50 protein-coding genes (2 of these 50 only partly in view) are annotated in these 57,671 nt (G+C 42.7%); 14 read left to right on the plus strand and 36 right to left on the minus strand.

Translation table 11 applies throughout. The features are described from left to right. Both A8F94_RS09440 and A8F94_RS09445 read right to left on the minus strand, forming a co-directional pair. Positions 1-1,333, minus strand: partial view of an ABC transporter substrate-binding protein gene (locus tag A8F94_RS09440; RefSeq protein WP_066198880.1) — the 5' portion only. The gene continues 47 nt to the left of window position 1, outside the view; the window shows 1,333 of its 1,380 coding nt (coding positions 1-1,333); the start codon lies at positions 1,331-1,333; its stop codon lies off the left edge, out of view. A 22-nt stretch (positions 1,334-1,355) separates the two neighbouring features. Further along, entirely contained in the window at positions 1,356-2,321 is a 966-nt protein-coding gene (locus tag A8F94_RS09445) for a uroporphyrinogen decarboxylase family protein (RefSeq protein ID WP_077247630.1), read from the minus strand. A 99-nt stretch (positions 2,322-2,420) separates the two neighbouring features. Between A8F94_RS09445 and A8F94_RS09450 the strand changes: the two genes are divergently transcribed. After that, positions 2,421-3,632 (plus strand): trans-sulfuration enzyme family protein, encoded by a 1,212-nt coding sequence (locus A8F94_RS09450; protein ID WP_066198883.1) that lies wholly within the window; start codon positions 2,421-2,423, stop codon positions 3,630-3,632. 486 nt (positions 3,633-4,118) lie between these two features. On the opposite strand, the gene A8F94_RS09455 is transcribed toward A8F94_RS09450, so the two are convergent. The 20 genes from A8F94_RS09455 to A8F94_RS09555 all read right to left on the minus strand — a co-directional run bounded on the left by A8F94_RS09455 (position 4,119) and on the right by A8F94_RS09555 (position 26,946). Further along, positions 4,119-4,853: a polysaccharide deacetylase family protein gene (locus tag A8F94_RS09455; protein ID WP_066198885.1), complete on the minus strand. Its 735-nt coding sequence runs from the start codon at positions 4,851-4,853 to the stop codon at positions 4,119-4,121. Positions 4,854-5,111: 258 nt separating this feature from the next. Continuing rightward, a complete protein-coding gene (locus A8F94_RS09460; protein WP_066198887.1) occupies positions 5,112-5,375 on the minus strand; it encodes a hypothetical protein in 264 nt (87 codons plus the stop codon). Positions 5,376-5,899: 524 nt separating this feature from the next. Next, on the minus strand, positions 5,900-6,499 hold the full coding sequence (locus A8F94_RS09465; RefSeq protein WP_066198895.1) for a 4Fe-4S single cluster domain-containing protein: 600 nt from the start codon (positions 6,497-6,499) through the stop codon (positions 5,900-5,902). After that, a complete protein-coding gene (locus A8F94_RS09470; protein WP_066198898.1) occupies positions 6,499-7,347 on the minus strand; it encodes a ComEA family DNA-binding protein in 849 nt (282 codons plus the stop codon). Before A8F94_RS09470 ends, A8F94_RS09465 begins: the two co-directional genes overlap by 1 nt. A gap of 14 nt (positions 7,348-7,361) precedes the next feature. Next, entirely contained in the window at positions 7,362-8,792 is a 1,431-nt protein-coding gene (locus A8F94_RS09475; protein ID WP_066198899.1) for a helix-hairpin-helix domain-containing protein, read from the minus strand. 4 nt (positions 8,793-8,796) lie between these two features. Continuing rightward, complete coding sequence (locus A8F94_RS09480; protein ID WP_066198901.1) at positions 8,797-9,534, minus strand: hypothetical protein; 738 nt, start codon at positions 9,532-9,534, stop codon at positions 8,797-8,799. Continuing rightward, entirely contained in the window at positions 9,534-9,761 is a 228-nt protein-coding gene (locus tag A8F94_RS09485; protein ID WP_066198905.1) for a DUF2997 domain-containing protein, read from the minus strand. The genes A8F94_RS09480 and A8F94_RS09485 overlap by 1 nt, the downstream gene beginning before the upstream one ends. A 17-nt stretch (positions 9,762-9,778) precedes the next feature. Further along, positions 9,779-11,446, minus strand: a complete 1,668-nt coding sequence (locus A8F94_RS09490; protein WP_066198911.1) for an AAA family ATPase — start codon at positions 11,444-11,446, stop codon at positions 9,779-9,781. Between the two features lie 635 nt (positions 11,447-12,081). Further along, a complete protein-coding gene (locus tag A8F94_RS09500; RefSeq protein ID WP_066198915.1) occupies positions 12,082-13,074 on the minus strand; it encodes an aminoglycoside phosphotransferase family protein in 993 nt (330 codons plus the stop codon). Between the two features lie 103 nt (positions 13,075-13,177). Then, the gene (gene manA, locus A8F94_RS09505) at positions 13,178-14,137 is read right to left on the minus strand and encodes a mannose-6-phosphate isomerase, class I (RefSeq protein ID WP_066198918.1); all 960 of its coding nucleotides are present in this window, start codon (positions 14,135-14,137) and stop codon (positions 13,178-13,180) included. Positions 14,138-14,198: 61 nt separating this feature from the next. Further along, positions 14,199-15,068: an ROK family protein gene (locus A8F94_RS09510; protein WP_066198920.1), complete on the minus strand. Its 870-nt coding sequence runs from the start codon at positions 15,066-15,068 to the stop codon at positions 14,199-14,201. 62 nt (positions 15,069-15,130) lie between these two features. Beyond that, positions 15,131-16,348, minus strand: a complete 1,218-nt coding sequence (locus A8F94_RS09515; RefSeq protein WP_066198922.1) for an MFS transporter — start codon at positions 16,346-16,348, stop codon at positions 15,131-15,133. A gap of 39 nt (positions 16,349-16,387) precedes the next feature. Next, a complete protein-coding gene (locus tag A8F94_RS09520; RefSeq protein WP_066198925.1) occupies positions 16,388-17,383 on the minus strand; it encodes a zinc-dependent alcohol dehydrogenase family protein in 996 nt (331 codons plus the stop codon). Next, the gene (locus A8F94_RS09525) at positions 17,380-19,911 is read right to left on the minus strand and encodes a beta-mannosidase (RefSeq protein WP_066198928.1); all 2,532 of its coding nucleotides are present in this window, start codon (positions 19,909-19,911) and stop codon (positions 17,380-17,382) included. The genes A8F94_RS09520 and A8F94_RS09525 overlap by 4 nt, the downstream gene beginning before the upstream one ends. A 363-nt stretch (positions 19,912-20,274) precedes the next feature. After that, positions 20,275-21,339: a BtaManbiosPhlase gene (locus A8F94_RS09530; RefSeq protein ID WP_066198933.1), complete on the minus strand. Its 1,065-nt coding sequence runs from the start codon at positions 21,337-21,339 to the stop codon at positions 20,275-20,277. A gap of 13 nt (positions 21,340-21,352) precedes the next feature. Next, positions 21,353-22,312, minus strand: a complete 960-nt coding sequence (locus A8F94_RS09535; RefSeq protein WP_066198936.1) for an MTP-1 family protein — start codon at positions 22,310-22,312, stop codon at positions 21,353-21,355. Then, positions 22,300-23,907 (minus strand): alpha-glucosidase, encoded by a 1,608-nt coding sequence (locus A8F94_RS09540; RefSeq protein WP_066200399.1) that lies wholly within the window; start codon positions 23,905-23,907, stop codon positions 22,300-22,302. The genes A8F94_RS09535 and A8F94_RS09540 overlap by 13 nt, the downstream gene beginning before the upstream one ends. A 21-nt stretch (positions 23,908-23,928) precedes the next feature. Next, positions 23,929-24,759 carry a carbohydrate ABC transporter permease gene (locus tag A8F94_RS09545; protein WP_066198940.1) on the minus strand — a complete coding sequence of 277 codons (831 nt, stop codon included), beginning with the start codon at positions 24,757-24,759 and terminating at the stop codon, positions 23,929-23,931. After that, complete coding sequence (locus A8F94_RS09550) at positions 24,746-25,624, minus strand: carbohydrate ABC transporter permease (RefSeq protein WP_066198945.1); 879 nt, start codon at positions 25,622-25,624, stop codon at positions 24,746-24,748. The genes A8F94_RS09545 and A8F94_RS09550 overlap by 14 nt, the downstream gene beginning before the upstream one ends. Then, complete coding sequence (locus tag A8F94_RS09555; protein ID WP_175384385.1) at positions 25,624-26,946, minus strand: extracellular solute-binding protein; 1,323 nt, start codon at positions 26,944-26,946, stop codon at positions 25,624-25,626. The genes A8F94_RS09550 and A8F94_RS09555 overlap by 1 nt, the downstream gene beginning before the upstream one ends. Positions 26,947-27,311: 365 nt before the next feature. On the opposite strand from A8F94_RS09555, the gene A8F94_RS09560 reads away from it, so the two are divergent. From A8F94_RS09560 to A8F94_RS09570, 3 genes are all read left to right on the plus strand, one after another. Continuing rightward, on the plus strand, positions 27,312-28,337 hold the full coding sequence (locus A8F94_RS09560) for a LacI family DNA-binding transcriptional regulator (protein ID WP_066198947.1): 1,026 nt from the start codon (positions 27,312-27,314) through the stop codon (positions 28,335-28,337). A gap of 18 nt (positions 28,338-28,355) precedes the next feature. Beyond that, the gene (locus A8F94_RS09565; protein ID WP_066198950.1) at positions 28,356-28,880 is read left to right on the plus strand and encodes an AAA family ATPase; all 525 of its coding nucleotides are present in this window, start codon (positions 28,356-28,358) and stop codon (positions 28,878-28,880) included. A 127-nt stretch (positions 28,881-29,007) separates the two neighbouring features. Continuing rightward, positions 29,008-30,744 carry a phospho-sugar mutase gene (locus tag A8F94_RS09570; protein WP_066198953.1) on the plus strand — a complete coding sequence of 579 codons (1,737 nt, stop codon included), beginning with the start codon at positions 29,008-29,010 and terminating at the stop codon, positions 30,742-30,744. 430 nt (positions 30,745-31,174) lie between these two features. Here A8F94_RS09570 and A8F94_RS09575 read toward each other — a convergent pair whose 3' ends face one another. Both A8F94_RS09575 and A8F94_RS09580 read right to left on the minus strand, forming a co-directional pair. Then, a complete protein-coding gene (locus A8F94_RS09575; RefSeq protein WP_066198956.1) occupies positions 31,175-32,068 on the minus strand; it encodes a DUF3895 domain-containing protein in 894 nt (297 codons plus the stop codon). Between the two features lie 227 nt (positions 32,069-32,295). Beyond that, positions 32,296-32,964: a hypothetical protein gene (locus A8F94_RS09580; protein WP_066198959.1), complete on the minus strand. Its 669-nt coding sequence runs from the start codon at positions 32,962-32,964 to the stop codon at positions 32,296-32,298. A 735-nt stretch (positions 32,965-33,699) separates the two neighbouring features. On the opposite strand from A8F94_RS09580, the gene A8F94_RS09585 reads away from it, so the two are divergent. From A8F94_RS09585 to A8F94_RS09625, 10 genes are all read left to right on the plus strand, one after another. After that, a complete protein-coding gene (locus A8F94_RS09585) occupies positions 33,700-34,389 on the plus strand; it encodes a GntR family transcriptional regulator (protein WP_066198962.1) in 690 nt (229 codons plus the stop codon). Positions 34,390-34,399: 10 nt separating this feature from the next. Further along, on the plus strand, positions 34,400-34,666 hold the full coding sequence (locus A8F94_RS09590) for a hypothetical protein (protein ID WP_066198964.1): 267 nt from the start codon (positions 34,400-34,402) through the stop codon (positions 34,664-34,666). Positions 34,667-34,672: 6 nt separating this feature from the next. Continuing rightward, the gene (locus A8F94_RS09595; RefSeq protein WP_066198967.1) at positions 34,673-35,515 is read left to right on the plus strand and encodes an ABC transporter permease; all 843 of its coding nucleotides are present in this window, start codon (positions 34,673-34,675) and stop codon (positions 35,513-35,515) included. After that, entirely contained in the window at positions 35,512-36,300 is a 789-nt protein-coding gene (locus tag A8F94_RS09600; protein WP_066198969.1) for an ABC transporter permease, read from the plus strand. The genes A8F94_RS09595 and A8F94_RS09600 overlap by 4 nt, the downstream gene beginning before the upstream one ends. 25 nt (positions 36,301-36,325) lie before the next feature. After that, positions 36,326-37,408: an ABC transporter substrate-binding protein gene (locus A8F94_RS09605; RefSeq protein ID WP_066198972.1), complete on the plus strand. Its 1,083-nt coding sequence runs from the start codon at positions 36,326-36,328 to the stop codon at positions 37,406-37,408. Positions 37,409-37,421: 13 nt separating this feature from the next. Beyond that, positions 37,422-38,507, plus strand: a complete 1,086-nt coding sequence (locus A8F94_RS09610; RefSeq protein ID WP_077247632.1) for an ABC transporter ATP-binding protein — start codon at positions 37,422-37,424, stop codon at positions 38,505-38,507. Between the two features lie 242 nt (positions 38,508-38,749). Then, positions 38,750-39,760: a proline racemase family protein gene (locus tag A8F94_RS09615; RefSeq protein WP_066198974.1), complete on the plus strand. Its 1,011-nt coding sequence runs from the start codon at positions 38,750-38,752 to the stop codon at positions 39,758-39,760. A 356-nt stretch (positions 39,761-40,116) separates the two neighbouring features. Continuing rightward, entirely contained in the window at positions 40,117-40,284 is a 168-nt protein-coding gene (locus A8F94_RS25705) for a hypothetical protein (protein ID WP_175384386.1), read from the plus strand. 708 nt (positions 40,285-40,992) lie between these two features. Further along, complete coding sequence (locus tag A8F94_RS09620) at positions 40,993-41,253, plus strand: helix-turn-helix domain-containing protein (protein ID WP_066198975.1); 261 nt, start codon at positions 40,993-40,995, stop codon at positions 41,251-41,253. 17 nt (positions 41,254-41,270) lie between these two features. Next, positions 41,271-41,501, plus strand: coding sequence for a hypothetical protein (locus A8F94_RS09625; protein ID WP_066198977.1), 231 nt, complete (start codon positions 41,271-41,273; stop codon positions 41,499-41,501). A 611-nt stretch (positions 41,502-42,112) separates the two neighbouring features. On the opposite strand, the gene A8F94_RS09630 is transcribed toward A8F94_RS09625, so the two are convergent. The 12 genes from A8F94_RS09630 to A8F94_RS09685 form a co-directional block, all read right to left on the minus strand. Beyond that, the gene (locus A8F94_RS09630) at positions 42,113-43,504 is read right to left on the minus strand and encodes a hypothetical protein (RefSeq protein WP_066198980.1); all 1,392 of its coding nucleotides are present in this window, start codon (positions 43,502-43,504) and stop codon (positions 42,113-42,115) included. A gap of 27 nt (positions 43,505-43,531) precedes the next feature. Beyond that, entirely contained in the window at positions 43,532-46,795 is a 3,264-nt protein-coding gene (locus A8F94_RS09635; RefSeq protein ID WP_066198986.1) for a hypothetical protein, read from the minus strand. Positions 46,796-46,827: 32 nt separating this feature from the next. Beyond that, positions 46,828-48,696, minus strand: coding sequence for an ATP-binding cassette domain-containing protein (locus A8F94_RS09640; protein ID WP_066198989.1), 1,869 nt, complete (start codon positions 48,694-48,696; stop codon positions 46,828-46,830). 102 nt (positions 48,697-48,798) lie between these two features. Continuing rightward, positions 48,799-50,088: a UDP-N-acetylglucosamine 2-epimerase gene (locus A8F94_RS09645; protein ID WP_066198991.1), complete on the minus strand. Its 1,290-nt coding sequence runs from the start codon at positions 50,086-50,088 to the stop codon at positions 48,799-48,801. 23 nt (positions 50,089-50,111) lie between these two features. Then, positions 50,112-51,065, minus strand: coding sequence for a Gfo/Idh/MocA family oxidoreductase (locus A8F94_RS09650; RefSeq protein WP_077247634.1), 954 nt, complete (start codon positions 51,063-51,065; stop codon positions 50,112-50,114). Next, on the minus strand, positions 51,050-52,036 hold the full coding sequence (locus tag A8F94_RS09655; protein ID WP_066198994.1) for a Gfo/Idh/MocA family oxidoreductase: 987 nt from the start codon (positions 52,034-52,036) through the stop codon (positions 51,050-51,052). Before A8F94_RS09655 ends, A8F94_RS09650 begins: the two co-directional genes overlap by 16 nt. Positions 52,037-52,054: 18 nt before the next feature. Further along, complete coding sequence (locus A8F94_RS09660; RefSeq protein ID WP_066198997.1) at positions 52,055-52,762, minus strand: acylneuraminate cytidylyltransferase family protein; 708 nt, start codon at positions 52,760-52,762, stop codon at positions 52,055-52,057. Beyond that, positions 52,759-53,754: a nucleotidyltransferase family protein gene (locus tag A8F94_RS09665; RefSeq protein ID WP_066199000.1), complete on the minus strand. Its 996-nt coding sequence runs from the start codon at positions 53,752-53,754 to the stop codon at positions 52,759-52,761. The genes A8F94_RS09660 and A8F94_RS09665 overlap by 4 nt, the downstream gene beginning before the upstream one ends. Then, on the minus strand, positions 53,751-54,389 hold the full coding sequence (locus A8F94_RS09670) for an acetyltransferase (RefSeq protein ID WP_066199003.1): 639 nt from the start codon (positions 54,387-54,389) through the stop codon (positions 53,751-53,753). Before A8F94_RS09670 ends, A8F94_RS09665 begins: the two co-directional genes overlap by 4 nt. Then, positions 54,389-55,471, minus strand: a complete 1,083-nt coding sequence (gene neuB / locus A8F94_RS09675) for an N-acetylneuraminate synthase (RefSeq protein WP_066199005.1) — start codon at positions 55,469-55,471, stop codon at positions 54,389-54,391. The genes A8F94_RS09670 and neuB overlap by 1 nt, the downstream gene beginning before the upstream one ends. A gap of 2 nt (positions 55,472-55,473) precedes the next feature. Beyond that, complete coding sequence (neuC, locus tag A8F94_RS09680) at positions 55,474-56,631, minus strand: UDP-N-acetylglucosamine 2-epimerase (RefSeq protein ID WP_066199008.1); 1,158 nt, start codon at positions 56,629-56,631, stop codon at positions 55,474-55,476. Further along, a protein-coding gene (locus A8F94_RS09685) for a LegC family aminotransferase (RefSeq protein ID WP_066199011.1) crosses the window boundary here: on the minus strand, positions 56,624-57,671 show its 3' portion. It continues 134 nt past the right edge of the window; the window shows 1,048 of its 1,182 coding nt (coding positions 135-1,182); its start codon lies off the right edge, out of view; the stop codon is at positions 56,624-56,626. Before A8F94_RS09685 ends, neuC begins: the two co-directional genes overlap by 8 nt.

A 57,671-nucleotide genomic window follows, 5' to 3' on the forward strand; every position in this document is an offset into this window, starting at 1 on the left:
CCATGTTAGCAACTGCTTCTTCCATGGTCTGGTCACCAGCAATGAACTTTTCAAGCTCGACTGAAATAATTTGGTCCGCTTCCGCATCATCTTTCGTTACCCGGAGGTTTTCAGCTGCATTCTCCAGTGAAAATCCTTCCATTTCTCTAAAAGACTGACCACCGTAGTAATCAGATGGCTCCTTCCAGAACGGATCTTCCAGCAAGTCATTAGCGATTGGGTTTGCATATGGTGCGTTTTGCTTAACCATTGATTCTGTCCAGACTTGGCGTTCTTTCGCATCAAACTGGAAGTCATGCCAAAGTTTCTTAAATAAACCCTCATACTTCGGTTCAGGTTTATTCACTATAGCAAACATACTGGTAACAGGGGCACCTCGCTTGCCAACTTCTGTAAACATTGGAGCCGGCATCACTCGCCACTTTCCTTCCATATCTGACAGGTTTTTACGGATGAATTCATCCCAGAATGCGCCAATATAGAAGGTAGCAACTTCTCCTCTTCTGGTTGCATCATAGAGAGGCGCCTGCATAATTTGGCTTTTCAGCACTAAATCTTCTTTCACCAACGTTTCAAGCGTTTTAAATGCAAGCTTCGCACCAGGATCCTTATCGATGACAATATTACCTTTTTCATCCCAGATTTTTGCATTTGCCTGCGGCATCAAACCACGGCGTCCATAATATCTCCATGTCAAGCTGCCCGGATCAATATAGGAAAGTTTAACTTTACCGCCGCTTGCTTCTTTTAACTTTCTTCCTACTTCAATATAACCCTCCATCGTATCCATTTCCTTTGGATCGATATTATATTTATCAAAAATCTCCTGATTGTAAAAAAGCATCTGCGGGCGAACGGAGTCAGGCAGCCCGTAAATTTTTCCTTCATAGGTGACTTGGTTCAAAGCCCCGTCTACGAGTTTGTCCTCCAAAGGCTTAACAAAATCAGTTAAATCCATTAGGATGCCGCCCTCGGCCATATCAATCATACTGACAGGTGCGGTTTGGAGAACATCAGCCATTTCATCATAAGCCCCAGCCGCAAAAGACGTGACCACCTTTTGTCTTGCATCCGCTTCGCCTTCTGTCTGAACCATCTCAAATCTCACTTCTGGTGCTATTTTTCTGTTCCGCTCCAACCAGTTATTATAATATTCCATTGTATACTGCGGCTGCCCATATCCATAGATTTGCATCGTACCGGCCGGGAAAGTTTCTGATTCCCCATCCTTTTTTGGGCCCTCACTGCTCGTATCTTTACTGGAGCATCCTGCTGCAAAAAGAATCATGGATAAAGAAGAAATACCAATTATTCTTTTTATTTTGCTCTTCATTTTACTTCCCCCCACTGCTAAATTAGGATTTGGTTTTATATTTGCATGTTGCCTCAACTGCCAGTTTAATTTGTTCATAGGAAAGTTCCGTCGGCAAGGTACAATCGGCGCCAAGAATGAAGCGGCGGGTGCCGATTTTATCCAGTGTTTTAAAGACAGCTTGTTCAATTTCCTCTTGTGTGCCATTAACTAAAACCCCGCTCCGATCGTCCAAACCGCCAAGAATCACGCTTTCGGGGAATAACTGCTTTCCTTCTGGCAAACTTAAATCATTCTCATGAATAGCCCAGTTCACAACTTCCGGGTGATAATCAGTATAACGATTAAAATTCACGTTGTCCTTACAAATATGGAGGACATTGAAGGCGCTAGCATTTTTCGCTGCGTTTAATATCATGAGATCATTGTCCTTAATATGAGTCTCAAATTCCTCATCTGTAAACAATTCTCTCTCACCCCCGAGAGCAGAGTAATAGATGCCCTGTGCTCCTGCCTCGAGACAAGCGTGAACAAATTCCGCCATTCCTTCCGATAAAATCCGAAATGCATTAGAGACAATTTCGGGCTGTTCGCGCAAATGGCTCGATAAGACAGTTCTTAAAGCATCGTAATTCTCCCCTCCGCCCCTTGCGTGGAATGCAGAAGCGATTGTTCCGTGGATGGTGGTCAGAATGACTGCTTCATCGCCAAGCTGGTCTGTAATTCTTTTGATAATATCAAGCTGTCTTACAATAAAATCGTCCTTCAGACTTAAAGGCCGAATGTTTTTCCAATCCTCAGCCTTTGTTATAGGTGTATTGTATGGAACAAGATTCTCGTTCATAATTTTCAGAATATCTGTATTCGTTTTTTGGTAAAAATCAATGTGGGCATGTACAGCTTCATCTCCATTATGCATGTGTTCCGGAAAATGCAGCCAGAACCCGGCGGGTACACGATCTGCTTCCATTCCTTTAACAGCCCTTAAGACTCGCTCTTTTTTATTCAACTCTTCACCCCAGTTTCATTTTTAATTGACGCTTTAATCATACCAGTAGTATGATTAAAGTGTCAAACAATTTATAAAATTCAGAAAGGGGGAAATTTCTTGGATTATTTTTGGAATTTTGATACAAAAGCCATCCATTCTCACAAATCACCAGATCCCATTACTCGTGCTGTTTCCCAGCCGATTGTACCGGCTGTTGCCTATTCTTTTCCGGACGTAGAATCTGCAGCAGCTGTCGTTTCAGGTGAAATGAATGGTGAATATTATGGGCGTTATGGGAATCCAACGGTAAAGGTGCTGGAAAAGAAAATTGCTGAGCTTGAGGAAGGAGAAGAAGCGCTGGGCGTCAGCAGCGGCATGGCCGCTATATCCACCGCCATATTAGCTGTTTGCCAGCAGGGCGATCATATTTTAGTAACGAAGGATGTGTATGGGGGAACATACAGTTTTTTAACGTCACTTGCACCCAGGTTCGGGATTCAATTTGATTTTGTCGATTGCAGGAATATTGAAGCAGTCCAACTGGCCATAAAGCCAAATACCAAAGCTTTATATATTGAAACCCCTTCGAATCCCTTACTTACCGTGTTGAATATTAAAGCTCTGGCAGGCTTATGTAAGAAAAATGGTATCCCTTTAATTGTAGATAACACGTTTATGAGTCCTTATCTACAAAATCCGCTCATACTTGGTGCTGACATTGTGGTCCATAGTGCAACCAAATACCTTAACGGGCACGGCGATGTTGTTGCTGGATTTGTCGTTGGAAACGCGGAGCTGATTCATTTCATGAGGAAAAAACTCATGGGCGATTTAGGCCAAAATTTAAATGCCTGGGAAGCCTTTTTAATTTTACGAGGAATCAAAACGATGGGGATGAGAATGGAACGCCATTGTACGAGTGCCCAGAAGGTGGCCGAATATTTGGAAGCCCATCCAGCGGTAAAAAATGTCCATTACCCCGGGTTAGCTTCACACCCACAGCATGAGTTGGCAAAAGAACAAATGAGGGCAATGGGAGGAATCATTTCCTTTGAAGTTGAAGGAGGATTAAAAGCAAGCAAGGAATTTATAAATGCTCTCAAATTAATTATGATTTCTTTCAGCCTCGGCGATCCCGAGAGCCTGATCCAACATCCGGCAAGCATGACGCATTTCTCGATTCCGCCTGAAGAACAACAAAGATTTGGCATAACGGACGGGCTGATTCGTTTGTCAGTTGGGCTGGAGTGTCCCCAGGATCTCATCAATGATTTAAGCCAGGCGCTTCAGGTAATTGAAGAACGGCTTTGCAAAAAGCAAGCTAAATAAACAGATAACCGGGAGGGAACGTTTCTTCCCGGTTTCTTTTTTTGCAAAAACCATTCAGAATACTCTAATGCTTTTCGTATAATGAGATGGACCCCGCAGGGACGGTTTTTATGGCATTCCACCGATAAGCCAATTAAACCATCCCTCTGGTCTCAGGTCGGTTATGCTTTTGAGATGAGTGTCCGTGAGACACCTAGAATTCTGGCTGTTTTGCCGTTGTGACAAGCCTTCAATTTCTTTGTTTTACGAAGAATTTCATTTCTTTAAAGTCCCGGTAAGCTCTTTACTTGTGCGATTTCAATTCCATCCAGGACCTGGTTAATTGCCTCTTTCGGTGAACCATGGAAATGCTTCCCTGATTTCTGTCCGGGGTATTGAGTTCCCTGCAATGCAAGTGAAGTTTACAACTTGCACGGACTCCTTAACCGCTTGTCTCGCTTTCAACATTATCATGTTACCAAAATGGATTGTATCATTACGAATTATTCACGGACCAACAATATTGGCAAAATCACCAATCGTTGTCGAATACTTCACATACAACCGCGGCAGAATAAAATTCTCGTCAGCCACATTCTTTTTGACAAAAGGAGCTGGGGTAGTCGTCAGTCCAAATTGATAATACTTCTTCGTTTCAGCCACGACCTTCGCGTTTGCATTTCCATATGGATACGACAGCGCAATAACTGGCTTCCCGGTAATCCGCTGAATTTTATCTTTTGAATCCTTTAGCTCGTGCACGAAGTTTACCGCCTTGGTCAGGTCCGGGTGGGTGGCCGTATGCGATTGGACCGAAAACATCCCGGTTTTGGAAAGCTCATTCAAGTCCGCCTCAGACAGACGGTTCCGTCTACCAATAAAATCGGAAATAACGAACAAGGTAGCTGACGGCTGAAAGCCTCCACCCCTCACTTTTTCAAAAATTGCCTTCACGCTCAAGTTATTCTTATAGCCATCGTCAATCGTTACGAACACAGGCTTGTCTACCCTGTCAATCTCATCCCAGCGTTCAAACGTCAATGGTGTGTAACCATGTTCCTTCAAATAACGCATCTGTCTCTCAAAGTTGTCCGGGGTTACATAAAGATCCTTTTGCCCGCTACCTGTGAATTCCGCTATCGAATGGTAAACAAGAATCGGCACCTTCTTCTCCGCAAATGCCCGGTCCGGCACAATAAGCAAAACAACGATTGCAAACATGAACAAAACCAGTCTGCTCACATAACCACCTCCATAAAATAGAGTTCCCTTTTACGGATTGCTCATCCGCATCAGACCAGGCGTTTCACAGAGATTTTAAAACGCACTTTTGAAACCTCAAAAGGCGATGAAACCAATGAATGGTCTGCATAGACAAAATAAGCAAAAATAATAGCCGGGTAACGAATACCCGGCCACCTGTTTAATCTGAACACAAAGACGGGATGTCTGAAAGGCATCGAAAGAGGAATTTTCGAGGAATGCAATATGAGGAAAATTCTAGCTCATCCTTCTTTTGAGCACTTCAATTTCTCTTTCATTTCGGGCAGCCTTTTCCCAAATATAATCCTGGTCTAACTCCATACTTTTAAGTCTGCCGACAACCTCGTCATGGCGCTCAGCATTTTTTTGCTTTTCAGATGCGAATTCCTCCCTCGTAGCTTTTAGGTCACTTTGCATCTCTAGTTGTAAAGTGTTTGTTTTCGTGACCATCCCTACTAATTGGCTTATCATTTGTTCCATTCTCGCAAGCCTTTCTTCCATATCTTCTTCACCTCCCTATTACTTTATTATACAACAAAATCCGCTCGTTCCAGCATTGGGGTATTAAGGTTACAAATAATATATTGGAAATTGATACAGATGAAGATGAACATTTGAATTCATTGAAAATACGTTGTCCGGTATTTATTGTGCTTATGTGAATTTGAAGAAAGAAGGCCGGAACAGTGTTACCTTCTTACAGGAAATAAAGAATAAGAACAGTTTAAAGGGTCCATGCCTATAAATTAAGGTGTGGATCCTTTTACAGTTACGTTTGTCCTGTAAGTTTGAAAATCTGTCCTGTATCTTCCGGGAAATGTCTCGCAATCTTTGGGAAATGTCCTGAATCATCCGGGAAATGTCTTGAATCGTTTGCTTGGCAAATAGGGACGGTTCGATTCCCCTTGGAAAACATCCATACGATAGCTACTAAGCTTAGAGTAACTTCTCGGAAACTGCTACGACCAAGTGAGATAACCAACAAACCTAGAGACTAAAAGAGGATGGCCAGTCCCATCCTCTTGTTACTTTATCAAATTTTTAAACAATGCTTCCATGCTCTCTACGCTGGCCAGGCCGTTGGCTAGCACTCGCCCATCTGGTTTGATGGAGATTTCAAGTCTGTTAGGGGTGTTTTTCAATTCTCCCTCTAAATGCTTGTATCTGTCAGTGAGGAAGCGAATATGTTGATTGGCTGACCCAATCCAGGGTCGGCTCAAATCTCGCTGTTCCCTGACGAATGGACCGTCGCAAAGGATGTCCGTAACTGAAAGAAGATGATTCCAGTCATCCCGGTTCGCAGCCTTAATATCTTGATAATAATAACCAGAGAAAGTCATGATGGAATAGCCTGAAGACTTCAACTTACTTCCCAGCTCCGCAAGTGCAGCTGCCTGCTCGAATGGCTCTCCACCAAGAAAAGTAACTCCTTCAACCTTTGGCCCCTCGATAATAAGGGAATAAAGTTCCTCAACGTCGATGTCATAGCCGCCCTGTTTTGACCAGGTGAACGGGACCGCACAGCCTGGACAATGAATTGGGCAGCCTTGGACTTGGATGCAGGCCCGGTCGCCGGGACCCTCCACCCTTGTGAACGGGATGAATTGATGTATGCAAAGTTTCATTAGAAATCGACCATCCGGCCGGCCTTTTGCGGGGCAACGGACTCCGAAGCCTTCACGGTGGCAAGCAGCCTGATTTTTTCAATGTTATGCGGCTTAAGGTTAAGCAATTCGGTAAATTCATCTAATGAACGAAAGCCGCCTTTTTTTGTACGTTCCGATACTGCCCGTTTCGCCAAAATCAATCCAACACCTGGCAACTGTGCGAGTTCCTCTTCGGTCGCTTCATTCAAGTCAAGAAGTGGTTCCTCAAGTGAGCTTTGAACGATTTCTGCCGGTTTAGGTGCAATTCTTTCTTGTTCCGGGACGTCTGTCAAATTCCCTTTAGGAGAAACATTCATCTCCGTTGTTTTTTCATAAGCCGGGGTCTGTTGCTGCTCTGTATGGTATACCTGACGTATCGCTCGTTCCTCAGTCGACCGCGGTGTTTGGCGAGTTTCTTGTTTAGCCACGGTGCGCGGTGCCTGCTTTCCTAGCCTTACTCCATATTCAGACTCAATTGCCTCGCGCATTCTTCGCTCCTCATTCGAATTAATTAATTTTAGGGCTTCAAGCCGAAGAAGGTATTCCTTCCGTATTCGAAATGCATGAATAATGGAGGAAATCCAGCCAAGCAGCGCAAGTATCATGATCATATTAAATGGCCACTTGTCTGTATTTAATGTTTCTAGCCCAATAAAGAATAAAATGAACGGGACTGAATAAATAAACCCCCAAATGGCCCATTTCCTGTGCCTTACTTTAAAGCCAACAAAGAAAAAGGCAGTCCAATTAAATAGAAAAATAAAAGATAAAAGAATCCACCAAGAGTTCAGGAAACCCCATAATGCGCTTTTCTTCGTTGATGTCATTCATTCATCCTCCTCTAGAAATCTACAATTCTTCTTCCTTCTTTTACTTCAATAGGAAGGGATGAAAACGAGACAAGTGGCCTCAGTGTTTCGACCACGTGTGGCTTAAAGGCAAGAAGCACGCCTAACTCTTCTAAAGAGCCAATACTTCCGCGCCGTTCCCGTTCCTGAATTATTTTCTTCGCTTTGATTGCCGTCATCCCCGGCAGGCCAACCAATTCAATTAAGGGCGCTGTATTAATATCGACTTTTCCAAGGGCTTCCGGCTCTCCTTGGCTAGTCTCCAGCTCTTCAAACAAAGGATTGATATCGCTATTTCCGCTAACAGACAGTGGCGGAGGTGAAGCAGAGGTAGGTACAGCCAATCCAGCAAAAATTTCTTCATCCAACAAAGGGCTCCACTCATCCCTGCCCTTCTTCCAAATAAGTGTCCCACCAACATCAATCTGCCGTGATTCTGCAAGCCATGCCACTGTTCTTCGGTCATAAGGGCCAAATCGCTGTCCATTGGCCTCTAAATGCCATTCTGGGAGCATCGCATTTGCTTCAGTTTGTGGTGAGGTAAGAAACGATTGGATTTCCGTCAGCAGCCGGCACAGTTCCTCGTTTTTCATGTTGGACCCCGACATCCCGAATAACCTACCGTGACCAATTTCTAGTTCCCATTTGCCTTTTACCTTAATGGTGGCGTCACGGAAGATATCCCATAATACCGAGGTCTTGCGGCTGACCGTTGTCCAGTCATTATTCCAATAAAGGCCTCCGCTACAAATAGCGAGTCCATTTTTGGCACTGCCGAAAATGGTCGCATCGATCAGCGCAAAAACTTCTTCATCAGCAGGGATTGAGTAATTCTCCCTTGCCGCCTGAAGCTTTTTCGCAGGAATCAATTCCTCCACATAATAAGAAGCGTTAGAATAGTTCTCGCAAATCCTTCGAATGCCTTCCAAATCGATCGTACTGCCCGCAAACTCCCCCCTGGAAGGAGTTCTAATATAGGAGCTCTCTAAATAACTGACCGGTTCAGGATTAACAACAGGAGGTCCGATATCACTCCGGGCCCTAAAGTAAGAACGAATATCCTCGAGCAAGGCAATCAGCGCCTTAGGTTTCATGCCACTACCGGCCAAGCTGCAAGCGAAACCGGGCTTGAAAACAATCTCTCCAAAGCTCAGCTTCATTGGGCCCATCTCAAGAAACTCTTCCCAAGTTACCCGGCGTGTTGTATTCGTATGCCAGTAAAACCCATGCATACCAATTGCAAAAGAATTTTTACAGCTTTTAAATAGGTTGCTATTAATCAATGCTAGAACTGTTTCCGCGGCGGGGATGGGAAGACCCTTCATCGCGTTCGCCAATTTGTCTTGGGGAATGCCAGTGCCTATGTATAAATCGCTGCAACTGTACCTTCTGCATATTTTTAAAATGTCTTTGGCCACCACCATATCGTCACCCCTGAATATTCAATGTAATCACAATAGAATTGTCATCAAGGACCTCTTCCGATTCAACGGAAAGATTCTTTGCCGCCGCGCGCTGTTTCAGCTTTTCATAGACTGCTGACTGCAGGCAGCGCTTGTATTCTTCATCGATATCCGACATATACATGAACACCTCATGCATGTCAGGCGGATTCCTCAATTCCACCGTGAAGGGTGTATCAGCGCTAGTCTGCCTGAAAGTCATCGGTGTGCCCTGAACGGTACAAACAATTTCCCCGTTGTCTTTTCGATATGGATTCACGCCAAATTCCCTCAAGGTCTTTGTCAGTAAATCGCCGTCCACAAAATTGGTTGGAAAGACCTTTACGGCATCCTCGGTCACCTGAGCCTCTATGTCTTTTATCGCGGTGACAAACAGCTTTCGGTTGGACTTTAATTCAAGATCCTTCATAAACCCTTCCAACAATGGCATCGGGTCGTGTTTGCTGAAAATTGCATGCCACTTTCCTTCAACAAGCTCCCAAAAGAAGAACTGTTTCTCCCCGTCAAGATGGGTTTTAATGCTCCCGCCCCATTTCTCGGCATCATACCCAGCCATGCGCACAGTCCGGACCAAATCCAGTTCATTTTCAAACGTCGTCGGCACCTTCAACTGCGCCGACTCAACCCAGTTATTAAATTTGTCCTTGCCCATCACGACCCGGAGAGTGAGGGCAAGCGGTATTAGCGCGAGTGAAACAGACATTACAATTCCTCCCTTGTTATCCGGCGTTCATAGTCCCATTCTGTTTCTTCAATCTCAACTTTTTCAGATTCGTAGTATTCAGCCGTGTATTCCGAATCAATTGTTTCAGCATCGAGCAACTCTTCGAGCAGGGAAATATAATCGGTACACTTTTTACCTTTAACACCTAGAACCTCTGCCTGGATTTGGCCGTCGCTAAATAGTTGGATCCTAAATTGTTTTTTCACACGCTACACCATCCTTTTTAAAAATCCAATGCACGTCCGCCCCGGGCTGATTTTACATCATCGCTCTTGGGAGCGACCGGTGCAGCACTATCCTTTAAACTGTCATACTCAGTTCGGTCTTCCTTTGGGGTAGCAGCAACTGCGCGTACATTTGCCCATTCGCGGATACCACGGATCTGCTCGGCCTGAGTGATTGAAAGCGGTACAGTATTGGCAATCGCCTTTTCAAAATCGGTGTATTCAATGCTCCTGTCCTCGGAAAATGCTTCGAACAGCGCCGTGATGACCACCTGCTCGATCTCAGCTCCTACATATCCCTCTGTCAGAGAAGCCAGCTGCTCAAGAACAGAGTGATCCCATTCAAAACGCCCTATCACGTCCGGGTCAGTAAGCCGTTTGTCAATATGAAGCTTAAAAATGTCCATCCGCTCCTTTTTGGTTGGCAGATCGACAAAAAAGATTTCGTCAAAGCGCCCTTTCCGCAACAGCTCGGCTGGCAGGGAATGTATGTTATTTGCTGTCGCCACAACAAAGACTGGCTTTGTTTTTTCCTGCATCCAAGTCAGAAAGGTCCCGAATATCCGGCTGGATGTCCCGCTGTCACCGCTTTGGCCTAGACCGCTGAAGCCTTTCTCGATTTCGTCGATCCACAAAATGCTCGGTGAAATTGCTTCGACTGTCTGAATGGCCTTGCGCATGTTTTCCTCACTGCTTCCGATAATTCCGCTAAAAATCTTCCCGATATCGAGGCGAAGAAGCGGAAGATGCCACATTGCACTAACTGACTTAGCAATCAAGCTTTTACCACAACCCGGTACTCCGGTAATTAAAACACCCTTTGGTGCAGGCAAGCCGTACTTTTCTGCCGAATCAAGCCAGGATTTATTCCTTTTCTTCAGCCAGCGCTTCAAATTCTCAAGACCACCGACATCCTCGATTTTCAAGTCACTCTTGATAAATTCAAGAATTCCGGATTTCTTAATATTCTGACGCTTTTCTTCCAATATGATTTCAACATCGCTTACATCAAGGCGCCCGTCCTGAACCATCGCCCTTGCAAATGCATTTTCCGCTTCATGCAGCGTCAGGCCAAGCGCAGCTTTTGCAAGACGTTCCTTCTCCTCAGGTTTCAAATCAAATTGAATCCTTCCGCTCCGCTCGTTCGCATAAATCATTTCATCCAGGACATCGTTGATTTCCCTGAAGGACGGCAGGTCAAAATCAACAATTGTAACGTCCTTTTGCAAATCATTCGGGAGGACAAGGGTGGGACTTACAAAAATGACGTTCTTCGGGCTCGGACTCTGTTTCAATAATGGCAGCAAGTCACGAATTTTCCGGATAACCTGCACATCCGCCTGTCGTCCATTCGAACCGAAATAAACATGGAAATCCTTCAGGATGAAAATAGCGGGATCACTGTAATTCTCTATGTATTGAAGTGCTTTTAGGGGATTCTTTGTTTCTTCTCTGCCTTTGTGGCCATCCTCCGACAAGCCGTTTGTCACGCTCCACGTAAATACCCGCCGTGTAGTCTTAATAAGGTTCTCATCGGTCACAACCGATTTAATCACCGATAACGCACGTTCCTCTTCCCAAGTAGAAATATACAGGTAGGGAAAACGCGCCTTTAACAAATTTGAAATCAATATTTTAAAATTGGACACCGTAGCTGTTTCTTGCATCAACAAGTCTCCTTCAATGAAACATAATAGTACTTGCTTAAATCGCATTAAAATTCAACAAATAATTACCAATTATACTATCAAAATATTCATTATTTTGAAAATTAATGTGTAGTATAATCTTTTAAATCATTGTCGCTTGAGATTGGTGGAGTTCCTAAAATTCAGGGAGAATTACGGTAAAGAGATAAGGCGGGGGATATGCTTTACATTATCGAAAGACTAAAAATCGCTTTTTTGTTTTCAGCTTTCTGGACAGAAGATGGGCTGGGGCTGCCTGTTTGAAAAACTGGCCTATGCCAGCGGGGAGCTCCTACACGACCAGTCTTTCCAATTCTAAACCTAGAACTTCCCCTCCATTTAGACCGCCTCCTCATTCTCCCGACATCCGAGCTCGCCCACAACATTCCGAACCACCAGTCAGCCCATTGACCCCAGTTCAAGGCGAAGCCATACTGGTCAGTCTTTTGTTGCTTCTGTAATATAATTCCGGTGTCTCAATCCCCTGCACAATTGTGCCGCCTCCAGTAAATTTCCTCGTATCGGCTGGCTGGAAGCGGGCGACAGGGCCAACTGTGAATTGCTGGGCAGCAGCCGCAAATTTGTTTTTCCCAGGCACTACAATGCGGTAGAAACTAATTAAACACCTTTAACATTTTCTTCCGAATCTCCTCAGTTCTTGAACACGTATCCAGGCTCGATTTTAAATGCTCGAGTGTCACTTCTTCTGATTTTAGAGAACCTTCAAAACGCAAGTCCTTAATCCATTCCCAGATATCTTCAAGATTTCTTTTTAAAAAATAAAACTCAAAGGCATCCATATCAGGATTCTCATAGCTCATATAGTTTCTGTATTCAGTCAAGAATTGTTCTGCATATGGCTCAGTTATGATGAGGATGAGGTCTTGTTCTTGCGGAGCAAGTTTAACACATTCCCAATCAAGAAGCATAAGGTTTTGCCCTTGCATAAGATTCCAATTATGAGCATCGGAGTGGGACAAAACAAACATGTGAGATTTGCTTTTCAATGCATTTGCTAAATACCCCAGCCTGTTAATCTTTTCTACTAATATTTCAGTATAGGGCTCTACAATCTCTAAAAGGATATCATTCGTATTAGCCAAGTCATGATGAATAAAAGAAAATAGGTCTTCACAGAACTCAATGTCAAAACGTTCCTTTACTTGCTGCTTTTTTAGTTCATGAGGGATAGTTGAAGTGTTTTTATGAAGCAGGCCCAGAATTTTTGCCAGTTCTTTTACCTGATTTGGGCTTAGCTGCTTTTCACCAATTGTCGTTCCTTCTATATACTCTGAAAGCAAATACACATACTGTTCGTCTTCACATTGATTCCTTTGTGACTTCGTAAAAATTGGTTTGGAGAGATGGTTTTGCAAATCAGTATGATGATGCAGCCAGTTGACTAAAGGGGTATATCTATCGATTGCATCAATCCACTGAGAGCTGGAGGGCTTATTTTTGTTGTACACCTTTAAAAAATACTTATTACTTTTATCTTCCACTAAAAAAGCTAAAGCCGACCACCCGCCTGGACGCTGTTCAATTGAAGTTGCGTCAATTCCATAGTTATCTTTTAAAATAGTAGAAATACGTGTATTTATCTCCATTACGTCTCCATTCTTTCATAAATTTAACAAACAGAAGCGGTCCAATTCTGCTGTGAATTGGACTGCTATCTGTGTGTTCATTTAATGGCCTGCCGGCTCCCTTCTAGGTGTGGGAGACAATGAATTCGGCTTGACCTTGGAGTTGACAGCTGCCAACTCCATATGGCAGGACAAAGTGACTCCCTTTTTTCACAGTAAACTCGCGGCCATCAAGAATAAGCAAAGCTTCCCCGTCAAGGACGCTGACCTGCAAGAAATCAGCATCCATTTCCCTCGAGGACTGTCCGTCCAGCTGCCAATGATAGACCGTAAAATACTGCTCTTTTACAAGCTGTTTCTCGACGAGACCGCCAAAGGACTCTTCCTTTTGCTCCGCGAGTGCATCCTCATGTGGAACTGTGGTCACTTGAATGGAGCGTTCCAGGTGCAATTCACGTTTGTTGCCTGCTGCATCTGTCCGGTCATAATCGTAAACGCGATACGTAATGTCAGAACTCTGCTGGGTTTCAAGGATGACAATCCCTGCTCCAATCGCATGAATGGTGCCGCTTGGAACATACACGAAATCCCCCGCCTTGACCTTTACTCGCCTTAACAGCTTGTCCCATTCACCGGACTCAACCATTTTTCTAAGTTCTTCCCGTGTGGATGCGTGATGCCCAAGGACAAGCTCCGCCCCTTCCTCCGCACTGATGACATACCAGCATTCGGTTTTGCCATAAGGCACCCCTTCGACCTCGCGTGCGAACGTGTCATCTGGATGGACTTGGACGGAAAGGTCATCGGCCGCATCCAGGATTTTTATAAGCAACGGATACTCTTCTACATTCCCTGTCCTTTTATTAAAAAGCTCTCCATGTTCTTTCCATGCGTCCGCCAGCGTTCTTCCTGACAATGGACCATTCTTAATTACGCTTGGCCCATTCAAATGAGCTGAAATCACCCAAGCCTCGCCTGTTTGGTCACTCGGAATCTCGTAATTAAATTCGGTTTTCAGTTTATTGCCTCCCCAGATCCGTTCTTGTAAAACGGGTTCCAGGAAAATCGGTTCATTTTTATACATATGGTCCTCCTACTCATTGTGTTTAGCTTGGCATTTATCTTAAGGCTGAAAAAACAAAACGTTATACCGCTCTTCCTTCCAGGGAAAATTGTGCCAGCAGCAAAGCGCCGGTTATGCCGGCATTGTCGCCAAGTCCCGGACTGACAATATAATCGGGTAGATTCGGAAGTTCCATATACCCATTGAGAAAGGACGGTAAATAGTTATATATCGCATCAAAAACTTCACTTTGTTTCATCACGCCGCCGCCAAGGATAATTTTCTTTGGAGACAATATTAAAATATAGCTCATCAGTGCCTGGGCAAGATAGTACCCCTCCAAATCCCAGGCCTTTGGATTCCCTGTAAGATGCTGGCCTTTGTTTCCCCACCGTTCTTCGATTGCAGGCCCGGCTGCAAGGCCCTCGAGGCAATCCTTATGGTAAGGGCATTTCCCCTCATACGTGTCTTCAGGATGGCGTCTTAAAAGAATATGCCCCATTTCAGAGTGGGAAAGCCCTTGAAGAAGTTTTCCATGGACAAGCGCGCCGGCGCCGATACCGGTTCCGACTGTTATATATAAGCAGCTATCCAATCCTTTTGCCGCGCCAAATGTCGCTTCACCGAGCGCTGCTGCATTGACATCCGTATGGAAGCCAATTGGAATCGGGAAAGACTCCTTTATTGTTTGGACAAACGGAAAGTTCCGCCATCCCGGTTTTGGCGTTGAGGTAATATATCCATAAGAAGTACTTTCAGCATTTACGTCAATCGGCCCAAACGAACCAATTCCAATTGCTTCAACAGGATGTTGTTTAAAAAAAGCAATGACTTGCGGAATCGTTTCTGATGGAATCGTGGTTGAAATAACCTTCCTGTCAAAAATTGTCCCGTTTTTATCCCCGACAGCACAGACAAACTTTGTGCCCCCGGCTTCAATTGCACCCAGCATATGTACTCTCCTCCTATTCATTCTAAATATTACATCAACTGCATTCCAACAGCTCGTATTGTTTACGCCTGCCGCTGTACTTCCTTTGGTTTTTTCCAGGTAAAATACAGGACTGGAATCATTAGAACATAGACAATCGGAAAAACACTGAAAGAAATCGGCAGCAGTGCATCGAGGTCAAAATAGCTCCTCATCCCCAAAAACATGAATACTCCTACAATCCTGCCTGCCCCGAGCGGAATCTCGCGAATGATAATGTAATCGAGCCTTCGTTCGTGATAAAACGGATCCTTTTCGATCGACTCGTAAATCATCGCATTCATGGATGTGTTAATCATGTTCAACGCAATCGGGGATAGCAGTCCGAAAACAATCAGTGACAGCAGGATTGGCTTCGCAGCCAGAAGTACAGAGCTTAGGGAAATCGTAACCGCCCCTAACGCAAAAACTTTAAGCCGATTCTGCGCTGATGAAAAACGCGCCAGCAGATAGAAAGCAAAGATGGAAACAATTTGGGCACCGGTATTATAGATACCAAGATTCATTTCCCCGCCAGCAATTTTAAATGTCATCATTGTAATTAAAAACGTTACAAAAGCACCCGAAACGATCCCATCGGAGAACATCACTAAGTACATTTTACGCCATTCCCGGGAAGGGTTCCTAATAACATCCCAAAAATGACTTTTCGCTTCGATCCCGATTCCTTTCACCTTAAGCGAAAGGACAAGGGCAGCAAGGATAAACAAGCAGGTTGCCGCAAAAACAACATAATAGCCAGCCATGCCATCGAAGCGGGAGATGGTGATTCCGGCAACAAGCGGGGCGATCACTCCGCCAACAGTAGACAGGATCCCCTCGATATACAGGAAGCTATCCCGCTTGTCGTTCGTCGTCAAATCGAGTACAGCCATATGCATACCAACAAAATAAAGGCTCATTGCCAGGCCATTAGAAATGCCGAGTAAAAGAATGTGCTCATCCAAAGTGTCATGGAAAACAAGGATAATCAAATACGTAATCAGGTAAAACAGAAAGCCCATCCGCATCGTGGACATCGGGCTCGTCTTTCTGGCTAGCCATGCGCAAAGGCCAAAGCTGACAATAATCGCGACGGACCAATACAAACTGTAATAAGCGAGCAGGGAATACGTCTCATCAAGCCTCCATAAAAAGACACTCTGGAAGATCCCAGATAAGGCCATTCCAAAACCAAACAGGGCATTCATCCACATATAAAATTTTAATTCTGAAGAAAAACTCTTATAAATAGAATACATCGGTTGAACTCCCTTGAAAGATAAGGGCGGGATCCCCTATCATTTATTCACGACGATCGCCTTCGAAACAGAAAGTGACGGATAATCGGCCATGACCGATGGCAGTTCTTCTAGCGATATCTGATGGGAAATGAGGCTCTGGACATCGATAACCCGATTGGCAATCAGCGCGATTGCTTCCTCATGGGTATACGGGTTTACGAACGAACCTTTGATGGTCAGTTCCTTTGAGAAAATCTCATAAGGAAACACTGAAATCGCTGTTTCAGGAGAAGCCACGCCAAACAGCAGGACCTGGCCGCCCTTAGCAGCGGAACGAAAGGCCGCTTCCATACTCTCCTTTTTGCCGACACATTCAATCACGACATCCGCCTCGACTGGGTGATTATCCAACGGGTTAATAACTTCATCTGCGCCAAGCTGATAAAGGAGGTCTTTTTTGGATTCGGACGGTTCACTTACAACTACCGATGCCACGTTCTGTCCTTTTACGAGCTGCAGGAATAGCTGGCCAATAAAGCCGCCGCCAATAATAAGCACTCTGCTCAATGTAGACAGTTCGACTTTCTTAAAACCGTGCAAAACACAGCCTAACGGTTCAACCAAAGCTGCCTCCTCGAAGGTTATTGAATCCGGGATTACGTAGCAATTGGCTGCCGGGGCGACACAATACTCACCCATTCCGCCATCCCTTGTTACGCCGATTGCCTGCATATTCTCACAAAGGTTCACGCGGTTGTTCCGGCAATAATGGCAAGTCCCACAGTAAATATTCGGGTCGATGGTTACCCGGTCACCTTTCTTCAGCGTTGTCACACCTGTGCCAATCTCCACCACTTCACCGGCCAACTCATGGCCAAGGATACGGGGCGGTATGACCGCTGCAGAACCCGGCTCTCCGTGGTAAATATGCTTGTCAGTCCCACAAATGCCGCAGCTTTTTACGTTAATGACGACCTCACCGTGCACCAATTTAGGCATAGTGGTGTCCATGAATTCAATTTGTTTGATTCCTGTTAAAATCGCTGCTTTCATTCCGCATCCACCTCAACCATTTCCGACTTCACACTATTGATGGCTTTCACCTGAAGCGTTTCCCACGGAAGTTTTTTTCCTTCCGCCTGACTAATCGGGATCACCTTTTTGACACCTGGCTGTAAATCAAAGAAATTATCCTCGATGAGAAGCTGTTCCATATCCATTTCGATTGTGACCATCCTTGCCAGCCCATTAGAGACAATAGTCAGCTCGCTTTTTTCCCTGCAAAGTTTTGCCCTTAGTGTCACTTCAGGAAAGAGTAAATCTTTCTGGTCCCGTAAATAATACGTATTTTCATAGGTTTTCTTTTTCAAAGACTTGAGGATGACGACAGCTTCTTCCGGCTGAATCCCTTGAAGGGCCACTTCCTCTAGAATCGTATCGAGATGAAAAGAAGTATTCGCTCTTACTGAAACATCCCACTGCTTTTCATACACTTTACTTCCATTAAAACTGAATACCGCAAGCTCCACTTTATCCTCATAGTCCTCGAGCGTGTCATTGACAATCCAAATGTTAAGATCCTTCATCGGCTCATGGTCGATGGTCAGCAAAATCGGATGAAAGAATTTTTTCGCATAATGATAGGATGCTTTCGGCAGCAAATAATAGTCAATGACAGACCAGCTTGTCCCCGGCCAGCAGTCATTGAGCTGCCAAAACAAAGCCCCGCTTGTGTAGTGTTTATTCCGCCGGTAATGCTCAATACCAAACTTCAGCCCTTCTGCCTGGGTAAGCATCGAATAAGCAATATAGTCATCAAGATTTTCCGGCACCCCGGTATACCCTTCCATCAGCAAAATTCCCTTAGGATGATGGATATCTTTGTTACGGTAAGCCATTTCTTCGCTTCCCCAGTAAAATTGCTCCTCCGGAATGTTACGCTTAAGGGTATAGCGGTTAGAGGACGCATGCATGCCGAATTCGCTCGCAAACTTCGTCGTATCCTGTTTAAACTTTTTAAAGCTTAAGCCTTCTATAGAATAGTCGACCCTTTGCGGTTCACCAAATACACGGGGCTCGATATTACCATGCCAAACCTGCCAGTTATGGGTATCGCCCTGCTCCCTTGAGTTGTGGTCGTTGCCGCCATAAGGCGAGCTTGGCCAGAACAGTCTTGTTGGGTCAAGCTCCTCCAGCAGTTCAGGCATGAGTTCGTGATAAATCTTCTCCCCATAAAAGGGATCTGTGATTTCTCCTGAGGAGGATAACGCTTCATACAGCCAATCATTTTCATTGTTCCCGCACCACAGGGCCAGGGAAGGGTGATTCCGCAGCCGTTTGACAACGTTAATGATTTCATTCCGAACATTGTCCATGAAATTTTTATTGTAGTCAGGATAAAGGGCACAGGAAAACATGAAATCCTGCCAGACAAGAATCCCGAGCCGGTTGCATTCGTCATAGAAAACATCGCGCTCATAAATGCCGCCGCCCCAGACACGGAGCATATTCATATTTGCGTCTCTTGCCATTCGAATCAGATGCTGATATCTCGAATCGGGTACCGCACCTATGAAACTATCGATTGGAATCCAATTGGCCCCTTTTGCAAAAATCTTCTCCCCATTCAAGACGAAGGTAAATGAATGATTGCCGTCCTTATCCTTCTGACGGACTTCAATGGTCCTGATCCCGAAATCCTCTTGTTTGGCGTCGACTTTTTCACCATTGGCATATAGCGAGACATCGAATGTATACAGGTTGGGCGTACCAAGGTCATGGGTCCACCATAGATTCGGATGATCGACTTCAATCGTGATGAACGCCTTTTTGCCCGATAGTGACGCCCTTCCAGAGAATGTTTCGCTATCCAAAGAAAGACTCGCCAGGACCTCATAGTTCTTTTCTTTCCGGAATGCCTTTACATCCACCTCTACTTCGACAATTGCTTTTTCTTTTGAAATAGAGACGGTTTTTGCAAAAACAGAGTCCAGTTTTGCGGAGGTATATTTGTTAAGATGAACATCCTTCCAAATTCCTGCAGTGACGAGGCGGGGGCCCCAGTCCCAGCCGAAATGGCTCTGGGCTTTCCTTGTCCAAATCCGTTTCTTGCTGTAGCCGGACCAGTAATACTGAACTTTCTGCCCGACATGTTCTTTGACAGGGTCGAATTTTACAGCAAGCACATTCTTGCCTTTTTTCAGCTCCCTCGTGACCTCAAACGTATGGGCAATAAACATATTGTCAGTCGAGCCCAGTTCCACACCATTCAGGTAAACCGTCGCATATGTATCAAGGCCTTCGAAGACAAGTTCGAAGCGTTCATCGGGGTTTCCCGTGCCTTCGAATTCAAAAGTGGACCGATACCACCATACTTTCTCCTCCACCCACTGGCATTTCAAATCATTATGGCCAAAGAACGGATCGTCGATCAACTTGCGGTCAATTAGCGTGGAATGGACATCCCCGGGAACGGAAGCCGTCATCCAGAAATAATCAATATAGTCAGGGGATGCAACCTCGAGGTCGCGGACTTCACCAACATTAAAATGGCGGATTTTCCAGTTGTCATTTAGTTCCATTCGAATAAATCCTCCTAATTGGGATTTTTCACTCAATGCGGTTACCCTTTGTGTGTTATAAATGAACGTTGATTTTCTTTGTTTGAAAAAATAACGGAGAAATTCCGGCTAAATTGGGGAATACCCATATTTCCCTAAAAATAAGGGGAATTTTTCCGGTTATAGGATTCAAATCATTGGGTTTTGTCTTATTTAGAGCAGGTAAGCGGAATATCTCCGCTTATTGCCGCTTCATAAGCTGCCTCTATATACATTAGCCGGAAATTCTCCGCCTATGAATTCTCAACTAACAATGAATAATAACAGAGCCAAGCCTTTAAAAAAGGCCAAAATCAACAGCGATTTTGGCACTTTCTATATGGATTACTCTATATATGTCAAAGAATCCAGGATTTCCTTGAGGCTTAGCTCAGCGCAGGCCATTGATGTATCAGCCACGCCATAGTACATTTTGACAACATCGCCTTCTACGATAGCACCGCAGGAGAAGACCACATTGCCGAAAAATCCTTCGACTTCATAATCTGCTTCAGGTTCAAGAATCGGCTTATCGGACCGGGCAATGACTTTGGTTGGATCATTGAGGTCAAGCAGAACGCCTCCCATGCAATAACGGTGGTCGGACGTCGCGCCATGGTAAAGCTCGAGCCAGCCTTTTTCCGTTTTGATCGGAACTGCTCCACCGCCCATGCGGCCACTGTCCCACATTCCTTCGCGCAAGCCTAGCAAAAATTTATGGTTTCCCCAATGAAGGAGATTCGTAGATTCGGCAATCCAAATTTCCGGGTTGCCGGTGCTTTTTGGAACAGGCCTGTGAAGGGCATAGTATTTACCGTTGATTTTCTCTGGAAAAATCAACACATCTTTATTTTCCGGCGCAAAAATCATCCCATGGTGCTCGGTTTTGACAAAATCCTTTGTCGAAACCATCACTTCGCCAACGCCAACAGGTGAAACCGCGCTGAAATAGATGTAATACGTATCATCAATTTTTGTAATCCGCGGGTCTTCGATTCCGAATGTCTCAAGCTCAGTGGAAGGGTAAACAAACGGCTTTTCATCGACAGTAAACTGGTGGCCGTCCTTGCTTCTGGCAATCCGTAAATAAGAAAGTGACGTCAAATAGACAAAACGGCCCGGTTCATTCTTTCTCCCGATTGTTCGCGGGTCAGAAAAGTCGTAAGCAGGATCGTTCAAGTCAAACTCAAGAATGTCCAGTTCGTTTGTTTTCGGATTGAAAACAGGCGATTTCACGATCGCTGGATCCGTGCTGATTGGACGCTCCGCGACACGAAGCAGCATAATGATTTCATCATTGTATTCGGCTACTCCAGCATTAAATGCGCCGATGACTTCAAAATCTTCCCTATGTGGCTTTACATCCACCGGGGTAATTAGAGGATTTTCTTCATATCGATATACGTTCATGCCAGCTCTCTCCCTAATTTTCATCAGTATTTTGTTCGTATTTGAGGAATGGATCAACAATCGTTAGTTTTTGGGCTTCAGCATCACTAATTCCCGCGTAGAAGTCAGCCGTGCCATCCCCTTTTCGGACGAGCCCTCCGCTGAAGACAACATCTTCAAGGTCAGGGCGCTTAGAAGGGCCTGGCAGGAAGTTGCTCCTTGTCGCAATGAGCTCGATGTCGGAATAGGTGCCGGTCTCTGGGCAGAGTGCGAACACCATCGGATAGTAATGGCGGTCACCCGCTTCATCAAACGAAGCAATATGCCCGAGTACGCCGATCAGGCCATTGGCTAGTACGTGCGCCTCATTCGCGCCGCCCCATTCTTCGTCAATGAATTGCCCCTCAAGTAGCGGAGCCTCATTGATGACGTCCAATGTCAACTCATCCAATCCAGAAATCTTCGTCCAGCCAATCTTCCCTCTGCCGCCTTTTTCACCTTGTGGCCTGGTCAGTACACCAATACTTCCATCGTTCAACTCGACAAGGCGAAGGTCTTTCATGCCATCCGGACCTTTTGCAAACTCTTTCAAGCCAGTAATTGAATCTCCTTTATAGAACACTGTTCTCCAGCCAAGCTGCCCTGTATGTACTGGATGTGGAAAAATCTGCACTCCTCCAAAAACGAGCTGTCCAGCTATTTTTGTAAAAAAGGGATCTTGCAGTTCGAAGACAGGGGCGTTATCCCTTGGAATCCATTCGCCATCTCTTTCAACAAAGAAGTAAACGGTCGAGTGCTCACTATCACGGGACTCTACACGGCCGGCGATGACCAGTTCGCCTTCATCTTCAAAAGGTGCTGAAATATTGTAGACATCTTGATTTCCAACACCGGAAAAACGGATTTTTTCAGGATTACCAGGCTGTTCCCGTACTGAAAATTCGTCGAGAAGCTGTGCGCACGTTTTTACATTTCCTTTTTCTAAAACAGGCATTTTTTTGTATCCTCCACTAAAATAATTGCTTCATCAGGCAATAACTCCAATTGCTTTCCTTGTTCAAGCTCGGTCCTTTTATTCGATAGCAGTAAGGCCATACCTTTGGTTTCAACCTCAAGCGTCTGCATTTCTCCAGAAAAATTAAGGGCAGTAAGAGTCCGTTCCTTCCCATTGGTTCTCACGAAATAAATCACTTCGCCCTGTTTACGCAAAATTTCATAGTCCCCAGTTTGGAACGACAGATGCTCTTTGCGAAGTTGGAGCAGCTTTTTGTAAAAAGAAAGGACGGAACCTGGTACTCCATGTTGACTTTCGACAGTCACGTCTGACGATTCAGCAGGAACGGTAATCCATGGTTCGCTTTCCGAGAAGCCCGCATATTCGCTTGAATCCCATTGCATCGGGGTACGCGACTTGTCGCGGCACCGTTCATTCGCTTGGGCGAGCGCCTCCTCATGGGAAGCTCCTGAACGGATCGCCTTTTTATACTCAAGTTTCCCCTGCACATCCCTCATGTCCGCAATGTCAGCCGGCACCCAATCCGGCATTCCGATTTCATCGCCCTGATAGATGAATGGGACTCCCTTCGCAGTAAGCATCAATGCTGCCATCTGCTTGGCGCGTTCAGGATTGCCGCCAAAACGGGAAAAATGGCGGGACATGTCATGGCTTGAAAAGAACAGCGTAGCCGTCTGGTCCGGTCCGTATGCTTCTTCCGTTGCAGACAATTGGCCGAAAAGCTGTTCAATATCAAACGTTTCGATGCTGCCAATATTAAAATTGAAGCAAACATCCAGTTTCCCAGAACCAGAGTACTGTTTTAAAACATGTATATCTTCGGAACCTACCTCGCCGACAAGAAACTTGTCCGGGTATTGGTGAACCAACTCGGCAATTTCACTGATAACGTCAAGAATGCCTTCCTGGTCCTGGTCGTACAGATGGATCTGTTCATTTTTTTCATCATAAGGGTTATCCGGAAAAGTATTGTTGACCTTCAGGTAGTTGATGACATCAAGCCTGAAGCCATCAACCCCTTTTTCCAGCCAAAATTTCATGACATTAAACATTGCTTGCTTAACTTCAGGGTTGGCCCAATTCAAATCCACCTGTTCCTTCGCAAAAGCATGATAATAATACTGTTTTGTTGCCTCATCGTATTCCCAGGCCGAACCGCTGAAGAACGATTCCCAGTTATTCGGTTCGTCCCTCCATATATACCAGTCCCGCTTCGGGTTATCCTTTGACGACCTGGACTCCTTGAACCATTGATGTTCAGAAGAAGTATGGTTCAGGACGAGATCAGCAATTACCTTGATCCCCCGCTTGTGCGCTTCGGCCAGAAACCGTTCGAAGTCTTCCATCGTTCCATAGATGGGATCAATTCCGTAATAATCGGAAATGTCATAGCCGTTGTCGACTCTTGGCGAAGGGTAAAAGGGAGTCAGCCATAATCCGTTGATACCGAGATCGGCAAGATAATCTAGTTTCGATGTGATTCCACGAAAGTCGCCTATCCCATCGCCATTGCCATCCTTAAAGCTCGGCATGTAAATTTCATAGAACACAGATTTCTGCCACCATTTTTCCATATCAAGAACTCCCATCGTCGATTACTTAAGAGTAAACTGCATGCCCTCCTGGAACTTCTTCGCAAATAGAAGGAAAATAATAATGATTGGAAGTGTCAGCAGTACAGATGCAGCGTACATCGGTCCTGGATAGCCTCCATAAGGTCCGAACATTTGCGATAAGAGAACGTTCAATGTCAGCATCTTATCGCTATTGACCACAATCATATCCCATAGGAGTTCTGTCCATCTTTCCATGAACAGGAACAAGAAAATAACAGTTGTGATTGATTTTGACATTGGCAGCACAATCCGGAACATGATTTGCAATTCACTTGCGCCGTCCAGTTTTGCTGCTTCAATGAAGGTGTTCGGAATCACTTTAAAGAAGTTCGTATACATGAACACGGCCCATAAACTCATCGCTTTCGGAAGAATCATCCCCCAGTAGGAGTCATACATGCCGACTTTTTGAATAACAAGGAACGTAGGGATCAGCAAAATAATCGCCGGGAAAAACATTTGAAACAATATGAAGTTATTGATCGTATCCCTTCCTTTGAAAGGGATTTTTGCCAGTGCATACGAAACCATAATTGCCGAAGCCATCATTAAGAATGTCGAGCCGGCGGACACGATGAAACTGTTGAAGAACGCATTAATCCATGGGCGCGGTATGACGGCTTCCCCGCCGCCAAGCAGCCATGTCCAGGACTTTAATGTAAACTCGGTCGGAAAGAATTTCTTATCGACCTGGTTCCAGTCCGCAAATGAATTCAAGACCATATAAATATACGGGTAAATCATGATGAGCAGGAGGACAGTCGCAAACAGGTACCGGAAAAATACTCCTTTTTTCTTAGCTCCAACCATTTCGTTTCCCCCACATTTCCAAGAGTTTTCGAATGATGTAAATCGCAATGAAGGTTACGACAGAAGCAATAATCGCAATCGCTGAAGCGTAGCCTGCCTGGAGATTCGTAAATGCTTTAGAGAAGATCTCCATCTGCCATGTATTGGTTGCATAGTTTGGGCCACCGCCAGTCAATTGGTAAACCTCAGTGAATATGCCGAATGTAACCCCAATTGATAAAATCAGAACTGTAAACAGGGCCGGGTAAAGCAATGGCATGGTGATTTTCCAAAAACGCTGCCATCCATTCACACCATCAATCGCCGCAGCTTCATAAATTTCCTTATTAATGCTTTCAAATCCTGAAGTCAGGATGAGCGCATAGTAGCCGGTAAATTTCCAGGCGATAATAAAGGCGACGACAAACAACGCAGAAAACGGCTTTCCAAGCCAGTCGATATCAATGCCGAACTTGCCGCGAAGCAGTTCATTCAGCGGGCTGTTATGCGATAAAAGTCCTTTAACAATCAGCGATGAAACAACGCCTGATGCAAGATACGGCAGGAAGAAGCCAATGAGGTACAATCCTCTGAACTTTGGCAGCCCCTGGACGATCAAGGCGACAATGATTGAAAAAGCAACAACCATCGGTACAAATAAAGCCATGAATTTGAATGTTACCCAGAAGGCACTTTGGACTCCCTGGCTTTTAAAAGCTGTCAGATAATTTTCGATTCCGACAAAGCTAAAGGTCGGTGAAATTAAGTTCCAGTCGGTTACAGACAGGAAAAGCGACCAACCGAGCGGAATCAGAAAGAAAACAATTCCATATACAAGATAAGGACTGGCAAAAAGCCAGCCCATCCATCCTTGTTTGTTACTCATTATTTGAGGGCCCCCTCAATGGCCTTTTCCATGTCCTTCCACGCAGTTTCAGGGTCTTTCTCTCCTTTTACAACCGGGTTGAAGGCTTGCTGGCCAATAAATGTTTGAATGTCGTTATACTTTGCGTTATCCATTGGCGGGATTGCATTTGGAACAGCAGCCGCATATGGCTGTAATGCAGGGTTATTGTCAAAGAACGCTTTGAACGCTTCATTTTCAGTCAGGTCATCACGTGCTGGAGGCAAGCTTGTCTTCTCAAGCCACTTCGCATCATTTTCCGGATTTGAAAATACCCAGTTCATAAATGTGGCGGCTGCCTTTTGTTGTTCTTTCGTTGCGGACGCATACACTACGATTCCTTTCGTATCAGCAAATGTTTTCACATTTTCTGTGCTCATGCCGTCTGGAACCGGAGGCGCCGCAAGCGTAAATGTTTCATTGTATTTCATTTCAGGGAATTTTTCTTCCCAGAAAGGAATGGTCCAAGGGCCGACGTCAGTGAAGATTCCCAGTCCGCTTTCAAACGGATCCTTTGCCTGCCTTACCATAAGCGCATCTGCTTTACGAAGGTCATCGACAAATCCAAGAACCTGTTCGCCTGCTTTTTTGTCGGCAGTGAACTCTTGTCCTTCGACGAATTTATTGCCATCGGAAGCCGCATCATACAGCATGAAGAAGTCAAACCATCTTTTCCAGGCAGTAGGGTCGGCCAGGTCGGCTTTTGCCCATACATATTTATCAGGGTATTTTTGCTTCAGTTTTTCCGCTACATCCAGCATTTCACTGTAGGTTTTTGGCGGCTCATTATAGCCCAGCTCTTTCAGGACATCCAGGCGCCAGCCGAACAGCATGGCATTTGAGTACATTGGCAATACATATTGGTGGCCGTCAGCAAACTCCCAGCCCTTCATCGTTTCTTCCATATTTCTGTTTTTCTTGATTTCTTCCCAGCCCTCAAATTCATCGAGAGGAAGGAGCGCTTTACTTTCAGCCAGCTGTGCCGCAAATCCGCGGTTAATATTTTCGGACATAGTAGGCGCGCTGCCACCGGCAATCGCTGACTGAATGCTGGCCTCAGATGTCGGACTTTCTTTCATAGGGCTAACATTCACTTGAATATCGGAATGTTCCTTATTGAACTCATCCGCTACTTCTTTCCAATACACTTGCTGTGTTGGATTTGGAGCAGCCCAGAACTCAATCGTTGTTTTTCCGTCCTTCGAGCCGCCTCCACTAGTATCGCTATCGTTCGAGCAAGCTGCCAGAACGGAAACGGATAGTACAGCTGACAGTGCGACAGAGGCAAGTTTTTTCATTTTCATTGTAGTTTCCCCCAAAGTAATTGTAGTGGTATTTCTGAACAAGCAATATTTTTGAGCGCTGCTATCAAAACAGCTTTTAAAAAGTATAATAGAAGTGATTCAACACCGGTTCAAAGATTTACTCTTTTATCTACCCCACTTTCAAAAACGTACGGTATCATGACAAACGAATATTGTAATTGAAAAGTAATGGTTTTTGTAACCTTACAAATACATTATCACACTGTTTTTTAGATTGTCAACGTTTTCAATCTAGTTTTCGAGTTAAATAGATTTACTTGCAGTCTTGATAATTTAAGTTTGTAACGTTACAATAGAATTACAAATCGAATTAGTACGAACATTATTAGGGGGAAGCTCGGCGAATGAAGAAAAAAGTGACAATGCAAGACATTGCCAATGAATTAAATATCTCGAAAAATTCTGTTTCCCAGGCATTAACAGGAAAACCAGGGGTAAGTGAAGAAACGAGATTCATGGTCCAGCAGATGGCCAATCGGCTCGGCTACACATATCCAGGCAACAAGCCTGCTAGCAAGACTTTGGGTCAGAAAAAAGGGCTCAATTTTGCACTGATCGCATCTGACTTTGCTTTTTCTTTAAAAAGCTTTTTTGGCGAAATCTACTTGAGCGTGGAAAAGGAAGCGAGGGCACGAGGTATCAATTTATTTATTGAATCAATTGATCAAACTTCGGCAGATCAGTTAACCCTTCCCTCCCTTCTAACGAATCACCAAATAGACGGGATCTTAATCTTGTCACACATTCGTGACGAATATATTCTAAGCATTATCGAAACCGGCATTCCGGTTGTACTGATTGATCACCATTCTCCTTATTTGCAAGTAGATTCAATTCTGACAAATAACCGGTTTGGCGCCTATTCCGCAGTGGAACATCTAATCAAGCTGGGGCACGGGGATATTGCGTTTGTGGGAGACACTACTTTTTCACCTAGCTACCAGGAAAGATTGGATGGCTATATACTGGCATTAACTAAGCATGGGATTGAACCGAACCCTTCTTTTATCTATAAGAAAGCACAGGAGAAAGATGAAGAAATTCAAGGTTATATAAAAAACCTGAACGAAGCGCCAACCGCCTGGTTCTGTGTGAATGATGGGCTCGGATTCCTCGTTCAGTCCACTTTACAGCGAAATGGGTATTCCGTTCCGGACGATGCGTCTGTCTGCAGCTTCGATAACGGCCAATTATCGCAAATCGCCAATCCGAAAATAACAACGGTCAATATAGATTTACATTATTATGGAAAAAAAGCAGTGGAACAGCTTTGCTGGAGAATTCATAACAAAAATGAGCCGATTCATGAAATCCTTCTGCCAACAAACATCATTCAAAGAGAATCAACTTCAAAAAGGAAACTTTCTTAATACAGGGAGAGACTAGCAGTGGAAAATGAAGGACAAAAATCAACAATCTACCTTATATCCGGGCCGGTCGGAGTTGGGAAATCGACTACATCTCTAACACTTGCTCAAACACTCAAGAACTGTGTCCTTATTGAAGGTGACAACATACTGAAAATGCTTGAATACGGGGCAGAAACGGAATGGGAAGACCGCTTGAGGATCACATGGGACAATATTTTAAGCATCACAAGAAATTTTCTAGTAAATGGCTATAATATTGTGATCGACTTTGTTGTAGAAGAGGAACTGGAGTGGTTTTGCAGAAACCTGTCAGATCTGCCTGTAACGTTAAACTATGTTGTCTTAACTGCCGAAAAAGAGCAGCTGTTTGAACGGATTCGGATGAGGGGAGATTCCGATTCTATTGAACGATCTTTGTGCTTATTAAACAAACTAACTTCAACTCCATCTAATAGACCATTTCTCCTTAAGACAACCTATAAATCTACCGCTGAGATTGTTGAAACGATTATGAATGGAAGAGATTTTAAGGTTATAGTATAACGATATTTACTATTTTTTAGATATTATTCCCTTTTCCTCCTAAATCGTGTGAACGATAACACTTTGCATGGCTGGAGGAAGAAGGTTCTACATTTCGCGGAATTCGGATAAGAAAGGGAGATTTTTTTTGAATTGGGAAAAAGCTAGAGACAAGTGGCTGCAATTTACCAACTTAGATAGTGAGTTAAAAAACCAATTACTTGAAATAAATGATAATGAAAAGACTCTTGAGGATTGTTTTTATAAACATTTAGAATTTGGAACTGGCGGGATGCGGGGAGAGCTCGGTCCAGGTACAAATCGGTTAAATACGTATACGATTCGAAGAGCTGCTGAGGGGCTTGCCCGTTACATACTAGAGAACGGGGAAGCAGCGAAGCAGCGAGGTGTGGTGATTGCCTATGATTCCCGGCATAAGTCACCCGAGTTTGCATTGGAAGTTGCGAAAACAGTTGGAAATCATGGGATTAGAGCTTATCTTTTTGATGAGCAGCATCCTACTCCGGTTCTATCATTTGCTGTCCGTCATTTACATGCATTCTCAGGTGTTGTCATTACTGCAAGCCATAATCCGCCTGAGTATAACGGATTTAAGGTGTATGGTGAAGATGGCGGACAAATCCCTCCTGAAGCGGCAAGTACCATTATCCGATATGTCGATGCAGTTGAAAATGAATTAACAGTTCAAGTAGCCGACGAACAGGACCTGCTTGATCGAGAATTGCTGACGTACATTGGGAAAAATGTCGATAAGGCATACTTGAAGCAGCTAAAAACATTGCGATTAAATCCAGATGTAATTGCTGGCGTGGCCGATGAGTTGAAAATAGTCTATTCACCATTACATGGAACAGGAAACAAGCCGGTTCGTGCTGGATTGGAAGCGTTCGGTTTTAAAAACGTTACAGTTGTGGCTGAACAGGAGCACCCAGACCCTAATTTCTCAACCGTATCATCACCTAATCCAGAGGAGCATTCCGCCTTTGAGCTAGCGATACAATACGGGGAATACATCCAGGCTGATATTCTTATGGCTACTGATCCAGACGCGGATCGTTTAGGGGTGGCTGTAAAAAACAATGATGGGGATTATATCGTTTTAACCGGGAACCAAACAGGTGCATTAATGCTTGAATACCTAGTATCTCAGAAACTTGACAAGGGCATCCTTCCTGATAACGGAGTGGTCATAAAGACGATTGTCACCTCGGAAATTGGTCGTGCCATTGCGGAACATTACGGGTTAAAAGCCCTGGATACATTAACAGGATTTAAATTTATCGGTGAAAAGATAAAAGAATTTGAACAAACAGGGCAAAGCTCCTTCTTGTTCGGATATGAGGAAAGCTACGGCTATTTAATAGGAGATTTTGTCCGCGATAAAGATGCTGTACAAGCTGCGATTTTTATTGCCGAAGTAGCGGCGTATTATAAATCAAAAGGTATGACTTTATATGAAGGGCTGCTAGCATTATTTGAAAAATACGGCTATTATCAGGAATCCCTTCAATCAATCACTTTAAAGGGTAAAGACGGCGCAGAAAAAATTGCGCGTTTAATGGATACATTTAGGAATGAGCAGTTAATGGAAGTTGCAGGAATCAAGGTAACGGCTACTGAAGATTATATGGCCTCTATCAAGTATCAGGATGGGAAGGAAAGCAACATTCATCTGCCTAAATCAAATGTATTGAAATATCACTTAGCCGATGGATCCTGGTTCTGCCTCCGGCCATCCGGAACAGAACCAAAAGCAAAATTTTATTTCTCTGTAAAAGGCGATTCTATGAAAAACAGCCAAGAAAAGCGGGCTTTCCTGCAGGATAGAGTAATGGGTATAGTAAATAGGATTCTTGAAAACTGAGTACTGCCATTGCTGATCGACTCATTATGAAAGATTGTTAACGATAGAAAAGATTTAGTTATATGGATTTGTCATTGTGCACCTCGGCCAGAAAAAGTGGAAAGTTGAAGCAGGGACCCTCCCCCTGCTTCTTCTCCTTATTTAAGGCAACCGATACTCCGTATCATGTTCAATAAGTCAGCAATGGAAATGTCCTGAATAGCCGATGGCCCCCGTTGTATGACCTCCCCGCCTCATCGATTCAGCCGGCTTCATGTTCCAGAACAGGATGCCTCGATGACAATTGGCATTGGCAAACCGAAAAACATCGGGATATTGTAGAAGGTATGGCTATATTCAATATAAACCAATTCCGAAACAACAAACAAAATCTATAGGGTCTGTTCTTTTGCATGTAAAAGCCACTGGAACCGTCCCCGGCCGCGGTTTTCTAACTAGTATGATTCAGTACATACACCCACTTTAATTTTTCTCCAGCCCGTGAGAAATAACCTCTTTGAACAAGGGACTCAAGGTATATTCCCACATCAACCTGGGCCTTCAGTTTCCCTGTCAGGAACCTTTCACCCGTAATTAGTTCCATCTGAAGCAGCCATTCGCAAAGATTCTCGAGGTTGGACGCACCATAAAGGCTGAAGTAGTAAAATACAGCCTTTTGTATGATGGGGTCGAGCGGGGAATTCACCTCGGGAACGTGAAGGGAACTCAATTCTTGTTCAAGGTTCTTCCTCTCTAGTCCCCTCTCTTCTTCAGCCTGTTTCCTCTTAAATTCACGGATGATATCATTTGCTTTTTCTTCTTGCCTGTCTGTGAGGGGAAGGCCAAGGGAAAGCTGCCTTTGCATTTCATCTGGGAGGAGCTCGGTATTCGGAAAATCAAAAGATGGTTTCCACCCGTTTTCCCATTTGCTCAGGACCTCGTCCATTTCCAGGTCAACTTCCTGCAAACCTTTAACAACATCTTTTGCGATATGGGGAGGGAAGCCGGTATGTTGCTCGAAATGGGTTATGCCAAACTTCAGCACCTTCCCAGTCTTGTTGTTTTGGACAATATACTGATAACGGAGACTTTTCCCACACTCGCATTTCAGTTCGTCCGTTACCAGTCCCCCATCGATATAATCGACAAGTTCCCATTGTGTCATTTCATCAAGGATGGCATGTTCCGATAAAGCATTACCTTTATTCGCCTTCAAGCGGGCTATGAAATTCGCATAATATGTCCTCTTGCCCCTCTTAAGGGAATCCTGTAGAAACCCTCGCTGTTCATCGTTCAGCTCACCCATCAAGCGATCCCGTTCACTTTTGTTAAGATATACAATCATCCTGAGTCCTCCCCATATAATTTCCCCTTCTTTTATAACAAGTACGTTGCTATCTCAAGGCTAATAATAAGCAAATGATATCCGAAATAATAAGGAAACTGATATAGACAATGTAAATGACTGAACACTTTGGAGGGAGTAAAGGTTGGTTAGAAAGCCAATATGTAAATCCAATTTAAAGAATTTTAGACAGCCATCGGAGCCGTCCCCGTGGCTTTCGGCAAATTTCATTTCCTGGACCCCTCCAAACTTATTTGCATCAAACCGGTTCCTAAAACTGTTGCCGGAAAGAGTGCCAGAACCGAACCGATAAAAAAGTCATAAGAACCTAAATCTGTCCTTGCGTCAGTAAAAACTGCATTCCGCACCATGAATAAAACGAGGAATATTAGAGTGATGATGACCATAGCGGTAACAGTGCCTATCACGTATGCTTTCATGCTATTGACTTTCCTTAGCTTCGGAGCAGTTACGAATAGGGACAGGATGAAAAATATGACCGCTGCTGAGGAATAGATTAGTAGGGTAAACTGCAAGTAGTTTACCTGCTCCCTAATTCTATCTTCCTTGACCTCGACAATATATATTGCATTCGATATCAGCAACAGTTGAACGCTAAAGAGCATGACGACAAGAAAAATGAATCTGGCATTTTTCATCCAGTTTTCCGGCTGGAATTTATTAATAAGAAAGAATCCATATCCAAATAGACCAGCATAAACGATAAGAATAAGAATAGTACTTATTTTCAACCACGTTGGAAGGATTGCGTATGACTGTAAATTTAGTAATGTCGTAAATAGTACGAGAATGAAAAAGCCCACTGTAATGAAGCGGAAATTCTTTTTCATGTCTTCTCCCTTTACAAATGCATGCCGTACTTTATTAGCTTTCATTTCACTTCCCCTTTCACCTTTTCCCAGCCGATCATCCAAAGTGAATTTTGATTCTCTTATACAAGAAATTTTATACTTATATTTAACTTTTCGCTATTTTCATAGTGAAAATCCAAGGCTTTCAAAAAACCATTCATGACTCCTTCAACTTCCATCACAGGCATGAAAATATATCTTCCCTGTCAAAGGCCACTGGAACGGTCCTCACGGTTCAGCTTGACTAGATAAAAATCCGCAAAATAAAATAGCTCTCTATCCAACTAAGGAAGCGAGCTATTTGGACGAGTTTCCTCTATAACTATGTTTTTACAATAAAGATAATTGCTTATCCCTTTTTTTATATTCTTCTCTATATAACGTCAAGTTCTTTGCGTAGTATCGGGGAAACAAATCTAGCAGCATAAATTCCAGTTCTTCTTTTTTAAATGTGGGCATTATGTTTTTTCCTAACCTCTTGTGTACATCAGTATTAAAATGTTTGTTTATCTTTTTATTTGTTTCACGGTTTGAATCTATTTTCTATACTGGGCACTTGAACTAAAACTTCAAACTTAATGCCCTTTATAAAACAATTTAGCGGATACCTAGTAGATCAAAAAATACAATATCTTCCTAGTATTTATATAATTGTGTATATTCCGCTTATTAAAATATTCTGATAAATGTATTGTGTATTGTATACAATATGTCCTATAATGAATTCAATCCTAAAATGAGAGGTGGTTAATAAATGCGATGAAGTTAGATAAAATTCAATCTGTTTCTATTGCTTCTGAGGTTTTTAATCAGCTCAGATTAAAAATAATAAATGGTGAGTTAAAAAATGGACAAAGATTAGTAGAAATGGAACTAGCTAAGAACCTAGGAGTTAGTAGAACTCCTGTGAGAGAGGCTATGCAACGATTAGAACAAGAAGGATTAGTTGAAATACTCCCGAGAACACAGAGCCGGGTGAAAGGAATATCCTTCGAGTCCATCCAAGAAATTATCCTCATTCGTACCCTATTAGAGCCTACCGCAGCTAAAGTTGCAGCAACAAAAATTACCGATGAACAACTATTGAAATTAAAAAGCTATCTAGACCTTTCAAAATTCTACTTTCAACAAGGTAAAGTTGATGAGCTAATAAAAGTCCATGATTTATTTCATGCGGAAATCATTAAAACTTCTGGCTTAATCAGATTAATTAATATTCTAGAAAATTTACATGATTATATAGTTCATTTTAGACATTCCTTTTTAAGTAGACCCCATCTAGTAGAAAGATCCATTAAGGAGCACTTAAAAATATATGAGGCTTTGTGCAAAAGAGATCCCCAACAGGTTGAAGAAGTATTCATCGAACATTTGAGTGGTATTACAGATTATGCAAAAGTTGTAATAGAAGATAATATGCCCTTGGAACAAATAAATTCAAACCTATAGGAGGATTGGAATGAATGATATTAAATTTACAAATGCTCGTGAGAAAATGAGAGAAACAATTCGAGTTCTAAACATTGAAATATGGGAAAGATTTGGTGGTACAGAAGCTGAATGGAAAGGGACAAACTATATTTATCAACGTTCAGCTCGGCTTATGTTTTGGAGATTACCGGACTATCAATGTCCGACAGATACAATAGAAAAAATAGAATATGATAAAGTGGAGTCTATTTGTGAAAATGCTTTTAATTTACCTAAACGTATAGTGTTAGGGTGAACAGCTATGTCAAAAAAAAACATCGTCCTTCTTTTGGCTCCGTCTGTCTTGATCCTAATGGGTTTTTTCGTTTTTCCTTTAATTGTTGTCCTTAATAATTCTATTTTGGATGAGAACGGAAGTATTACATTCCAACATTATCTTTTATATTTTAAAGATCAACATTATTTGTCCATTACGCTCCGATCTTTAAAAATCTCTTTAATTACAACTTTCATCACTCTGGTAATTGGTTATTTTATCGCATACTTTACAACCAAATATATTAAGCAAAAGATTTTGAAAAGAATTGCTTATATCCTGATTATTTCCCCTTTATTCACAAGTGCAGTTGTCAGGTCATTTGGCTGGATGGTGATTTTGGGGAATAACGGATTTATCAACAAATCCTTAATGGGCCTTGGTATCATCTCTGAGCCCATAAAACTCTTGTATAACGAAACGGGAGTCATAATAGGCCTGGTGTATATCCTAGTTCCTTTTATGATTTTATCTATAACAACAGTATTAGAAAATATAGATACTAAGCTTGAAGAGGCTGCATCAGATTTAGGACTAACCCCTTTACAAACTTTTATAAAGGTAACTCTTCCACTGACAGTTCCAGGAATCTTAGCCGGTAGTGTTATGGTTTTCTCCTTAGCTATGAGTGCCTACGTAACACCTGCCATGCTTTCGGGAGGAAGAGTTCAATTAATTGCTACTGTTATCTATGAACAGATGATGCAAGTATTTAATTATCAGTTTGGCTCAGCTGTTGCTTTTGCAGTCTTAATCTTTAGTTTCCTGATTATTGGACTGAATCATTACATATTAAGATCTGACTGGATTGAGGAGGGAAGACGTTGATTTCTAAAATATTCATGTGGATTTTAGGTTGCTTCCTTTTTTTATTCCTAGCCTTCCCTCTATTGGTTTTAATTAATGTTTCATTCACAGAACTGAATTATTTAAGCTTCCCTGGCCGAGGGTTTACATTAAAGTGGTACCAGAAGCTTTTTGAAGATATTTCTTATGTAGATTCCTTCCTATATAGCTTCAAATTATCCGGAACAGCAACACTCTGCGCATTATTGATCGGTATTCCAGCTTCTTATGGTTTAGCGCGGAATACATTTAAAGGAAAAGGGATTGTAATGAATCTTATTTCATCCCCCCTCTTGCTTCCTCAAATTTTCTTAGGATTGGCTCTGCTACAGTTTTTTTACTACTTTACGAACAGCCCACAGAATTTTGTATCTTTAGTGTTTGCACATATAATTATTATTTTGCCATATGTTGTTCGGACATGCGTGAACAGCTTTATTGGAATAAGCCCATATATAGAAGAAGCGAGCAGGGATCTGGGTGCAGGAGCATGGAAAACTTTTTTCTCCATAACTTTGCCACTAATGAAATCAAGTATTATTGCAGGAACTTTATTTTCATTCGCTGTCTCTTGGATAAATGTAGAAGTGACCATTTTCTTAACCTCAGCCGATCAAATGGCACTTCCTGTTAAAATGTTCAATTATGTTCAGTATAATATCGATCCAATGATTGCTGCTGTTTCCGCCGTAACAATTTATTTCGCTTTTATCCTAATTCTCATTATTGATATGTTAGTGGGAATTGAGAATATTGCCTCAAAATAAAACATAACACTGGGGGAGCTTCTTTATGAAAAAATTAAGAGTATATACAATATTATTCGTATGTTTGTTAATGGTTATCACTGGATGTGGAAAGCCTGTTCAACCCAAAGGTGATGCAACAAAGGCTAATACAGATGTAAAAAATCAGGAAATATCCATTGCGATTTTTGGTGGTGATTGGGGAGAAACTATTAAAAACCACATAATTAAACCTTTTGAACAAGAAACCGGCATTAAAGTGAATATCATCGAAGGAAATTCAACAACAACTTATTCCCGATTATTACAGGAAAAGGGCTCTCCTACTATTGATTTAGCTTTATTGGATTCAGGAATTTCCGAATTATCATATCAGAATGATATTGTCGAAAAACTTGATAGAAGCAAATTTAAAGAAATCGATTCTCTTTTACCTGAGACATTTAAAGAAATTGATGGAGAAACCTTTGGTGTAGCCCTTGGATATTGGGGCTTAGGAATCGTGTATAACAAAGACGTCGTTAAAAATCCACCACAATCATGGAAGGATCTTTGGAATGACGAATACAAAGGAAAAGTAACAATTCCAACACCTGCAACTACTGGGGGACTCCCTTTATTAATGCAAATTTCTGAGCTGGAAGGGGAAGAAAAAGGAAAAGTAGAAAAGGGACTGGAAAAATTAAAGTCTTTAGAAGTAGTTGCATATTTTGACGGGTCAGGAGCTGCAACTAATTTATATCAAAGCGGAGAAGCTTCAATTGGAGCTCATTATGGTGGACCTGCATATGTCATGAAAGACCAAGGTTTGCCGATTGAGTTTGTCGTTCCAGAAGAAGGCGTTTTAGGTGCAGGTAGCTTTTGGCATGTTGTGAAAGGGACAAAAAAATCCGATCAAGTCTATTCCTTCTTAAACTATGCTACTTCAAAGGCTGCACAGGAAGGAATCGCTAATGATTTATATCTAGCACCTATTCATAAGGATGTTAAATTGGATGAAAAGACACTTGAAAGGATGCCATATGGCAAAAACGGATCACTAAAGGATTTAAATATGCCAGATTACAATCTCATAAACAACCATAGGGATGAATGGAACGAACTTTGGAATAGACAAATGGGAAGTTAAGGAGGTTTCAAACATGACAGCGGTTCCTTTAGCAAAAACCCGTACCATACATGAGACCGAAGAAAAAAATAGCATAATTGAGTTTAATGAGGTGACTAAAAAATATAATCAGGCAATTGCAGTAGATAACATTTCTCTAAGAATAAAAGAAGGGGAGTTCCTTTCCCTTCTTGGTCCCAGTGGGTGCGGTAAGACTACCACTCTTCGAATGATTGGCGGTTTTGAATTACCCAGTAAAGGAAGCATAAAAATTGACGGTAAAGAAACAGGTAAGTTACCACCTAATCACCGTCCAGTTAATACAGTTTTTCAAAACTATGCTTTGTTTCCCCATTTAAGCATCTTTCATAATATCGCTTTTGGACTAAAGCAAAAGAAAATATCAAAAGCTCAAATTAACAGCGAAACAAATAAAATGATTGAAATTATGGGATTGGAACACCACAAAAATAAATACCCAAGGCAACTGTCTGGCGGTCAGCAGCAAAGAGCTGCATTAGCTAGAGCCTTGGTGAACAAGCCCAGGGTGTTGCTCCTTGATGAACCACTCGGGGCACTAGATTTAAAGCTTAGAAAAAAAATGCAGTTCGAATTAAAAAAGCTTCATGAACAATTTAAGATTACATTTATATACGTCACTCATGATCAAGAGGAAGCTTTAATCATGTCAGACCGTATTGCAGTTATGAACAGTGGGAGAATTGAACAAATTGATACTCCCGAACAAATTTATAGCAATCCCAAATCCTTATTTGTTGCTGATTTTATCGGTGAAACTAACGTAATAGATGTAGATTTATTACACAACAAAAATAAAGAAAATATAATCAAAGAGTTTCCGCAAATTAGTACATCAAATAAAAAACTTGTAATTCGACCTGAACACTTGAAAATAACAAATAATTCCCTACCTTCAGACCACATTTCATTTGATGCAAATATTAAAAATGTTCATTTTGTTGGTTCAAAAAGAGTAATTGAGTGTCTATCAGGTTCTCAGGAAATTATTATCAATCTACCTGATATGGAAATTTTGGATTACTTAACTGAAAGCAGTATTTGCTTGAGTGTTAGGAAAGACTTGGTTAGAGTACTCTAAATTGAAGGAAAAGGTTTACTCCCCAAGTTTTTCGGCGGCAGTAACATAAGCTAAGTTTTCTTCGGAGAAAGTGTCCTTCCCCAAAGTGTTCCGATGACTCTATATGGATCTATCTTGAGGCTTTTTGTAGCCCGTCTTTTTCCTTTACGGAGTACCAATCGGAATGACATTTTGTTACAAGTATAATGTTATATATCCTAGGTTAATAACCTAGTAAATTGAATATAAGGAGATATTTTAAATTGAATTTTACAAATGTCGTTCAAACTATCGAAACCCATACTTTTGGAGAACCTACAAGAATTATTAATGGCGGATTATTAAAACTTAAAGGAAATACTGTAGCTGAGCAAAGAGATTATATGGCAGAACATTATGAATGGTTCCGTAACTCCCTCATTCAAGAGCCTCGTGGCCATCGTGATATGTTTGGGGCAGTATTGTTACCCCCTCTTCGAGATGATGTTGACTTTGGAGTCATTTATATGGATAATACAAACTTCTTAAATATGTGTGGGCATGCAACTATAGGGGTAGCAACTGCAATAGTTGAAACTGGATTAGTGGAAGTAAAAGGCCCAGTAACTGAACTTGTTTTAGAAACACCTGCAGGCCTCGTTTACCCCCGAGTTAAAGTAGAAAATGGTCGTGTAGAGTCAGTAACTTTTACAAATGTTCCAGGCTTCCTTGAACAAAGGGATGTTGTAATAGATGCTGGGGAGCTTGGGGAAATTACAGTAGATATTAGTTTCGGTGGTAACTATTTTGCATGGGTGAATATTGAACAGTTAAATGAAGAAATTCATGTTTCCAATGGAACAAAACTTAAAGCAATGGCGAAAATTATTAAACAGCATGTAAATGAACAGTTAAAAGTACAACATCCTACTAAACCCTTTATTAACTATATTGATATTGTAACTTTTTACGGAAAGCCTCAGCTTTATCCCGAAGCAACTTATAAGAATGTTCATATGTTTAGTGAACAGCAAGCTGACCGATCACCTGGCGGTACTGGGACAACAGCTATGGTTGCGAGAATGGTTGGAAGAAATGAATTAGATTTAAATGAAGAAGTAATCTGCGAAGGATTTGTTGGTGGCAAATTTATAGGAAAAGCTACTGAACGGATACAGCTCGGTGATAGAGATGCAGTTATTACAGAAATAACTGGATCGGCCTTTATTACTGGATTCCAAAATATTTTAATTGATCCAAACGATCCATTTAAACACGGATTTATTGTAGATTAATATTACTATAAATTTTCAAGCGAAGAGCGATCTAACAAGTTAAGATCGACTCTTCGCTTTTTTGTAAAATAATTTTAAACTTGGAATATTATATACGTCCATCGAGTATTTCTTTATAATGTTGATACTTGTCAATTCCTAATGGGCTGGTCCTTATACAGATGATAAATCCTTATCCCATTAAATCTGTTACTTCTTCAAGGTAAATATTATAGAAATAGTATATAGTTCATTGCCCTCCATTTTTGGTGAGAAAACTGTTCAAAAAAAATAAGCAAAAAATTTCAATTTTATTTGACGCTTACACCTGCTTGTCCAATCCTTTTTCCCATCCGCAAAGACCATTGAGGAGTGCTATGGCAAGAATTGCTGCCTACCGGAACAACAAAGAAAACGAACCCGACACAATCATCGAAATGGCAATCAATGCATTCAGGCAGCTTATCGGTAAATTGAAGTCAAACAGTTTCATCGGCAACCCATTCGCCTATTATTACGGAATCCTTGAGAACAAATTCATGTAGTTGTACTTTGAGGAGCTGCAAGAATTGGAGATGGAATCGTATCACTGAACATTTAGGTATTGCAGTTGAATCGAACCACTTATGCGGAGTTTTGGGCCATCTATTGCGGAAAAACGAGCCGACATTTGCATAGTTGGAAGCCTATAATGGAACAACCGCTTTAAAAAAAGAGAATCAGAACCAAAGCGCAGCTGCTTGCATTGATTGAAACGTATACTTCTTATAAGTCGATGAAGGGGAAGTTGTCCTTGTTAGTATTAGTTGCAGGTAAGCCTCTGGTCTTTTGTTTGAGCTAACCTGCATTCATGCCACTACACGGACAAGAGTATAGTTAAGGATGGCGGACCGTTGATTCAACGCTATCCCTGTGATCTTAATGATGTCTGTTAATATCCAAGGAGAGGCTGGTAAACTCCCTGTCAAAGCGTGGTAAAAAAGATGGCAGAGGTGGAACAATAGCTAGTCAGAAGTGGACCAAAAACATGGCAAGCTTGGCACAAATTAATGGCTATATTCATTTATGTCATCTTATCCATTGACGTAATACTCCGTGGCACACTTCCCGTGAAACAAGGAAAATCGAGAAGCGACAGGCACCCATGCCAGGACAAAAATAAAAGCCTGCACATCTTTGTATAGCCGAAAATCGTCTACAGAAAAATCCATTTTTCTTACCTTTAATTTATCAAGAAATTAAAGGACGATTTGATGGAGAGGGCTAATATTAGTGGATCTAGAATTAGGATTGCAAGGAAGAGAGCGAATCTCGATCAGGTAGATTTATCTGCTGCTCTTGATATTGAATTTCACTTGAAATTGACTCAGTCGGATATCTCTGAAATTGAAAGAGGTGTCCGCGGGGTACGTGATTATGAGTTGAATTATATAGCAGAGATCTTGGGCGTCAATCCTGTATGGCTGTTACGAGGAGACACGAAAGGTTCCAGTGAACCGAATGAAAACAATTAAATACTTGGAGCAGAACGATGTGGAAACCAATCACAGTTAGCCAGGCAGAACAGGAAATTAACAGACTTCAGCACTATCTCAAATTGGTCAACAATTATGAAACCAACACAATCGAAAGCTGGATCATTAAAGAATATGCATTAACAAATAGCATGATAAAAATAAAAAACAATGCGTATATCGTTCACAATGTTGTCTTGGAAAATAGAATATATAAAATCAATCATCCTCTCTACTCCGAAAGATGAACTTCATAAATTGGTAAAATTCATGCTGAGAAATAAAATGAAACAGAAATCTTCTAGCGTGAAAGGATTATAAGAATCATCATATAGAAACCGTCATAACGGGGTACCATCTTGATCATTCGCTCTTGCTGCTTCAAAAACAAAAGGCATAATGAACTTATTCATTCAACAATGCCTTTTTCATTCGAATTTTCCGAATCTATATTTTGTGAAACAATTTCTATGAAAAAAGAAAATTCGAGGAGTGACAGGCACTGGATTTCAACCCCAAGTGTAAGTGCCAAATCGCCTTATTTATCACTGTCCCTCCAAGTGAGTCGTTATAACCCTCAATCCTGGTTACCTTCCAAAGGAAACAAGGGACGGTACCGAATTTGCCAACCGGCAAACCCAGAACCGTCCCCACTCTGCTTCCTCTCTGGCATACAGAAACCCAGCCCAAGCTCCAACTGCCTAGTGGGTTTTCTTCCTATCACTCAACCTATCTACTCCATTCAATTTACACACAGACTGTGGAACAATCAATCTGTGAAACTCGAAAAACCGGGGAGTGACAGGCACCTGGACTAAAACTAAGTTCCAAAACTTTTTAAACAGTTCCTTTGTATATCTTACTCATTATCAATGATATTTTGAAAAAAGAAAGATTTATTCATTACTTTCGCCTGAAAGTTTTCAATCCGATCAGCTAGTTCCGTACTGTTTGAAGCGAGCATCACCAACTGGTTGTCGAGCAGAAATTCCATATGTTCGATGCCGGAGAGATCCATCAGGATGGTTTTGCAATTATAGGCGAGTCCTTCAAAGATTGCGAATGAACTGACGCCGACCTGAAATTCTGATTCGGCTAGCAAAATATGAAGAGGATCGTTATCTTCCTCAATTAAGCTAAAATTTTTCAATTCTTTCGCTTTGACTAAATAATCATAGTTTTGCCATCTTCCGTACTCGCCAGGATGCAGCTTGTAGACAATTTCATAGTCCGGTAGTATCTTTGCCAACTGGTGAGCGTACACCGAAAGCTCGTGGCCAATCGTTCCCTGAGATAGGAACAGGATTTGGTATTTCTTTTTGGGTGTCCCTTTAAGCTCCTCCATCTGACTACCGAGAAACGGATAACCGGTGACCTTGATATTGCTTAGAGGAATCGGATAATCAGCACTTGCCTTCCAATACTGGCCAAAAACGTATAACAGATCCGGAAAGTATTCGAGCTTCTGTTTAGAATATGGGAAGGTGTAGGCCGGGTTGTAACGGCTGATGACTCCATGCTGCAGCTCTATTACCTGAATATTGTTCGCTTTCGCAGCAGCGATTAACGGATGATTCGAGTAAGAAACAAGCAGGTAAATTTTCTTCGGTCGCCGCTTGCGGAAAAGCTTGTCGTACAAAGTGAAGTAAATCATAAAGGTGCGTATTTTTTTGCAGCAAATTTCCTTTAAATTCATTCCGATGCCGATTTCTTCCTTAATTGCTTCCTCCGCTTTATCCAAAAAGTCCACACTGTGATGTAAGATTGTGTTGTACTTCCTTTCAAAAATCATTTCATACAGCTTGAAGATGTCCAGATACTTTCTGTTTTTTTTGTTTGTCCCCAAGTGCTGTCCCAAAAAGTGCCGTTCGAGCACTTCATAGTTGGTTTCATTAAAGGATTCCAATAAATCGTTCGTGAACCTATCCTGGAACTGCCCGTTTATCAGAACTTTCCTGGGGCTGTCAAAGACCAGGATCTCTTTTGTATAGTTTCCCATAAATGGGTTTTTTGAAAAAGACCAATATAAGATTTTGAGATATCGAAACAGGCGGACATGGGCTTTTACATTTTGCGAAAAAATGTTGTGGGGCTGCCCCTGAAGTCCGGCGCTAGTAATCGCTGTCCTGAAGACTTCGAACCTCATTACTTCCCAAACTTTTATCCCATTTACTTCATACGAAAACAGATTATATCTTTCTTCAATGTCAGTTAGCTTTTGGAATATCTCTTTGCTTGAAAACTTGGCCATTTCCAGTAGTCCCCTCTAAGGTAAGGGTTAAATACAAGTACTTGTATTTAACTCTTTTTCCTTTTTGCCGAAAGAATTGTACTTCACTGGTTGTTCTTGCTGTTCGATCATTCCTTCGATATACTTGCAAATCCGTTCTACTGAACGGCCGTCCCTAAGACGAAGCAGCCCTTCCGTGAGATTTTCCTGTATGAACCCATCGGACAGGTAGCCGCTTAAGTCCTCCGAGCTCATGAACGGACGGGCAACTCCAAACTCACATAAATCAAACGGAACTGTTGGATAATCCGCGGACCTGAAAGCAAAGACCGCCTTATCGAGGCAGAAGGCTTCTAGACCGGTTGTGCTGAAGTAGGTAATAACCGCATCGGAAGCGTTTAGGTTATGGTAAACATTTTTTCTCGATATGCTTGCTCGGTCTCTGATACCAAAAGAGCTCAGGATTGATTGGTACGCATTTTCGTAGGAAACCGTTTCATTCGGGTGCATTGTTATCAATAAAAACCAATCGGGATTTTCCACGACAAACTTGGCTGCTACTGTGACCATTGAGGTCATAATCTCAGTTCCGTATGGCTGGGTAGCTACACAGAGGATTTTATAGCGGTCATCGTAGAAGGCAATTTCCATCCGGCTCTCGGACTGCGTAAATCCCCTAATAACCTCCAGTTTCGCATCGATACGCGGAGAACCAACAATTTCCACATTGCTAGGGTCAATTTTCATATAGTCGACATAAACACTTTTGGAGTAGTCATCGATAGCAAGGAATTTATGTGAATGAGGCTTTTTATAACGCCTAGATTTCGAAATAACCCCACCTATCTCCACTGATGGTATATGCTGTAGGTACCCGACCAAAAACTGGGACACCCAGAGGCGTCCTGGATTGGAAACGATTGCTGAAATTTTGCTTGTTGGTGATAATGTATCAATCTGAGCTTTCAGCGAAAAGCATTCCCTGAGTACCCGGAATAGGGCCCTACGGTTATTGATGGCAACATAAAGACGCAACAGCCCTTCACCTGTTTTTTGTTCGAATCCACTTTCAATAAATCGGTTTAATGACTCGTCGAGTAATTGTTCAAACTCTTCTCCCCCCGGCAGCTCGTCCATCTGGACTGATGGTGTAAGAAAATGAACGTTCAGGTTATTTTTATCAAAATCATCTACCGCAGGGGTGATAACAAAAACTTCTTTATTCGTCCGGCCGGTAAATCTGTTTAGGATGGGTAACAGTGTTTCCCGGTACTGCGGGTCTTTAAAGTTTCCGACGAAGAGTACACTTTCACTCATCTTTTCTCTATGTTCCGAAAAATCATACGATGTGATACGGCTGTTTCTTAACGGTTGTGATAACTCCCATGCAAAATCGAATAGATCGACTTTTTCGCCCCAATTTTTATTACTTATATCAAGGATGAAAGGTTCGACATTACACCTTTGCTGTAGTACAAACGTTATGATATTGGTTGAAAGCAGGTCGGTGCCGACATGGATATATTTTTTGATGCCGTTCTTTTTAATAAGACTGGCAAGGAAGTGTACATTTCGGATAAACGGAACGAGCCTGTCGGAAACGCTAACCTTGACCCATGGAATAGTCTTGGCGAATTCATGATAGACGCTGGTACATAAGTTTTTTTGCAACAGGCTGGTAATTGCATCAGCATACTCGTCCCCTATCGCGTAAATTTTTTCATCAAGTTCCGGATCAATCCCTTGAATATAGTGGATGCGCCCTGCCAGGTCTTTATTTGGCTTGCTTTTCTCCGAAAAATCAAGAAAGTCTCTTTTCGCCTTGAATACCAAAAGTACATTATCCTGTTCCATAAGGCTATGAACCCAATTGTAGGAAGCTTTGCTAGCGCCGCTCTCAATAAACAGCAAAGTTTTCTCTTCTTTCCCGATGTCCAAATCAATAAGAGAATGAACTTTGATCGAGTTATTTGCTTCCCTTAGCACCTTATCAAAAGGTGTCTTTTTCCTTATTTTAATGGAAGGTACATCTTTCAGATAATGATTGACGAAATCATGGGATAGCGAGCGGCCTTGCCTTTGAACCCTACTGGTGATTTTTGCTTTTTTCACTACGCTGTCGATATCTCTTTTTATGGCAAATCCCTGTCTGAGGATTTGGTGGATTGCCCTCCTGCAGTTTACAACCGCGTAAAGTGTTACTATACCTTCGTGTGAACTTGCCGCAAAACCTTCTTTAATCAGTCTGTTCAATGAAACGTCCAATCCAGTTGCATATTCCTTTTGCAAAGGAAGGTCATCTGGCATGCTTTTTGGCAGTAGGAAATCAACGTTTTTACTCTTCACCGGCAAGTGGTTATCCGCTGTCCTAATGAACAACAGCTTTTTATTTGTATCTTTTTCAAGCTGATTGAGCATTTCGTCAAAATCAGTATCCTCGTAATCCTTTTTTGTTTCCATCAAGGCTATATATTCGCCTGTTAACTCACGGTCCCCAGCAATCATATAGCGTGTTACCGCAGTCCTTCCCAGTGGAGGGGCGGAAAGCTTCAGCACGTTGAGCAAGTCAACGGATTTGACTGTGAGCCAACTGCTGTTCGGTTCAAGGATTCTTGCCTTCATCCTAGAACCCTTTTGCAGTCTGAACGCTAGCAAATTTGCCGCGATCGTACCGTTGCCAACATAATAGACTTGATCGATTTCGCTCTCTGTAACGAGGCTGGAAAGGAAATATTCATTACGCAGCCATGGGACTAAGCGGTCAGATATCGCTGCCTTCATTGATTGTAAATCGTTGGAAATCTCGGCAATGTCAGTGCCAGAGAAATAGGATTGAAGGTTTTCCAGGATGGAATCTGAGTAGCTATTAGCTTTTGCTCTGATTGCTTCTTCCACCTGGGTGGCCATTCTTTGGATAAATGTTACCCGTTTTTTTTGTTCGACCGTAAAGTTGGATGCCTGGATAAATTCCTCGAAATCGTTTTTTGATTTAAAAACAATAAAAGCTGTCTTTTTTACCAGGATATTGATTAGCCAATCCGAATTGTTTTTGATGGCGCCCCTTTCAATAAATAACAGGACCTTTTCATTCCTTTTCAAAACGACGTTTACAGACGAAACAAGAATGGCGAAATTTTGTTTTTCAATTTCAGGTCCCGAGAATAATAAGCTGCCACTATTCTTTTTCGTCTCGATTCGTTTTGCGGCCTCCATATTGCCGCCGGTGTCGTTCTTAGGGAAAAATCGGTTAATGGATATGCCGATAAAACGTTTGATCCTGTTAGGAAGTAAACGTTTTATAAATGTATACATTGAATTCTACCCAACCCTTCCTGCCTGCTTTTTTATATTTGATGGGCCCGCTGGCTACCTTTTAGTACTGTTTCTCCATCTACAACTTCATAAATATAGTCACAATATTCCATTGTCCTTGGCTTTCTCGTAATAAGGATGACAGTTTTATCCCACACCGATTCAAGGACCGCCTTTTCGGTATCGCCGTCAAAACCGGCAGTAGTTTCATCAAGAATGACAACCCCCGGATTGCTGTACAATGCCCTGGCGAGGCCTAGCTGCCGGATTTGCGTTGCTGTTAATTCTAAAGTGCCGACCTGTTCATTTTTAAAAGGTATTTCATCCGTTTCCTCGCCAGAAGGGTCCACTTCTGTATCGGAGAATGAATCGGCTTTTGGACCGATTGTCGTAGATAGCTTATTCGGCAACCCCCTTATAAAAGACGCCAGGCCTGCCATTTCGAGCACACGCCACACCCTTACATCGTTAATCACACTATCTTTTATTCCAAAAGCAACGTTTCTACGGATTGTATCATTAAATACCGCAATCGACTTTGAAACATAGCCAACGTTATTTCGCCAACCGTTTGAAATGTACTTTATATCAATGTTGTCCACCAATACCCGGCCACCATCTGGTTGGATTAGTCCGGCAATGATTTCCCCAACCATCGTACTTTCTGAACCTGGAGAGCCGGTAATCGCCACAGTGCTTCCGGCTGGAATATTCATCAATGCCGCTTTTATTGTTACTGGTTTGGGCCTCTTGTTAGAGTGATGGACATCACTGATTGTAATCATCTTAAAATTCCCGTTGAAATGGGCTTTATCCTGCTCTTGGTCTGAATCGATAGGAATCGAAAGTTGCCTTCTTGTTCGTTGGTTTCGGCCGGACTTTGCCCTTTCTAAAAAGTTGAGCTCTTTGTGAATAGTGTCCAGAGATGGCTTGAACATTTTAATCTCAAAGTAAGATTTCAATAACCGGTTGAACGCGGGGATAATCCGCAGCAACCCGATTCCGTACACGATTAGCAAAGGCAGCATCGAACTGAAATCATAATCGCTTACTAGCGAAAACAGCAGCAGGACGAGGATGCCGTATATCCTAAGCGTCTGATTGAAGACTGTAGGAATCTGGAGAAACAATTTGTAGATATTGGACTTTCCCAAATAGCGTTCCATGTTTACCACAAAATCCTGTAAAAAATAACTTTCCTGTCCCGCCACTTTTATTTCTGGTCCTGCCTGGGCAATTTGCTTTAATGAATCAACCATTTTGGCTTTCTGAATCCGTTGTGCTTCAAATAGTTTCTGGTTCTTTATCTGGAAGAACAAGTATATGAATCCCAAAAGGGAACCGACTAGCAAAATACCAAACGTCATTAGCGGATTAATAGTGAACAAAATGATAAGGATTAAAAATACCAACAGCAGGTCCGTACAGAATGCAATCGCCTTAGTGATGATTTTATTAAAAACAATGTCAATATCCGAGTTGATGTACTTTATCAACTCGCCCTTGTTTTTATTAAGCCAGTACGGATAAGGCTGGGACAAGTAACAACTGATCATATAGGAAGAAAGAAGCTCCTGCTCCTTACTGAGGAATTTAATTCTCTTGTCATTAACCCAAATCCGGTAACCGTTAATCAACGTCAGCAGCAAAATGAGCGTGATCGATAACGCGATAAGAAAGCTATTATAGCTTGAGAAATTAAAAAGTTTATAGATTAGTCCAATTGCACCCTGGCTTTCAACCAGGATCGGTTGGGTTACAAGCTTCATGAGTGGGAAGATCATTAATAGGCTCGCTGTTTCCATCACTACGCTTATAGTCAAAAGCAAAAGCAGGAACAATAACCTTTTTATTTTGTTTCTTCCCAACAGGAAGATGATTTTTTTCAATAATGTATCCATGCATAATCCCCGTCCCTATAGTTAGGGCTTTTAGTTTTCGAAACTCTATTGAAAAGGACTTTCACCTTGTTACAAAATTTTTAAAAACCTACAAAAAAGCCTCTAAAATCCCTTTCTTAATCCCAATTCAGCAATCAGTTTTGCACAGCGTTCACTACTTTTGCCATCAAACAGGTGAAAGTTTTCCTTCACCACTGAATCCAGTAACTCTGGATCGGGGCCATCATCTTCTTCAAGCAGACGTCTGAATTTATCAAGCAGTTCATCCTCACTCGAAGCGAGGAAAGCATCAGGAATCTTGTACGGAGTGTTGTCTTTCATCAAATTCAGGACGAGGCATCTTTTTCGAAGCAGCATCGCCTGGGGCAGGATGCTCGAGCCTGTATCGGTGATGACAATGTCCGCCATCGCCATCAAGAGTATGGAATCAAATTCATTTGCTTCATACTTAACATGCTGCGTTCCGAACGTATTGACATAAATCTGTTTGCTTTCGTCATCTTCACGCGGATGGAACTTGATGATAAGCTGTGAGCCAGATCCTTCCCATTCCTTATGAATAAGTGTATTTAGGGAATCAAGGTATTCGGCACCGTATTTTTCATTGGCTAGGCTGGAGAAATAGACGATCAATTTCTTCGATACGTCCAAGCCATGGCGCTCTTTTTCTTTTGTAATATTTATCTTTTTATTAGCCACAAGCTCGTACACCCCATCATGGACAGGGTTGCCGGTTATGAAAATGCGATCCGGGCTGATTCCTTGTTTAACAAGATGTTCTTTCACAACCTTGCCCGGAACAGCTACAGCGCTATTCGGCAAATAAGAACCGATTGTCCTTTTGGGGAAATAGAGTGTCTTTTCCAGATTAAACTTACGGATGAGCTGCAATCTCCGGGTCGGTATCGAATACTCGGCATCCTTCATATTTGGCCGGTTCGGGTGGGTATTCAGAATCAACACTTTTATATTCAGCTTCCGGCAGCAATCCTGGATGATTCGGATATAGACACCGCCCAAATCAGAGCCGATTACGATCAGCTTTGGCCTTTGTACGAAAAAAAAACCATACAGCTTCCATCTGCTAAGGGAAATTTGCAGGAACCTGATGGCGGCAAGTTTTCGTTTTTTTAAAAGATAAGGCAGGAAAAAACGATGCAACAGAAAACTGTTGCTGAACTCATTGGCGAAAAGTTCGACTTCCTTAAACGGCACGCCATCATGGATGAAGAGGCTTTTGTTGTATTTTTCTTCATCATACTTTGTCACGAAATTCATGTTTTTCAAGTTGACAAAATAACCCCGTATTCCCTTACGCCGCAGTTCCTTAATCACCCTGAGATAAGGCTGATAATGCAAATATTTATACTGCGCAATGAAAAAAACCTTCATAGTCTCCCCCGCAAACTAAACCATCAGAGATTCCCGATTTTTTTGTAAATCCCTTCAACCTTTTCGGCGTGCTCATCGAGCGATAACAGTATCGAAGGTTTTATAAAAAAGGCCTCTGTCTGCCTGTAAATCCCCGGCTTAAATTCCTTGTCGAGCGAATCATCGATGTCGACCGTCTCAATCGCGACCGAGCCGTGTTTTTGCACCTGCAGTGCTTCCAGTGGCCTAAAAATCAGTTTATGGTGCTTCGTATTGATTTCAATCCCCCACCTGCCTGGTGCTTCCCAGTTTGCCTGGTAGGAAAACAGAGCCCCTGTATCCGTTTTTCCTGAACCCGCATAAACAGAAGCTATAGGATGCCAGCTAACACCACCCTTTGTATAGCTAACCATTTCTATTGGCTGTCCTCCTAAATAAAACGCCATGTCAATGACGTGTGTCGAGTTGGCCAGAAACCAGTTTTCCTTAACAATCGGCGTTTTTGGCAGGTTGGCGATTACATGGCCCCATTCCGTAAAATCAAAAGAAAACGACTCAACGCCGCCATCGTTAATGATATATTCTTTCGCTTTAAGGGCGGAAGCATAAAACCGCCTGTTGTAGCCTATGTAAACCCGCGCTCCGTTTTTCGCTGCGATTTCTTTTAACTCCACTATTTCCTCAGGCGTCACACCACCCGGTTTTTCAACGAGAATGTTTTCGACGCCAAGTTCGATTAGGGAAATCGTTGTTTTCGCAAGCTCCTCGACATTTACAGTGACGATCGCATGTGTATGCTCCCTCGCCGTTTCAGCATTGCTATCCACGCCGCCTGTAAGAATGGAGGAACCGGTGCGTTCAGTAAACTTCCTTGCCGATTCTTCGCCCCGCCCAATCACGGTAAAAGGCATATCGAGCTTGTTCATAGCATTGCCATATGCAACCGCCATCTCGCCGGCGCCGATGAGTAACGTACGATGGTTTATGTAATTGGACACGTCAATACCTCTTTATTCTGTATTTTTTCCAAGTGTGAGCAAAGAGTAGTTAACACTTTGATGTGCAGGGTGCTCGATTCCTCGTATGTTGGCAGCGTGCAGTTTCCGGTATCGAGAATTTGCTCGACAGTCAAATGTGTCAGTTCGCTCTGGAACATTACCCTGAAATCGGCTTCCCGCCACGCCCAATTTTCCTTTTTATAAGCGATGAACGCTTTTTGCTCCGTCTCTCTTATCAAACACCGGACTTTATCGCTGTTGATTTGAACAACGAGCGGAATCCCTTCCTGCCGGTAGGAAGTGACACCGAAACGATGACCTCTCGAAGTAGTTCCGCTCAGAGTTCCGGTAAACTCAATATAGCCGCTTCTTTTGCTCTCAATGATTTCATTATCCAAAAACGCCGGTAATAATTCAAAGCCGGAGTCTTCAGACAGAAAAGCCAGGTGGTCAAGAAAGTGTATTGAGTTACTGCCAATCCCGATATTTGAGCCGCTTACCGAATAATCAATATGGGTCGCACCCGCCATATCCGTTTTTAAAGACTGATAAAAGTCCCACATCCGGCGCGGGCAGTTTACCCATGCTTTCACGTTCTTTTCTCTCAGCAGTTCCCCGACAACCGCAAAGTCACTTATTTCCTGAAACAGAAACTTCTCCAGGATTAAATTCTTAACCGATTTCTCATTGAGCAAAGTCTCAACGACTTTCCTTCTCACATTGGAGTTTGTCGCAACAATAACGACATCCATTTTATCCGGCAACAACGTCAAATCTTCATAAAAGGAAATCGATTCTATTTGCGTCCTATTTTCTACTATTACTTCTTTATAGCGAATTTTTGCTGTTTCAATCGATTTAGGGGAAGGATCAACTACGTACGCATTGATACGACGTTTGATTTTGCTTAACCCCTGAAGGTGCCGGCTGCCCAAGTGACCCGCTCCGATAATTGCAACATTTGCTATCAAAAAAATCTTCCCTCTCTGTTAATTTTGGGAAAGCAATATCTCTGCCAATTGCCAGTCAATCATGTCATCAATATCGACCGACCGCTCCTTCGGCATCACAACCGCTCCCGCATTGCCAAACAGGAAGGAAGTAGTCTTTTTTTCCAATTTCGCCATTTTACAAGCATACACAGCGCCATTCAGCTGGTATGCATCCTGCAGCTGTTGCCGCGGAACCCATGGCATTGCGCCTTCGATAAAAACCTTCGGGCAGTTGTCAATAATGGCCCACGCCTGGTGCGGGTGAAGGTCCGCCTCTTTGAACGTAGCAACCGAATCGTAGTTGGCTCCTTCATCAGACAACAATTCCAAACACTTGCGGATATCGTCTGCTGTACGCAATGGGCTTGTCGGCTGCAATACCACTATGATCTCACTGCCATCGAGATTGCCTGCCGCTTCAAGCCTATCCCTGATATTCAAAACCGTATCCATCATCGGTGATGTGTCTTGGGCGATATGACTCGGCCTCATGAAAACTTCGCCGCCATACTGTTTGGCGACAGCGGCAATTTTTTCATCATCTGTTGATACGATGGTTCGGTCGATTTCCGGCATTGCTTTCGCTGTATCAATCGTCCAGGCAATTAGCGGCTTCCCGTTCAAATTTTTAATATTTTTATAGGGAATGCCTTTGCTGCCGCCTCTCGCCGGAATAATAGCTATCACTTTCTGATTGTTAATCATCCAAACACCTTCTCAAAATCTGTGTTGGCTTTCTTGTAATCTTCAATTCTGCCAATATCACACCAATATTCTCTTAGGGGGAAGACAGACGAATTGCGGCCGCCTTTAATCATGTCTTCAAACAATGTTGGCATATCATAAAACTCGTCCTCCGGTATCTCCCTTATTGTGATTGGGTCAAGAACATAAATTCCAGCGCTGACAAACGAGCGATGAACGGGCTTTTCTTCAATGCCTTGCAGCTTGTTTTTGTCAAGTTTTACAACGCCGTATGGAACCTGGTAATTGTATTCCCTGACACACATTGTGGCTTCTGATTGCTGTTTCATATGATAATCGAGCAGAAAATTGTAATTGACGGTTGTTAATAGGTCACCGTTCATAACGAGAATTGGCTTAGATGGGACAGATGGAAGAAGGCTGAGCGCACCCGCGGTTCCCAGTCTTTTTGTTTCATGAAGATAATCGATTTCGACGTCCCATTTAGAGCCATCTCCAAAGTATTCCTCAATCATCTCCGCCTTGTAGTTGACAGATAAAAAGAATTGCCGGAACCCATGCTTTTTCAATTTTTCAATAGTTGTTTCCAATATTGGCTTATCGCCGACTTTGAGCAGCGGTTTTGGGCAGTTGTCGGTTAATGGCCGCAATCTTGTTCCAAGCCCCCCCGCCATTAATACAACCCAATTATCCTTTATATTTTTCTCTACTTGGCCTGCTTCATTGAATGGGGCTGAAAACAACCCATTCTCGTAATTTACAAGGGCCGGGCTTGTATTCATAATCGTTTCGACTGGTTTATCCAACGAGATTCCTTCAAGTATCGCTCTTCGGATATCTCCGTCTGATACTGTCCCAAGAAACCGTTCACTGGCATCGACAACTATCGCTATCTGTTGTGCGGTATAGTCAATAACCTTTATCGCTTCCTTAATAGCTGCATTTTTTGAAATCAAGCTATCAGTCTTCTTTTTAGTTTTTAAAGCAATCATAAAGGTACCTCCTTTGCAGGGACTCCCCGCACTTTTACTCCATTGGCAATACTCCTTGTGACAACCGCTCCAGCAGCAATAAAACTATCTGTCCCTATTACGACGTTGTTAATAATTGTTGCTCCTGTTCCAACATGAACATTGCTTCCAATCGTAACCGTTCCCGAAATCGTTGCCCCTGGAGCAATATGAACGTGATCGCCTATAATGCAGTCATGATCAACAGACGCTTTCGTATTAACAATCGCATTCCTGCCTATTGTTGAATCCGGCTGGATAATCGCACCTGCCATTATTTGTGCTCCTTCATAAAGAGTTGCGTCCGAAGCTATAACAGCAGAAGGATGTACCAGAGGAGGGAATGAATATCCGAGTGAAGTAAATCGTTCAAAAACGGCCCTTCGAATTCTATTTTCGGCAACTGAACCAATGCCATTTACTAGATCGATATCAGCAGGCTGAAACTTCAATACTTCCTCATCATCACCGATTATCGGAATGTCCATTAAATGCCTCCCGTTTTCCACGTTATGAGGGGCAGTGATTCCTATAATCGGTGTACCGGTTTGCTTGAGTATTTCTATTAACACTTTAGCGTGGCCGCCTGCACCTAGAATGAGTACAGATTTCGCCATCACTTAACGGCCTCGTCTTCTATAAAATCCTTCCCGGCTGTTTTTCCGAGTAAATCCCAATAATGAATAGGATCCAAACCAGTGCCCGGCCTCTTGATGGCCAGATTATCCATCGAGAACTGTTCGCCTTTTCTGATTTTCCTGGAGGCAACAATGCTCTTGCGGACAATTGGTTTATTTTTCATCTCACTGACGGTAGGTTTTTTAACAGGGTTACCCAGCGCCTTTTCTATCTGGCGGATACTTTCAACCAGTGTCTTTAATTCATGTGGCTCAAGCGACGCCTTATGGTCTGGCCCCGGCAGATTCCGGTCAAGAGTAAAATGCTTTTCAATCATTTGCGACCCGCGCGCAACGGCTGCGAGTGGAACCGCAAGACCCAGAGTATGATCTGAATAGCCGCAACGAATACCGAACGCACTCTTAATGGTGTCCATTGCCAGCAAGTTCACTTCCTCGTAAGGCGTTGGATACTGTGTTGTACAATGAAGGAGATCTACCTTCTCCTTTAGCGCCATTTGCCCTTCTTCCGTAGCATAAGCTGCTTGGAAAGCCTGTGGTGACGGTTGCCCGTCCGGGTTCGTATAACCAAATGCGAGGACAGCGAGTGCCATTTCGATTTCCGAAAGGGTGCACATCCCTGTTGACAGGATGACTGCTTTGCCTGTTTTCGCGATTTCCAGCAAAAACGGGGCATTCGTTACTTCACCAGATGGTATTTTAAATTTAGCCATCTCAAATTTAGTTGTCAGAAGATCAAGGCTTTCGCTGTCAAAAGGACTTGTCAGAAATTCAATTCCCTTTTCATTCGAATAGTTGATCAATAGACGATGAGCATCTTCATCTAATTCAAGCTTTTTTAGCATTTCGAGCTGGGATTCATCCGAATTCGTGTTTTTCGATTGGTATTCAGCTTTGGGAGCATGTTTGCTTACCAGCTTTTCAGCTTTGAATGTCTGGAATTTAACAGCGTCAGCCCCGGCTTGAGCAGCGGCATCAATTAATTGTTTTGCCAAGTCCAGCGAGCCGTTATGGTTTACTCCTGCTTCAGCAATAATATAAACATGATTGGCTTTCTCCATTATCAGATGCCCACCTCGTAAAATTTCTTCATTAGCAGCTTTTTATAATCCGATATCGATTTCAGGTGCTCAACAATCTGAATTGAGCTAGTTCCGTCTCCATAGGGATTTACCGTGTCTTCACAATCCATGCTGAAGGCCGTTTTCAGAGCGGCCTTGATCGATTCAGCATTGGTTTCGCAATTGATGACAGATGATGCATACAATCTGCCCCTTTGCCTGCTGCCAATATTGACAGTCGGTTTTTTGAATGACGGAACTTCATAAACCCCGCTTGACGAATTGCCGACCACTGCATCAACCTGGTTTATTGTGTTTAAGTAAAGTAATTGCCCCAATGAGGTGTAAGAAGCAGCGTTTTCCCTTTCCCTTACAAACTCGTCAAGCAGCTTTATCAATTGCCTGCTTTCATTGTCGGAATTCGGGTTTGTAAAAATTAGTCCTACATCAGGTCCTAGTGAATCAAGGGCGTCAAGCAATTCCTTAAACTGATCCACTGCTGGCTTTTGTTCCAGCGTCACAGGATGGAAAGTGATGAGCAAATTCTTTTGCCGGAATGTAAAATTAATCCTTTTCCCCACTTCACCCCTTGAGAGTAAGTCGATCTTTTTTATTTGGTCAATCCCCGGGCTGCCGACATTAAAAATAAAGTCTCCGTTTTCTCCAAGCTGGCGAACCCTTTGGCGGGACTGTTCATTTGTCACAAAGTGGATATGCGACATTTTCGTAATGCTATGGCGAATCGCTTCATCGAAAGCCCCTTCTGTTACATCCCCGCCCGCAATGTGGGCAATCGGAATCCTGGCGACTAGTGCAGCTTGGGCCACAGCTAACATTTCATAGCGGTCGCCCAGGATTACCAATAGGTCAGGCTTCAGCCTCTCCAAGGCGTCTGCAAAGCCGATTGTTGCAAGACCAATCGATTTTGCTATCCCGACCGGGGTATCACTGGAAAGCAGCATTTCGACTTTCTCATCAATCGTAAAACTATCTTTTTCAATTTGCTTATATGTAAGTCCGAACTCCGGGGAAAGATGCATTCCTGTCGCAATGATTTGCAATGTAAATTCCGGTGCTTCATCGATATATTTCATCAGCCAGTAAAGCAGCCCATATTCCGCCCGGGTTCCTGTCACCACACAAATTTTCCGTTTATTCATAATGATCCCCCAGAAAGACGCTGCTTGGAATATTGATCAGTTTGTTTTGCAATGATTCCGCAACATGCAATTCCATTTTCGGATTGTCCTTGAACATTGGCAGCTGGTGCATTAAGGTCCAAGCAGGACGAGTCATGATTCCGTTGTTGTTTGTTTCAGTGAGGATTTCGTCCCTGTATTGTTCGAATCCGTCGTCCAATACCAATGCGTTCAGCCAATAATTTGACTTTGCAAATTCTGGTTCCTTAAATACTGAAATCCCGTTGAAACCTTCAAGCTCCTCGATATACACGTTTGTGAGGGCCCGCTTTTTGTCTAGATAGTCCGGTAATTTTTCCAGTTGCGCACAGCCAAGCGCAGCATTGATATTCGGCATACGGTAATTGAAGGCGACCATATCATGGTTGAATTCCCACTTGTGCGGAACTTTTGCTGTGGTGGTAATATGCTTGGCCAGTTTCCCAAGTTCCTCATCATTCGTCAAGATCGCCCCGCCGCCCCCAGTTGTTATAACTTTATTTCCGTTAAAGCTGAGTGCGGAAATTTTACCGACATTTCCGGTGTGAATCCCTTTATAATACGAACCGAGCGATTCTGCCGCGTCCTCGACGAGTTCAATGTTGTATTCCGCACAAAGCTCCGTCAGCAGGTCAAGGTTTACTGGATGCCCGAATGTATGCATCGGAACGACCGCCTTGATTCTACGGCCAGTTTTCTTATTTACACAGAACCCATTTTTCATTTCCGAGATTTCTGATAAATAATCCCTTAATTTACGCGGGTCCAGCCCAAGTGTTTTATGCTCACTGTCTACAAAATGCGGTACTGCGCCCGTATATACAACCGCGTTGGCAGTCGCAATAAACGTTAAAGCAGGGATAAGCACCTCATCCCCTTGTTCAACCCCGACCAATTTAAGGGATACATGAAGGGCTGCTGTTCCGTTAACAACAGCAACTGCCTTCTTTACTCCCGTGTATTCAGCCAGTTTTTCCTCGAATAAATCTACATATTTGCCAACCGATGATACCCAGCTGGTG

The organism is Bacillus sp. FJAT-27225, from assembly GCF_001685025.1.
Taxonomy (GTDB): Bacteria; Bacillota; Bacilli; order Bacillales; family Cytobacillaceae; genus Bacillus_D.

Coding starts and splice junctions, on each gene's coding strand:
- A8F94_RS09460 (WP_066198887.1), bottom strand. CDS start 5,375: ATGGAAGAAAGGCTTGCGAGAATGGAACAAATGATAAGCCAATTAGTA.
- A8F94_RS09465 (WP_066198895.1), bottom strand. CDS start 6,499: ATGAAACTTTGCATACATCAATTCATCCCGTTCACAAGGGTGGAGGGT.
- A8F94_RS09470 (WP_066198898.1), bottom strand. CDS start 7,347: ATGACATCAACGAAGAAAAGCGCATTATGGGGTTTCCTGAACTCTTGG.
- A8F94_RS09475 (WP_066198899.1), bottom strand. CDS start 8,792: ATGGTGGTGGCCAAAGACATTTTAAAAATATGCAGAAGGTACAGTTGC.
- A8F94_RS09480 (WP_066198901.1), bottom strand. CDS start 9,534: ATGTCTGTTTCACTCGCGCTAATACCGCTTGCCCTCACTCTCCGGGTC.
- A8F94_RS09490 (WP_066198911.1), bottom strand. CDS start 11,446: ATGCAAGAAACAGCTACGGTGTCCAATTTTAAAATATTGATTTCAAAT.
- A8F94_RS09500 (WP_066198915.1), bottom strand. CDS start 13,074: ATGGAGATAAATACACGTATTTCTACTATTTTAAAAGATAACTATGGA.
- manA (WP_066198918.1), bottom strand. CDS start 14,137: ATGTATAAAAATGAACCGATTTTCCTGGAACCCGTTTTACAAGAACGG.
- A8F94_RS09510 (WP_066198920.1), bottom strand. CDS start 15,068: ATGCTGGGTGCAATTGAAGCCGGGGGCACAAAGTTTGTCTGTGCTGTC.
- A8F94_RS09515 (WP_066198922.1), bottom strand. CDS start 16,348: ATGTATTCTATTTATAAGAGTTTTTCTTCAGAATTAAAATTTTATATG.
- A8F94_RS09520 (WP_066198925.1), bottom strand. CDS start 17,383: ATGAAAGCAGCGATTTTAACAGGAATCAAACAAATTGAATTCATGGAC.
- A8F94_RS09525 (WP_066198928.1), bottom strand. CDS start 19,911: ATGGAACTAAATGACAACTGGAAAATCCGCCATTTTAATGTTGGTGAA.
- A8F94_RS09530 (WP_066198933.1), bottom strand. CDS start 21,339: ATGAACGTATATCGATATGAAGAAAATCCTCTAATTACCCCGGTGGAT.
- A8F94_RS09535 (WP_066198936.1), bottom strand. CDS start 22,312: ATGCCTGTTTTAGAAAAAGGAAATGTAAAAACGTGCGCACAGCTTCTC.
- A8F94_RS09540 (WP_066200399.1), bottom strand. CDS start 23,907: ATGGAAAAATGGTGGCAGAAATCTGTGTTCTATGAAATTTACATGCCG.
- A8F94_RS09545 (WP_066198940.1), bottom strand. CDS start 24,759: ATGGTTGGAGCTAAGAAAAAAGGAGTATTTTTCCGGTACCTGTTTGCG.
- A8F94_RS09550 (WP_066198945.1), bottom strand. CDS start 25,624: ATGAGTAACAAACAAGGATGGATGGGCTGGCTTTTTGCCAGTCCTTAT.
- A8F94_RS09555 (WP_175384385.1), bottom strand. CDS start 26,946: ATGAAAATGAAAAAACTTGCCTCTGTCGCACTGTCAGCTGTACTATCC.
- A8F94_RS09560 (WP_066198947.1), top strand. CDS start 27,312: ATGAAGAAAAAAGTGACAATGCAAGACATTGCCAATGAATTAAATATC.
- A8F94_RS09575 (WP_066198956.1), bottom strand. CDS start 32,068: ATGATTGTATATCTTAACAAAAGTGAACGGGATCGCTTGATGGGTGAG.
- A8F94_RS09580 (WP_066198959.1), bottom strand. CDS start 32,964: ATGAAAGCTAATAAAGTACGGCATGCATTTGTAAAGGGAGAAGACATG.
- A8F94_RS09585 (WP_066198962.1), top strand. CDS start 33,700: ATGAAGTTAGATAAAATTCAATCTGTTTCTATTGCTTCTGAGGTTTTT.
- A8F94_RS09590 (WP_066198964.1), top strand. CDS start 34,400: ATGAATGATATTAAATTTACAAATGCTCGTGAGAAAATGAGAGAAACA.
- A8F94_RS09595 (WP_066198967.1), top strand. CDS start 34,673: ATGTCAAAAAAAAACATCGTCCTTCTTTTGGCTCCGTCTGTCTTGATC.
- A8F94_RS09605 (WP_066198972.1), top strand. CDS start 36,326: ATGAAAAAATTAAGAGTATATACAATATTATTCGTATGTTTGTTAATG.
- A8F94_RS09610 (WP_077247632.1), top strand. CDS start 37,422: ATGACAGCGGTTCCTTTAGCAAAAACCCGTACCATACATGAGACCGAA.
- A8F94_RS25705 (WP_175384386.1), top strand. CDS start 40,117: ATGGCAAGAATTGCTGCCTACCGGAACAACAAAGAAAACGAACCCGAC.
- A8F94_RS09620 (WP_066198975.1), top strand. CDS start 40,993: ATGGAGAGGGCTAATATTAGTGGATCTAGAATTAGGATTGCAAGGAAG.
- A8F94_RS09625 (WP_066198977.1), top strand. CDS start 41,271: ATGTGGAAACCAATCACAGTTAGCCAGGCAGAACAGGAAATTAACAGA.
- A8F94_RS09630 (WP_066198980.1), bottom strand. CDS start 43,504: ATGGCCAAGTTTTCAAGCAAAGAGATATTCCAAAAGCTAACTGACATT.
- A8F94_RS09635 (WP_066198986.1), bottom strand. CDS start 46,795: ATGTATACATTTATAAAACGTTTACTTCCTAACAGGATCAAACGTTTT.
- A8F94_RS09640 (WP_066198989.1), bottom strand. CDS start 48,696: ATGGATACATTATTGAAAAAAATCATCTTCCTGTTGGGAAGAAACAAA.
- A8F94_RS09645 (WP_066198991.1), bottom strand. CDS start 50,088: ATGAAGGTTTTTTTCATTGCGCAGTATAAATATTTGCATTATCAGCCT.
- A8F94_RS09660 (WP_066198997.1), bottom strand. CDS start 52,762: ATGATTAACAATCAGAAAGTGATAGCTATTATTCCGGCGAGAGGCGGC.
- A8F94_RS09665 (WP_066199000.1), bottom strand. CDS start 53,754: ATGATTGCTTTAAAAACTAAAAAGAAGACTGATAGCTTGATTTCAAAA.
- A8F94_RS09670 (WP_066199003.1), bottom strand. CDS start 54,389: ATGGCGAAATCTGTACTCATTCTAGGTGCAGGCGGCCACGCTAAAGTG.
- neuB (WP_066199005.1), bottom strand. CDS start 55,471: ATGGAGAAAGCCAATCATGTTTATATTATTGCTGAAGCAGGAGTAAAC.
- neuC (WP_066199008.1), bottom strand. CDS start 56,631: ATGAATAAACGGAAAATTTGTGTGGTGACAGGAACCCGGGCGGAATAT.